Raw genomic sequence first — 57,671 nt, forward strand, 5'->3', positions numbered from 1 at the left:
GGCATGACTCCCATTTCGGATGAAGATATTAAAATCAGCCTTAAACGCAATCCTCCTATACTAAAATCACACTCCTTTTTAATCATATAAATCATATTTCGGGCGATCCCACCTTCCCTACTATCCAAGCTTAAATACATAAATAACATTTTAAACAGTAAAAGGACATTCCAGCTAAAGATCCTTATCTTAATTTTTGTATAAAAAAATGAACTTAGCTAAAGCTATAATTAAGATTAGCTAGTTAAGCTGACTCCAAGTCGTTAGTTTAGCTTTTCAAAAAACATGCTCTCCTTTAGAGTATGTTTTTTTGAATAAGTAAGATCCATATAGCTAAGATATAAATATGATATACACCAGTTAACATAATTCACATTTTACAAAGTTAAAAAGGATCTTTTTCTCAAAGATCCTTTTTACTTAACTAAAGTATAATAATCTGATAGCATTTCTAGTTTACTAATGATTTCTTCTTCAAAATTTCCTTTAATATCAATTGATTCTTTTGCAAAATGTGATAATTCCTCATGATGACCAATCATTACTGTATGTAAAGCATTTTGGAACATAGTTATATCATTTGAATCATTCCCAAATGCTATATAAGAACCTCTCTTAACTCCTAAAGCTTCAAGGGCACTCCATTTATGTATACCTTTTGGACTTATATCAAGAACATTTTCATTACTATGTCGATTAATAAATAGTTCCATATCAGACAATTTTTCAAATAATTGTTCAAAATTATTTGAAGTTAAGATTAAGATTTTTACTATCGAAGTTAACTCATTCAAATTAACTAATTGTGCTAATTTTCCAGCATCTACATTTCTTAATATAGGATGATCATCAGGCCCAGTATAAGCATAGTTCCATTCTCCATCTATCAGATAAGTACCATCAAACTCTTTTATTAGATCTACAATTTTGTTTAAATCCTGAGATATAAAAGATTTTGAATGTACAATTTTCCCCTCTTTATAGATAAGTGAACCATTACCTCCAATCATCTTATAATGATGAAAATCTTTATGAATTACAGGTAACATATCTCTAATAGGTCTAGCAGAAGCAAAAATCACTTCATGCCCTTGCTTCGTTAAATTGGCTAAAGCATTAAGAATCCTTTCAGATATAGGCTCTCCTTTAAAACAAATCGTCCCATCTAAATCAAATACAAACAACATCTATTTCCCCCCCTTTTATAATTGGATAATCATACCATAAAAATAAATAAAATAATTAAATTTCTATTAACTTAGATAACTTTCAAAACTCTAGTTAACATAATTGACATTTTACAAAGTAGAAAAGGATTCTATAAGAAAAACATAAATCCATACCAATTTAAAATTAATCATTTTCTTCAGATGCAATAAAATCAAAAATTGACTTAGCCAGCTTATTAGGGCATTCCTCCATTAAAACATGACCAAACCCCTCATACTTCTCTATCCTCGCATCTAGTAAGTTGTTCTCATAAGATTCGAAAACATGATGTGGAATAAGTTTATCATTTGTTCCATAAATCAATAATACTGACATTGTTAACTTATTAACTTGATTTGAGATAATTCCTGTATCATTATCTGCAAGGGTTTTAGTAATCACCAACGGTAAATTAGGGTCAGAATAAGGCTTTATCCAACCATTCAATAATTCAGGAGTAAGCTTCTCAGATGGGATCCCAAGCATACGTGACATCATCTTTGGGTTTGGTGGACGTTTTAACATTTGCCTAAATATCCAGTTTAACCATCCCTTTCTTGCCAAGCTTTGAACCAACGAATTAACTCCTTTTCTAAATCCGTCAGGGGCAATAAGCGTTAAACTTTTCACTAATTCAGGAGATTTTAAGGCTGCATGAACAGCTACCTCTCCACCCATAGAATGTCCAACTAAATGAACCGATGAAATCTTGAGTTTCTGTAATACTGCTATAAGCCTTTCTGCATGAGCTTTCTTACTATAGGAAGCATTTACGGGTTTATCACTTTCACCGGCACCAAGCAAATCGAGCACATAAACAGTGTGATTTTTAGATAGTATGGAATATATATTTCTCCAACAAAAGTGATAAGAAGCCGTTCCATGAATTAAAACAATTGGTGGGCCACTCCCATTACAAGTTACAAAAATATGGCCTTCATCTAGAGAAATGTATTGCTTCAATGAAATCGCTCCTTTGATAGAATCCTTTAGAAGTTTAGAAGTAAAGTAAGGTCTATTGACTCTCAATTTCTTCTCTTATTATGATAATATCAAATAAAGTTATTTTTTAGTTATAATGTAAATTTATAGAAAAATACTTGATTAAAAAGTGACTATAAATCAAAAATGAAATTTATGTTAGATAATGGTATTTAAAAGAATATTACAGCTGCTAAGTCCTTGAAAATTGATCATTAAATTTATTTAGTTAACATAATCCACATTTTACAAAGCAAAAAGGGTCTTCTATCAGAAACCCTTTTTATTCTTTATTGATTAAATTACCTGTTAATTGAATGAAACTCATTCACTTTTTCTCCTATAACTTGTTTTTAACTTTTTAGGATCTAAAATATAACCACGAGATAGTTTTCTTAAAAAAGCATCAAAATCATTTGCTATTTTTATTTGTTTCCATTTTTCATTATCTGATAAATAATCCTCGTAAAAGTAAACTACTGAGGGATTTTCAATATTTTCCTCATAATTTAAAGCAATCCAGCTATGATAATCGCCCCATAGAATGATTATAGACTCGGGTAAACCAACCTCATTAATCCAATACTTAGAAGCAAGGATATCTACACCATTTTGTTCTCCTTGAAAGTTAATTCCACCTATCTCTGGAATTGTAAATCGTTCCTTATCCTTTTCTTCAAGAAAAATTTTTGAATATTTTAAAGTACCACCATTATGTTCTTTTAATAATTCTATATATGATTGAGGAAGTTTAACACCTAGCTTTTCCTCAGCAACTCTAATATCTAAATCCGATATAGGTTTTTCACCTTTATCCCAAAATTCACCTTTACCTTTATAAAACTCCAAGTTATCACCTCATTCATATATCCTTAAGTATTGAATAATAGCATCTGGTTAACATAAAGCACATTTTACTTCTCCTTATTTCATAAGCTAATTAAAGAAATTAGTCTTCATCTGTCATACAAATAATCCATAACTTTTGTTCCTTTTCATCAAAAATAATCCAAGTAAAATCCCAAGCAATACCATGAAACCAATCAGTCCAAGCTTCTCCCGAATTAAATACTTTTACTTCAGAGAATCTATCCTGAAACATGTAATCACATATCATTTGCCCTAATTTTTTAGCTTCACTTGCATCCCTATCCGACTCACTATAAGCACCACCCCACATGAGTGTTATTGCAAAATCTCCATCAAGAATTAAAGAATTTATTTCATTTAACCCTGTTTCATTTTCAAGTGGATCACTGATATTTAATTCAGCAATATTATTTCTTATATCTGGAGAAGACAGAAGCTTTTTAAAATACTTTTCATATTTTTCTTCTTCCGAAGGAAGCTCTCTAAAAACTTGATGATTTGTTACTTGAAAACAACGTATGATTGTTCCACCATTGTCAAATTCATTATTAAAAGTATCAATAAATCTTTGTACAATTGGACTATTTAACTGAAGTTCTTTAAAAGTACCAGACTTCCACATAGTTATATTAACTCCTAAATTTAGATTCTTAAGAAATATAATATATTATAAGTTATATGTACGTCATATATAGCTCTAGTTAACATAATCGACATTTTACAAAGCAAAAAAGGATCTTTGATTGTGAAAGATCCTTTTAATTATTTATTGAATTAAAGCACCAAATAGTTAAATATTTACTATCAACCATTATCTAGTTTTTCCTCATATTTCACTATTGTCATACGATTTATTCCAAGAATTCTAATACGTCTTTACCTAACTCTTCATAATGAATGGCCTTAATATTCCCTGATTTGGCATTCATGTTGATAATAATCCGATCAGCACCATCTTTGTGAATGGCATGAAAAACAACCGTCCACATCCCCTCGCTTAAAATTGCGTCCTTCGATTCTATTGACATGTTTTCTTTCTCATGTTCGTCAAACCATTTCATCACTTCTTTATTCTCTTTTGCCATCTCTTTTGCTTGATCCACAGTCATTATTTCAGGTTCTTCATCATTCATTAGTTCTAAAGGTAATGACGAAAAGAATCTCTCATTATCATGAGTTTGGAAAGAAAAGGACATTTCATACATACCACTCAATGCGTTCACAGTACGTTCATTCGTTAAGCTAACCTTGCGTTTAAAAGTTATTTCTTTTTCAAATGTTTCATTTGGTTTCATTTCTCTTAAATCATTGGGATCAAATATGTCATCACAACTTTCTTCCTGTTCATTACCCGTAACGAGGTATGAATTAGCATCTTCCTTTTTCACTGATATTCCAAAAGGAATGCCACAACGACCATTATAAATAATAGTCTCCCTGCTGGTATTAGTAATAGATGCGTCTACTTTAATGTCTTTGCCTATCTTTATCGTAGCTTTTAATGCGAGCCCATTCTGTTCAAAGTCATGGGTGAACGTTTCTAGGTCGCCAGATGCTGATTGCTGATTCGTCCCGCAGGCACTAAGGATTAAAATTAGAATCAACACAAATTTTTTCAATCTATCATCCTCCTAAATTTTTAATTTCTATAAACTCATTCTTCTCCAACTCTTCTGTTCTTTAGTTCAATAAAAATGAGTGCTATTCCTTCTTAAAGGAAAGCACCCTAGGTTCGACTAGCGTTTTTTAACAATTTTATTGTTATCTAACAAAGTATATAGTTCTAGTTAACATAATTGACATTTTACAAAGTAAGAAGTATCTCTTGATAATAGATACTTCTTGTTTACTGAATGAATATATCGTTTAAATGAAAAAGTTCATTTCAATTTTCACTAAAATACATATCTACATAATATTCTATCTCATTGTCACTTTTGATAATGGAAACAATCTCCTTTATTCCTTTAGAAGAAAGTATACCCACTTCATTGAAATGATTAGTAAAATTAGCTGCTAACTGTTTAATTTCAAGGTCCGGGCTTTGAAGGAGAATAATCATACTTTGCTCGATAAAAATTTCATTTCCTTTCGAGTTTTCATAGAGATAGTTTAAAGCTGGAATAATCTCTTGCTCATTATTTGTTGATAAAACTGTTTTAAGATCATCAAGAGTCCAACTTATTTCCTCTTGTTCATAATATGTATCCTCATGTTCTGTTTCATCTACATATAATCCATTTAAAAATGAATCAAAATCTGGAGCTAATTCGATAATTTTTCCTAAATCCACATCTATATATATAATCGGAGGCTCTTCCCTTGTATTTCTGTAATCAAGTCCAATCCAACCATGACCATTTCCAGAGATTAAAACAACATTATTGGGTAAATCCCATTCTTTAATTAAATATTGACTTTTTAAGATACCATTTTGCTCACCTATGCCAAATATATGGTCTACATTAATATGATCATCAGCCCAAGAATTTGGAGTATCAGAAGGATGTGAATCAAACTTTATATATCCTCCGTTTTGTTCTCTAAGAACGTTTATGTATGACAATGGTAATTTTATTTTGAATGTTTCTTCTGCTTTTTTAAGCATTTCAGCTGTTAATGGCTCTAATTTATATTCATCAGCGTTGTCTCTCCATATATTACTCTTCACTAAATTCACCTCTAATGAAAATAATATTTCTTTTAAAATTTTTTGTACATTCATTATTCAACTATTATTCTTCCAGTTAAACAATGCTTTCTATTGAATTAGTTAACATAATACACATTTTACAAAGCTAAAAAGGATCTTCATCTCAACTGAACTGCACCCCAACTGTTAGATTTTTTGTCTAACAATTGGGGTGCAGTTCAAATCAAAGATCCTTTTAGCAAGCTCATAATAATCTCTAATAAATTGTATTTATCAATCTTAATATTTACCAGTTGCAAACTCTGCTATCAAATTCTTTTCCATTTGCTCTACATCTATTTTTCTCTTTTTACCACTTCCCAATAAAATGCATTTTGGTAATGGTAGTTCTAAAATATGATTCATCACGTCAAGTTCATCTGGGTAATGTACGATAAATTCTCCTTTTTCTGGATATTTATGTTCCCTCTGCCAAGATATCAGTCCCTTACAAAAATTATCATTAGCAGGCATTACAATTTGAAGGAAATCATCTTCCGGTAATATATACCTGGCTATCTGATATAACCCATGAGCTTCTGTACAGAAGCATTTATATACTTTAGGACGATCAATCCTTGTTGAATATTTACATACGTTACTCAATTCTTCAGTTGCTTTATCCATATCATTATTCGATAAAGCCATTAAATAGGCAACGATTGCTTTATCCCACAAACCTTTCTTTTGGCCCAGAAATTTTTCTCCTGCAGCATAAGCAATTTCCAGCCATTGCTGATTTTTATACCATAATGACATTAACAAATTACTTGCAACAATATAAAAGGGATGACCATTATTACATAACCCCAATTCTACCGGATAACAATTCTCAATAACCTCTTTATAATTGCAAGCCATACTATCCATAGTTCTCCAAAAATATTTACAATGATCATACCCACAAGCTGTGATATTTAATAATCTATGTTTGCTGTAATGATAGATTGTATTATTCAATAACTCATAATCATTATTCTGAAAAGCCATAGATAAACCTAATAAATATGGATTTTTTATTAAAGCAAGATATGTACCTATATCGGGATCTTTCCATCCTTCACAAATACTAATGTATATTTCAAATTGTTTGTTTATATAATCTTCCAAATCTACATAGGTATAAACATCTTTTGTCTGTACTGGATCACGATATATTTTTAAATATTTCTTTGCTATCTTCTCCATTTGAGTTCCTCTTTTCAAAATCTATTCACAATATTTCAAGTATTATTAGCCGACATTACAAAAATAATATTCTCTAACAAAATTAGATAATTACCATTCAGTATGAACCTTTATTTAACTGAAACTGATGATTTTTTTCAATATATACTCATATTCATCTTATCTGTATTTTCTTATACAAATTTACATATTATGAAATTAAAGTTAAATATATACGATTATTATATTATAAAAAATGACTAATTTCATCGAATCAAGTTTGAACATACCATATCTTGTGAGTCTAGTTAACATAAGTCACATTTTACAAAGTTAAAATCCGAGTCAACCGCCGTATTTGCTTAAATTCAGCCAAATTCGGCGGTTTTCCCTCTGGGAAATAACCTCAAAATCTCCTTCAGAAAACAAAAGCACGATCTCCCATTTCCTTTGTTTTTCTCCCGTTTTCGTATATTCCAAATTTAAACTATAAAACCATTATTTGTGTTAAAATATAATAGTTTGTCAAAAGGAGGTGTTTTTTTGAAGAGATTTCATATATTCAATGTACTATCAGGACTAATTATCCTTTTCATATCAGGTGTAGCTATTTCTCATGGGAACATTATAATTCCCCTATTTTCAATTATTCTATTTGTCATTTCTTAATATTTACAAGTTAAAACTAAACTAAAGACTCTTGGAGTTATAATCAACATTTGTATTCTCATTTCTTTATGGATTTTCTTACTACCCTCCTTCTTTGCTCCTTAAATCATAGACTAACTAATAAAAGCAGGCTTAAGCCTGCTCTGTTAGCCTTTAAGGCTATTAGTCTCTAAGAAAGATAGCTATTAATGATCCTGTGAATGGCATCTTCATTGTTGCCCTGCAGCAAGTCACTCATGAAATTGAGATATTGTAGCTACAAATCTCCCCTCTTTTCTCCCAGCCAATAAGAAATTCTCCGATTATCCCTAGGAGTCGTAGCATCGTAGAGTCGTGGAGTCGTCAAAAAGAAGCATTTGAGGGGAAACCTTCATAAGGAAGGCCTTTAACAAAAAAATGCTGCCATTAAGGCAATATCAGGCAGCTTCAAGCTGCAGTTTATAGACAAGTTCTTTTATTCATATCGCAACATCTTGGTAACCTACTGCAATTACTTTTTCGTTTATAAGACGAATCCCTAAACCATTTTCTTCATCCCATGTACAATCGAAAGATATCCCTATATCTCGGCAGCCTTCATAAATATTTTCATATGAAACCATAATTCCAACTAAAGTTATGTGTTCCAATAATTGATCTTTTGTTTCAATCAAAGGATAATTCTCATTAAATGCAACATCGTACCCTAGTTCATGTCGCTTTTGATTATAATAGTCTAAAATAGGTTGTAAGAAGCTTTGATGTAAGGCCTCCCAGTTTTGCATTAATGAACTATATGATTCATGTTGTCCTTCACTAAATTTCTCATCTATTTCACCAGCAATTATTAATACTATTTCAGTATCTTTTTCGAAAAATTTAACAGTGATGTCCTTACACCAACCATAAGTATATTCAATCTCTCCAAAGACTGTATCGTTTATAATCATTTTAAAATCTCCTTCCTCTTTAAAAGATAGTGACTTTATAAAACTATAAACATAGAATTACTATGTATATGAATGAATTTTACCAGTATTTCCCCCATGAGTAAATTATTTCTCTTTAACTTGTAAATAAGATTAATTAAAAATAACGCTAAACCTTCGATTTAACTTCATATAAAAAGCCATTGTTTTGAACAAAGAATGATCAAAACAATGGCTCTCTTCTACTTTTCAAAACTGTTTTTTTTAAGTTTAATTAAAATTAATTTTAGAACAGTGGCATTTGACCAGCTATAGCCCCTGCCTTTTTATCATCATTCTTTAATGGAACAAGTTTCTGAATTAGAGCTGCTATAGACACATCTTCACTAACATCAGTTTCAGGTTCTAGTAGACTATCTTCAATCTCATTACCTGATTCTTCAGTAATTTCAAGTAGTACTTCTTCCATTATTTCCTCTGCTTCTTCAACAGCGGTAATCTCAAGTGATACTTCTTCTATTATTTCTTCTGTTTCCTCAACAGTGGTAATCTCAAGCGGTACTTCCTCTATTATTTCTTCTGTTTCCTCAACAGTGGTAATCTCAAGCGGTACTTCCTCTGTTTCCTCAACAGCAGTGATTTCAAGCGGTACTTCCTTTGTTATTTCCTCTGTTTCCTCAACAGCAGTGATTTCAAGCGGTATTTCTTCTGTTATTTCTTCTGTTTCTCCAACAGCAGTGATTTCAAGCGGTACTTCTTCTGTTATTTCTTCTGTTTCTTCAAGAACAGGAACTTCAACCTTAATTTCTTCTAAATCTATGATAATTTCATCACTTTTATTAATAAGAACTTCTTCATCCTCTTCCTCATTAAGTTCTATGTCATTAACTAATTCTTCATCTGATACCTCTAATTCTTTTGATAAAGGATTAGTTATTTCCCACACCAAATCCGCTAATTTTCCATGAGCTTCTATTAAATTTCGATAATCTTCATCTTCATCTTCTTCTTGGTCCCGTTCAGGTATTACATCTTCTTCGAGTAGTAAACAACCACCTTCTTTATTGATTTCTTCAGGACGAAAATATAATCCAAAACCGTGAAAATGACTAGGATCAATCGATAAATTTTGTTCTATAATATCAAGATTATCTATAACTTTTTCTCTTAAATCTTCACATACAAAAGGGATCATTTTAGAAAATTGACGAACAGCTCCTTTAACAGTCGGTGAAGAAAAAGGATTTCCTTCAAATCCTGCCCATTTTGCTATCCACCAACCATCCTTTCCTTCATGTTTAACTTGTTTCACTTCAAAATTGTGCGTCTCCGCATAACGCTTAATCCAGCTTGGCATAGCCCCTTTAAAATAGGCTCTAATTAACTTATCTGCCAATTTGGGATGCATTTGAAGTTTAATAGGCTTCTTACTAAAGAATCGATGGGAAGGAGACTCATTTTTCTTTGACTCCATCCATTCAATCGTTAAATGTTTTTTTGTTTGATCATATATAGGTTCCATACTTATCTCTCCTTAAAAAGTTTTTAAGAGACTGCAAAAACTTCGTCTCGCTTTGTCCCTCTGTTTAACATATCTGCTGCGAAAGCAACATAATCCATTCCATCCATCTCTAATGAATCATCGCCTTCAAACTCTTTTGCGATCTCATTAAAATCTAATTCTTCTCGATCAATTGCTAAATCTACTCCGGATTGCTTAGAGAGGACTAGCCCATGCATGTTAACATCGATCGTGCCTTCTGCAATTAGCCATAGAATGTCTACTACTGATTTTTGTCCCATTCTAACTGCGCGTGAATAACATTGTTCGATTTTCTTAGCATTAAAATCTAAGTCATATAAGAAAACAGCTTTAGCTTCCGTTAATGTATAGGACTCAGCTCCTGTTCTCGTTGTCATCACAAGAATTGAAAGATTATCATTTGGATTTTGAAAACGGTCCATTAAATCAAAGCGATATTTCATGTCAACTGTTCCATGAATATAAGCAGCTTCTTTACCAGGTAAAATCCCATCTAAGATTAAACCTAACTGTTCTGCAGTAGCTTTATGTGAAGTGAATATAAGCATTTTCTTGCCCAATCTTAAATAAGATTTTGCCTTTTCTATTAAGTAACGAATTTTCGTTGGCTGTTCATTACGTGAAGCATCATATTCATCAAAAACCCATGGACAACTAGCTGCTTGACGTAACTTAGTAAGCCAAGAAAATACAGTTACTGAGGATATATTGTATTTTTCTCCTCTATCTAAAGCGGCTTCTTTTTTTAACAGTTCATCTTCATACCATTGTTGGAATTGTTGAAGGACTGTATCATATAATTCTCTGTCAGCTTCAGTTAAGTCTAAATGGCGTCGAATATGTTTCGGCCGTGGAACATTAATAACAGATTTCACATCAGAATCCTGCTTCATTTTCCGAATCATAAGAGAGTCTAATAATTCCCATAATGATTCATGATTGGAAATACGAGCCTTTATATTATCCACTTCTAAAAGTGTTCTTTTATGGCCTCCCCCGTAAAACATTCTGAAGTGTTCCTCTCCTTTTTTTCCATATCCTAAAAAAGGAGTACGATAATAAGGATCTTCAAAATGAGAACCACAACTTGTTAGCCAAGCTAACTGCCAGAATAAATCTTCTGATCCGTTTTCTGCAGGAGTACCTGTCAAAATACAACGCACCTTCGTTCTTACTTTTCGAACAACGGATTTACTTCGCTTAGAACTGCCATTCTTGAGATAATGTCCCTCATCTACAATACAAGCGTCATATCCTGTATGAAAATGAGAAGATAATGATTTCTTTCGCTGTTTAACAACAGAAAAGCCACATACACAATATAAACCTTTCTTTTTCCATTCTTCATTACAGCAAGGACATTTCTCTGGAAGGTCATCATATGAATATGCTTCCTCTAGTGGCTTAGCCTTTTCTTTGCAATTTTTACAGTATTGAAGATTTGAATGAAAGTTAAGCGTACTATTGCATCCCGGGCAATTTGCATGTGATTTCTTAGAAAAAACAATTGAATCACGAGCCCACTTTTCATAACTTACTAAGTGAATTCTTTTTGCAGATTTTAAATCTGTTGGATTGTTTAAAATAATGTAATCATCTTCCAGTCCTAAAACCTTTATCTCACGAACCCAATCGTTCATATTTCTACTCATGGTTATAATAAGAATTGATTTATTACTTGGATCGGCTGTTGTTCCTACAAGTGAGCATAGTGTCTTGCCTAAACCCATATCAAATGCAAGTAACAGTCTCTTTTTTGCGATTAAATAAGCTGCTCCTTCCTTTTGATAGGGATGCAATTCTTTACCATCTGATAATTTTCCACCATACTTCTTTTCTACCAGTTCATAGGCCCTTTTATATTGTGGAGTATGCCGTACCGCTTCAATACTTTTTTTATCCCACATATATTTTTTAAACTTGGCATTAAGAGCTTCTTGCACTTTAGGGACCGAGGTTAGTTCAACATCAATTCCCCAATCTTTTAATGCAAGTACCGCCTCATTTTCGAGCAAATTTCTTTTTTCATTTCGAATTAAATAATGCCAGGATAAAGGATTTGTAGTACGATGTACTGTCTTTTCCACACCTTTTCTATCTGCAATCTTAAAGCTAAAACGAAGTTCATGATTATTGGAACAAACCATACACTCATCCTTCATTAAAGCCTCTTTCATAGTATTTACTTTAAAATCAATACCCTTCGAATGGTAGATCATATGTGCCATAAGAAAAAGCACTACGTATTAGATACGCAGCGCCTTCACCTCCCTCAAGATAATTAAATTATTTCTTTATTTGACCAATTAATGCTTTAATATGGTCTGTCTCTTCACAAACAATTGTTAAAGGTGAGCTTTCATTTTTAAACAGGATTTGAACTTCTTCTGTTCTAAACAAACTAGCAGCAAGTTCTATATACTCTGCATCAACTTTAAAGTTAAATACCTCACCTTCAGCTACTGCCCCAATTTGCTGAGTCAAAACAGAATCTAGTTCAGCAGTAACTTTAGAGTTTTCAGAACGAATAGTAAGTGCTGGACGTGACTGAGATAATTGTCTTGCACGTTTACATAGATCTATTAGCTCCATTCTATCGAATATCCACTTTGTATTTGCTGAGTAATCAGCATATCCATTATCTATATCAGGAAAGACTCCCACTAATACCCGGGTAACGGCAGTTGTTAAACCGCTTTTAAACACTAACAATGTTTTTGCCTCATTCATCCCAATAGTAACTTCACCGTCGGCTGATAATATATCAGCTAATCCCTGTAAGCTTTCAGTTGGTATAGAAAATGAAACACCTTCAAACCACTCCGTCATTGGACTTTTAACTGTCACTGCACGGTATTGATTCGTAGCTCTTACATATGTTTCTCCAGTGTCCTTCTCTTTTGAAAAATGAACACCAGTAATTACAGGATTGTTATTTCCATTACTAGAACCTGTCTTTGCTGCAAAGGCTGGCAATGTCCGAGCATAAGCTTGTAACACTCCTGGTTTCCATACAATCGTCTCAACAGTTTTAGGTATTTCAATCAATGGTGCTGTTTCAGCTAATATTTCACATACAATTTTCGAATTGCGTCCCCAGCGGAGATAAAGTAAATTACCATTAAGTTGTACAGTAATATCTTCATCAGATGGTAATGCATTTACTTTAAGTTCTAACTCAGCCATTGATGTAGCAATATCTAAATTAGCAGAAATTTCTGCTTCCAAGCTCTTTTCTACTTGAAGATCGTCTCCATTAAAATACAATGATACGAGACTACCTTCTGTCTTAATAAAGCAAGTTTTTTCACCTAATCGAGCCTTCTTTGCCCCTTTTACTAATGATGCTACAGTATCTTTTAATAATTCTCCTTTGACCTTAAACATGGGTCATTCCTCCTTAAAAAAGTGTTTAGATTTGAAATAATCTTTTCATTCAACTTTTCAGTTTTAATGAAAATAAAAAACGCCTATGACAGGGAATTGTTAATCACAATCACCGTCATAGGCGTATTTAAACAAAGTTATATAAAAAAGATATCCTCCCGCTTGGGTGGAAATAAAAAGAAAATTTCTATATCTATATTTTATCTTTACCGTTTTATATATTCAAGCCATGAATGACAAATATGTTCTAAAACCATTAAATAATTTGAATTAGAACGCAGCATTCCGCTGGCTTCAATTAATAATTCCATCATATCTGCAGCTTCAAAAACTGTAAAATGATGTTGATACGCTTCTAATAAAGCCTTTTTATCATTTAATCCAATGTCTCGCTTAAGACTTATATTTACGATCTCATTGAACCATAAGCTTAATAATTTTAAACTTAATTGCTGTTTATCCTTATCCGTAAATAAATTAGGCCACTCTGTTTGAATCGTAATAATAGCTCCATAAGGATTTTCTAGAAACTGCTGTAATGTATGGAAAAACAGGTCTCTTACTTTAAAAAACCAATCTTCCTCTAACAGCTGTTTCCCATTTAAAATACTTTTAGTTGTTCTTGAAAGAAGAAACGAAACTTCCCTCTCTATCCCCTCATTTACAAAAGCGGATAAAACATTCTCTTCTTTTAAAGGATCAAACTGATACATTTGAGTTCGTGACAAAATAGTTTTAATAATACGATGCTTATTTTCTGTTATTAGAATTGCTAATGTTTGACCATTTGGCTCTTCTAAAAACTTCAACAAACTATTTGCTGCTTGTACAGTCATTTTATCAACATGCTTAATAATATAGCATTTTTTATTAGACTCCACTCCTTTGTAAAAAAACTCTTTTTGAAGTGAACGGATCTGATCAATTTTTATACTTTGGCCTTCTGGCTCAACTACATGAAGATCCGGATGGTTTAATGAATTAATTCGTTTACATTCATTACAATCATCGCATGGACCTGATTCATTTTGATGTTTACAAAAAAATTGTTTAGCCATCCAAAATGCAATTTCTTCTTTGCCTACACCTGGCTCTCCCGAAAATACATAAGCATGAGCCACTTTATCATTAGAGAAAACTTTCCGGATAAGAGAAGTCACCCTTGGTTGAAGTGCGAGTACGCTCATAAAGCATCCTCCCCTCTTCTTTCAATAAAACCTTCTAAGATTATATGAAACGGAAGTGCTTGTCCATATAAAGCTCTTTTAGCAAGAATACAAATGAAACTTTCTACTAATTCTCCATTTTCCTTCATCAAACTCACATTTTCCCATGCAATTTTTGCTTCTTCAGAAGAACAAATTTTCTCCCTTCTTGCTTGTAAAATATGTGTTTTTAAAAATTGAATACTTTCCCTTAACATGTTATTTCCTCCTTAAAAAAGTGTTTGAGCGCACAAAAAAACACTCCTAGAACAATCGAATGGATTCGTATCAATTTAGATACATTCGATCACTCTAGGAGTGTTTTTAAATAGTTGTTCTATCCCGCATGGGTTAGAATGAAAAGAGAGTTTTATAGACTTATATTATCACATCATAACAAAAAAATCCCTCTAATTTCTCTAATATTTCTCCTAATTCCCTAATAAATAATACTTTATAGTCAAATGTTTTAAATATTGACTAATACAATTCCTTTTTCATTCACTTTCCTACAGATTAATTTATGCTACTTTAATACTATTATTCTTGACATCATTTAAGAAATAATTAACAATAAATTTATAGTTTGGTAATAATTACCCCCAACTAAACTATTATTATTATTTAAAAAGGAGAATGTTAGTGAAAATTAATTCTAGCATTAAGCTTGGAACTGTAACGAACTTAATTTACGGCTATAACCCTGATTGGAGAATAGGTGATGTTCAAAATGATTGCTTATTTAGACCTTCAGAAATGTCATTGCAAGAATTCGATATTGAATTAAATTCAGAAGAAAGTAATTGGAGCTACCCAGACATATCGTTACATGATTCTTCTGAAAGCCTATTAAGTAAGCTTTATCCTTTTAGAATAGTAAATCCAACTGATGGAACGAAAGCCCCTGTTCTTCCAGCTGGACAACTCCTTATTAGTGATCACGATCGTAATTTATCATTAAAAAAATTGTCTGATTCCCTTGGAGTTGATTTAAGTAATCCTGATTATGGTTATGCCTTAGTCCAGATTAATCGCCAATCAGGATATGCTGAACATCCTAGTTCAGAACAAGGTATAAGAATCCATCCTAATCCTAGCAGAATCCCAGAAAATTTAGGAGTTAATAAAAATTTCAGAAAAGCTATGGTTGCTTTGCGACATTGTTCTGATAAAGCGGGACAGTTTAATCCTAATTTGATAAATCCTAAAATTGCACAATCTTATTTGAAATTTTTCAATAAATTTGGAACACATTTCATTTCCAAAGTTTCAGCTGGTGATATCATTTTTCAAGTATTCGCTATCCCTTTAAATCGATTTGAACGTATTAAAAAAGCATATGCAGATGGGAAAAACCCATTATCTGGCCCTGAAGCAATCTCTTTCAGATATTTTACTACAGATATAAACAAGGGTGCTTTTGGTTATGTGAAAGAATACGGGAAAATTTTATCAATGAGCGGTCATATAAAGCTAGAAGAAACTATGAAAACTGGAGATTGGAATGATGATAGATGGGCAAAAACAAACACAATATTTGCCCCGTTCAGTGAAGACAGTCTTATTCCGATCGATAGATTAAATGAAGAATTTAATGAAATTGTACCGATAAATTATGAACTTACATCCATGACTTTATTTGCCGAACATAATCGAAAACAAGCTTGGACAAGAATATTTAAAGCAGCTATCACTCAAAAATATAAAGGAGAAATCAAAACAGAGTTTATTTCTTATAATTGTTGCGATGTAAAATCGGAATTTTCAAAAAATCAAGTCGCTGGATTTTTATCAACTATTTCCACTCCTAAAATCAACGCATATAAGCCATATATAGATTTATCTCAAATGAAATTTATTGCGAAAGAAGAAGTCAAAGAATTTACTTTATTTTCGAATGTACTTCATCATTCTAGCGATCAATTTGTTCAGGTTCCTGGAACAGATGTTGTAATTGTTTCACAGTTAATAGATATGGAAAATAATGAATCACTTTTAAAACTTTCTTTTACTGATAGAGCCTATGATTCCTTTAAATTATATTGTCATACATTCAGAGGAGCATTGCTTATTACAAATGAAGCTAACACGAAGCATAGCACTATTGTAGATGGTCTAGTATATACTCTTTCAGTAGCAGCTAATGGAAGATATGATATTAACGTAGAAACAGATATTCGTATAACTCCAAGTACTGATTTATTATCTCGTTTAAAAGATAGTATGGTCTTTTCATTCGCATTTACAGAAGGCATTATTAGCAATATTAATACAAGTGAAAAAGTACGTAAGTTTGTACAAACAGCTCTTCTTTGGTTAGGAGATCTAGTTCCACAAAATTCAGAAAATGAAGAACTACTTACTTTACGTGTTCAAGCATTAGATCTTGCGAAATTAACTAGCAAGAACCCTTCTTATACATTTGTCCCTCTTCTCCCTTATTCGGATTATGAGAAGCAAGTGAATGCAATTTTAGATTATGTACAAGCAATTAATGATCAGATAGAAGCTAATCAAGAGAAAATTGATTTACGAAAACAAAATGAACTCATTATTGATGTTGCTAAAACTTTAAACAGTAATATTGTTCAATCTGGTGAGCTACTAATGAAAATTGTTGATGCAAATGCAGCTCAACAAAAAGATCTTGTTTCTTTCTATACATCTATTATTAACCAGAAAAAAGATGAATATAAATCACAGCAAAATAAAATTGATGCATTAGAAAAATCAGTGAATGATCAGCAAAGTAGCGTTCGTACAGCTATCGAAAATTATAAACAGAGTGTAAATGACTGGGAAACAAGAGAATGGATTAAATTTGGTCTTGATTTGGCAACAAATCTCTTTGACTTAGGTGTAACCATCTATACCCCTGCTAAAGCAATTTCTGCAGTTAAAGATTTAGCTAAATCAGTACAAATGATTAAGAAATTCCTTACAATTCTAAATGCTACTTCTAAAGCCTATACTTCGGGAAAAGGAAATATTGATGCGATTAGAAATGCTAATCTAACATTAGATGGTTTAGACGACTTTGATATTGAGTCTAATATTGCTTGGGATGAAATGAGTCAACATTTCACGATGATATTAGCAACAGGTCCTTCTGATCCGACTGTTAACCAATATAAAGCAGTTTTACAAGAAGCTTTTAACATCTTTGTTATTCGTGGAAAAGCTTGGGCAAGTGCAAAATCAAGTGCTCGTGATCTTGCAAGAGATATCTATATTCAGCAGAAGCAACAAACATTAAATGAAGCTCAAAATAAGCGATTGTCTAATCTAAAAGGATATCTAAAACCGAAGAATATTAGTAATCTTAATCGTTCTGAAATTGATTTAATTGGTTTAACCGGAAATCTTACATTTATTCAAAATCAGATGATGGGTATTTTAACAAAAGCCTTTAATTTAAAGGATCAAGCGTTACAATACCAATTTTTACAACCACCGACTTCAATTGAATCATATGATTTTCTTGGATTCAGAAGTGCTATAACTCGTCAAGAAACAAATAAAATACAAGCAAAAACTTCATTAAATCGTTATCAATCAATGACAACTACTCCAATTCCTTTTGAGATTCATGGGGTAGACATAAACAATTTAATAGATGGAAATGTACTTAGAGTTAATATACAGCCAGATCATTTAGAATTTTTAGAATATGTGAACACACGTGTTATTGCAGTAACAGCAGAAATAGATGGGATAAAATCAACGGAAAGCGGCAGTTATTTAATTAACTTAGCTTATAATGGTTCTCCATTCTATGACAGAGACATAGACAGAAATTTACGTACTTTTCATACAATAAAAAGAGAACGAACTTATGAATATGAAGTTGCAACTAATAAACCTAAATTTTCAGATAATGGGTTGTCTTGGTCATATGATGTTAATCCTATTACACCTTTTTCAACTTGGGAAATTAGCTTACCAAAAACAAAGATTAATAAGGGGATGCAAATTGAACAGCAAACGGTCAATATTAAACTTACTTTTATATTAAAGGCAAGAATTAAAGATATTCCGGCTGTTTATTCTGACCACTTAAATTCTAGAATGCTATTAACAACTAATTTAGGTGATACACCATCAGTTCAAGATCTTGTTTCAACAATGAATAAGCAAGGATCGGCTTTAAATGGTTGGGATGTCGTTTTTAATTTATCACTTGAGAAAATTAATGATGTTTTAGAGGATCAATATAATGAATTTAAATATAATGATAAAGAATTTGGTGGGAAAATTAGTGCTGTTACGAAAAGCGTCGTGATAAAAGGTCCACCAACGATTTATTCAATTAAGAAATTTGATATTCAATATGCATATCCTAGATTAACATTCTTACCAAATAATGATCAAACTGTCAATCTTGAAATGGAAATAACTTCCGGTACTTTGACACGTTGTATTCAGCAAGATGATCAATTACCAAATTGTGATGCACCAATTTCTATTGAAGGTGAAAAACTTAATGCTATTGTCCCTATTACAAAAATGAAAGGTATAGTGGAAAATGATGGTGACAATATATATAGTGTCATTTTAGACTTGGCGCAAGGTAGCTTTACAGCAGAAAATATTGAAATGAGTGATGAAGAACGTCTTGAATTTAATGAAGCAGTTAAAGCATACTTTACTTCACATTCAGTTCGTTACATTATAAATTCATTAGACTTAACAAAGTTTTCAACTTTAGAAGATCTTCGTCCTAACCAATTTCTATTTAAAACACTAGTCACACCAAGCGGTAATAAAATGTTGCAATTATTTATTCAAACAGCTAATCGAGCTGCTCTTGATTACAGTCAAACGTTCTTAAACAATGTTCCTGAACCTATTGCTCAAGGATATGAATGTAGTCTTATGACAAATAGTCAACTATTTTTTGATAAAATTATTCCACATAGCATGAACAAGGATGGTTGGCGAATACAAGGGAATGATCCAAAAGATCAATCAATGGCTTGGGATGCACATTTTAATGAGGGTTTCGTAAATGGAGATGTCGATTTAAGTCGATTAAATAGAAGCGAGTCTCATTCTCCTGGAAATAATGCGACAGTCATTTTTAAAGAAATTAGTTATGTCATTAAAGGAGGCAAAAATGTTCCTTGGCCAATAAGTGGCATGACAATCTCTCCTTCAAGTGAAGGGAAACTTAAACTATCCTTCTCTAAACAACAAAGTCAAACTTTTATAGAAAGAGTTCGTCGAAAAACGTGTACCTACTGGTGCACTGATTGGTCTTATAGTGAATCTGAGAGTAGTACCGATTTTAAAATGAATATTTCTGCAACACTTCCGCTTTCTGTTGAAGGAAATGGAATAGACCAACAAGTAAAAATCAACGTTTCTAATCAGTCAGTTACCGTCGATGGACGAACATCTGGTGGTGGTCCTTGTGGATCAGATGACTTACAAGCTCAAGTAAATAAAGTACTGCGGGAGCAAATACCAAATCAAATAGTGGAACAAATAAATGTTGATTTTGCGCCTGTCTCTGTCTTTGCATTACAAAATCTCCTTTTTCCTAATAACAATGTCATTAATTTGAGTGATGTTTATGCTCCTGGCGATCTTCTGATATTAGGTAATTTTGAGAAAGATAAGTAATCAGTTAACATTTCTTTGACTTTATCTCGTTGCTGCATTTGTAATAGAATGAATATTACTTAAAACAAAGATAGAAAAAATCCAGATATATCAGGGAAGAAGGTGATAACTAAAAGTTATCACCTTCTATATTCAAATCCTAATTTTTAACAAAATTATTTTTAATTTCAAGCCATTCTTTTTCATCGAGAACGACTAATTCAAGAGATCGTCCAAATACTTCTGCTAAAACACCTTGAACGATACTTCGATTAGACACTTTTTCTAACATTTTCACCTGCGGTTTAGCTTTCATTGCTACTACGATTTTCGAATTACTAACAGCTATGACTGCTGCTTCTCTAAATAAAGATAATACTGACATTCTCTCTTGTTTAAGAATACTGTGAACTTGTTCCTCTTTCTCTAGATATTCCATACGATATTCCTTTTTAGCCTCAGCAAGTATATCCATTACTTTCTGATTCTTCTCTGAAACTGGCTGTTTAGGAGATACTGATACTGGTTGCTCTTGGCTTACAAATGAAGAAGGATCTTCTTCTGTTAATGGCGGTGCTAAGTCATCGGAAGCTGGGAAACCATTATCGTCAACCACTTCAATATAAGCTGCCCCTTTTTTTATATCATCTTCTAATTGATCAAGAAATGTTAAAGCTTCATTTTCTAAAGGAGATTGAATTTCTTGATTTTCAAGGATAGATTCATTTTCATTCGCGGAATCAGATGGTCTGTCCTGAATTTCTTGTAATGTAGTAATCTCTTGTTTAGATTGTTGATTTTCCTCATTATCTACTTGATTTTTATTAAATGACATATCTATAAGCTCTTGCTTCATATCTTTTGGTTTTTCACGTGGGAACATATCAGCTGCCGCAATAACATTTTCTCCAGCCATTTGACGGATAAATGCTTCTTGAGGATCATCTATAATCTTTGGTTTATTTACATTTTCATTAGATTGATTAGAACTTTCAACTATTGAAGAAATTTCATCAAGTCCAATAGAAACCTCTGCTACCTTCTCTCCAATTTTAGAATCAATCAAATTAGTTTCTCGATGGCTTGGCTCTTCCTTAAGGATTTCTTCCTTACTAGAAGTTGCTGCCTGTTGATCTGAGACTACAAATTGGCCATTTGTAACGATTCTTTTTAGTTTTTCAACTTCTGCTTTAAGAATTAAAATTTCATCAACTGGATTATCAGCTGTAGTTTTAATTAAAGCAACTTCTAGAATAACTTTATCTTGGCCGCTATATTTAATTTGATTTTGACACTTAGAAAGAATATCAATAATAGAGTAAATTCTCTCTGTACTTATTTGACTTGCTATTGTTTTAAAAGAAGCATCAGTAATCACTTTTGTAAGATTTGCTCCCTCTCCAACTCGATTATATACAAGAAGATCACGATAATAGGAAAGCAAGTCATCCAAAAGAAATTTTGGTTCTTTACCGACTTCTATCATTTGATCTAACAAATCGAGCACAAGAGACGTATCTTTATTATCAATTGCTTGAACAACAGCTCCAATTTTAGCTAAATCAACAGTGCCGGTTAATTCAATCACGTCATTTAAGTTTATTTTCCCATTAGAATGAGCTAACACTTGATCTAACAGACTAAGTGCATCCCTCATTCCTCCGTCTGCAACCCGGGCAATAACATTGAGAGCAGCTGGTTCATACTCTACATTCTCTTGCTCAAGAATATATTTCATTCTTTCTACAAGAGTAGTATCTGTTATCCGTTTAAAATCAAAACGTTGTAACCGTGATAATATAGTAAGTGGAATCTTATGCGGTTCCGTTGTAGCTAGGATAAAAATAGCATGCTTTGGTGGCTCTTCAAGTGTTTTAAGAAGGGCATTAAATGCTCCAGTAGTTAACATATGCACTTCGTCTATAATATAAACTTTATAGTCACTAAATGCCGGCGTATATCCGATTTTATCTCTTAGTTCTCTTATTTCTTCCACACCATTATTTGATGCTGCGTCAATTTCAATAATATCCGGGTTACCATCTGAACAAATATCGCATGTACCACAAGGTTCTCCATTAACAATACTTTTGCAATTAATTGCTTTTGCAAAAATTTTAGCTGTACTTGTTTTTCCTGTACCCCGAGGACCAGAAAATAAATAAGCATGAGAAATAGAGTCCTGATTAATAGCATTTAATAATGTTTTCTTTATATGATCTTGTCCTAATAAATGATCAAATCCACTTGGTCTGTATTTTCGATAAAGGGCTAAATGTGCCATCTTTCATCTCTCCTTAAAAAGTTTTTCTATATGCGTTATATTCCTTTTGAATATTTTTAGGAACATATATTGGATTAGCTCCACATAACTGAGCATTAAAGGTAACGCTATGTGTCACTATTTCTTTAGTATGAAATAAACTATTCATCATGTTATTAGCGATCTGTGCAGCAAACTTATTGGTTGCACATCTCTGAGGATTATTGATGATTGCTTCACCACAAGATTGATTTGGAAAAGCAGTATGTTCATCAGTTAATATGTCATCATAGATCCTGCCAACTGGTTGTAGCCAGACTTGACCTTTCTTCTTAAAACCAATCACTACCTGTCCAGAGAAACCTGAGCGGGCCGCAATTGCCTTTTCTTCTTCTGAAAAGTCTTTTTCTTCTTTATCAGGAACCATATAGACACCTTCTACCGCTGCATCTATATAAATAAGATCCTCCAGGTAGTCACTATGAAAAAATTCATCCATTAATTGACGTGTTGCATTGTTATCTACCATAGAAATTAAAATAGGTACAACATTCTTCCCACTTTTAGCGGCAGCAAACAATGTTTGTAAGGTCTCAATATCAGTTACATACTTAGGTACTGACTGGACTTCAAGTTTGTAATGCTCTGCATATCGTTCTCTAAGAGCATCTACTTTAAATTCATCTAAATCATCTTCATCAAACAATTGATTATTAAAATTCTTCTCCTCCACTTTATCTTCATCAACTAAATAAAAGTCTAAATAAAATGGCGAAGAGTCACTAAAAGATAATCTCTTTTGTGAAAAATAAGTTGAAATATCTTGACACAGAGAACGAAAAAAATGACTTCCGTTTGCTCCAACTCCAATTTGAACAATATAATAGTATGGTTTCATAGTATCTTTATCCATTATTTTCAATCCCATAGTTTAACACTCCTTAAAAAAAGAAGAGGAGATATCCTCTTCTTCTCCTTCCTAATAATTCACATTGTTTTCCCACTCTGTAGGATAATGTGTTTCTTTAATTTTTATATTTTCAAAGATATCTTCAGCATTAATGATTAAAGAAGTATCATTAGCTTTTACTCGGAATACAAATTGAGGCTCATTAGTATGAAGCATTCCAAAAAATAGTGATAGGTAAGTCTTCGGATAAATACCCTCCGCTAACAATCATTAAGTGTCGCTAATAGCAATACACCTACTTAATTGACCTTTTCCCCCACTCAAAACCGTACGTGCGAGTTTCCCGGCATACGGCTTGCCATCAACCAATGTTTGACCACATAACGTTTAATTAGTGTAAATTCATCAAGACAAAAGTTAGAAGATTTTTAATTACGCTACAATAATAGATAGATTCTCAGCCTTTTCCCTCAAAACATTAACCTTTTTAAGTTGTTTATTATCCAAATTCAGCTTCTTCAAATAAGAAGAGATCGTTGCTTCTCTTGTTGAATGAATTAACTTATGGACATCCGACTTAATAAAGATTAAATTCCGATAGGAATCGTCTCCACCAATAGAAGAAGGGATAATATGGTGTACTTCCATATCTCCAATCTCAAGCGGTAAATTAGTCACTGCACACTTACCAAGTTGCCCAGCATATAAAGATATTCTATTATCGTTATATTCTAAGTTTTTATTAGGAAGTGGGTTTTTCATTAGGTAGCTCAATATGTATTTATTGATACCTAATCCTTTGTGAATAATTTCTCTACCACTTTGGGTGTATTTATTTATTCTAGCGTCTTTAGCTAATGGGTGTTTATGCTTACAGTAACCGATAGGTGCAATAATTCTTCCACCCACAGCGGTCCTCAACTGCTCACTGTCACCGTACTGCTTCATTAGAAAATTCTTCTTACTTAGATCAAGACATTTTTTAGGTTTCAACCTATTCGCTAGGGTTCGTTTGATGCTAAAAGCCACCTGTCCCATATCAATACTAATATGTGTTGCCTTATTGTAATAGTTATGAAAACCAATAACTTTTGCGTTGTAATTTCCAAAGTCTTTATTAGGCAAAGTACTTCTCTGCATGACTTTGATCTGCTCTTTGAGCATTCTAATTATATTTGCCTTTGCTTTTTTGGAAATATTACTTTTAATCACAAACTTACCTTTTTTAAGGTTGAGCTTTATTCTAAACCCTAAGAAATCAGTAGATTTCTTCCTCATGTTAGTAATCTTGGATTTGTGTGGGTTGACATCGAGTTTTAATCGTTCTTTTAGCCAATCTTTAACAGCTAGATCCATTTTGTAGGCAGTTTCGTAATCCTTACAGAGAATTTTAAAATCATCTGCATAACGGATTATATTGATCTCTTTAAGAGAGGTTGACTTCCGTAATTTACGAAATTCACTACTCCTAATTTTAGTGCCCTTCTTGTTATATTGGCATTTTACTTCTTTGAGATCAGGAAACTTTTGCCATTGGCTATCAATCCATTGGTCTAGCTCATTGAGAACGATGTTACTCAACAGTGGAGACAGGATTCCGCCTTGTGGTGTGCCTTTACTTGGATATTCTTTAGAGCCATTCTTATGAACAATCTTAGCTTTAAGCATCTTTGAAATAATACTAATAAGTTGTTTATCTCTAATGCCTATAGACCAAATTTGTTTCAATAGCTTAGCATGATTGACATTATCAAAGAAGCCCTTGATATCAATATCCACACAATAATGAAAACCATAGACTTGTGCTTTTCTATATAGGCTTGCTATAGCATGTTCTGTACTTCTATTTGGTCTAAATCCATAACTATTGTCACTAAATTTAGCTTCACAAATAGGTTCAAGAACTTGAAAGATGCATTGTTGTATAATTCTGTCTTTTATACACGGAATTCCTAATGGTCTGGTCTTATTGCTACCAGGATGTTTCGGAATATCAACCCTTTTAACTGCTTTGGGAGTGTAATTACTAAAAGATTTCTGAATCATACTTACGAATTCATCAATATTCATATTTTTAAATTCCGCTATAGTTTTGCCATCAACACCAGCCGTTGTGCTTCCTTTATTCTTCTTTATGTTTCTAAAAGCTAGAAGAATATTTTCCCGTGATGTAATAACTTCCATGAGGTTATTGAGTTTAGATCCATTTGCTGAGATCCTATAAAATTCATCAAAAATGCCTTGCATGTCGTAATATTCAGCATTTCTGAGTTTCTGAACCTTCTTGGTATGGTCTTGACTATAAATAGGTCATCTTCTCCTCAAATTGAGATTGTGGAGACAAATTCTCTTAGTCATACCCGAACCCTATTTAACTAATTAAGTTTATAGTCGAATTAAACATAAGGCTGACTAGTGGCTGTTGCTCCATCTCCATTACAGAAACTTCAACGCTCGTGCCACCTCTCTCACAGTAATAAATTCAAGTTATACATTTAATGTTTTCCTTGAAGCCTCCCTATCAGCTATAACCCGCTTTAACATTGGAGTTTACTGCTTTCCGCGTTCCTTCATTCTTATCCCATCTTTTACATCTTTTAGGTTTTCCCTTTGCGCCTGTAGTAACAAAGTTGCCTGTAACAACTTAGGGTCTTTCATAACGGAGAGTCTTACTAAACCCCTACCACCACACTTCATGTGTGAAATTGCATTTCTACAATTCGATCTTCTAGACACTTACATTCGGAAATTCGTCAGGCTAAACTGCCATTCTAACCATGAGATGTTTTTAAGGACTACCGGTCTATAGGGTGTATCATTCACCTCTGAACAACTTTCGTATGAGAATTAATAATTCTCATTTACGACACCTCTCAACCGACTTCACCGAGCTTTTAACCATTGGCATGATTATTGTCAATCGCTAATCGGAGTATCATAGAAAGCCCTTCGTGACGTTACTCACTCATTTGACTTTTCAGAATAAAAGTTACTACTTATTAACTAAGCAGCTAGACACTTTTAATGTCTAAACACGTCGCACCTCCATAGATCATATATGCTTTTTCGTCTGTATCATCTACCGATGAAAAGTAAGCACTCATTGAATTATGAGAATGAACTTGAGCAACTTGAATATACCGTAGACTGTTTCTTCCTAAGTATTTCGGATTAAGTTCTGCTTCTACCCGTACTTTACTTACTTTTTGAATAGGACATTCTAAAATATATTCCTTTTCCTTGGTATCGTAAAAGAGTTGAAGCATTACTTCTACATCTGATCGCTCACAAAAATATGTAAAGAAAGAATACATTTGTTGAAAGATCTGACCTGGTATTTTAGGTAAGTTAAATTGAAATTTTTCAGTAATGTCATCTAATTTAGGAATATGATTCGTTCGTGCAACCATTGATCCAATCTTAGATTCTCTTACCTCATAAATTCGTCCATCTGAGGATGCAATATAGGATATTCCCTTTGCTATCCCCGTTCTGTTCTTTTTTAGAAAATCAGCTATATTCCAAAAGTAAGAAATCATGGACATTAAAATGCCCCCTTACTTGCGCCAGATGCTTCTGGAAATAGACGTTTGTTATCTTCTTCTACATCCCAATATGTTCGTGAGGCTGTAAATTGGAAATAGACTTTTTCCATTTCAGCTCGTAAGGTCTCTAAAGATATACCTTCAGCTGGAATATCTTCCTCTTCTACAAAATCTCTAACCTCAAATGTTTCTGTAGCAAAATGGATAGTCCATTCTCCAGTAACTTTTGTTTCTTCTTGTGGTTTTGGCTGAGTTTTAGGTTTATTAGTAGATGAAGTAGAAGCTTTCTTAGTTACTTCCTTTTCTTCTTTTTTTAGATCATCTTCTACACCCATATCAAAAATAGATAATTCTTTTGTCATAATAAAACACTCCTTAAAAAGTTTGATTTTGAGAGACACAAAAAAAAATACACCTCTCTCAAAAAGATTGATAACTGTTAAGTACACAGATAGATAATCAATCACTTTGAGAAAAGTGCATTTAAAATAAAGTAATAAAAGCTCTCCCTGCATAGGGTGAGAAGAAATTAATCAAGTAAATATAATCTTATTATATAATATAATGATTTAAATTACATCGTATAAATGCAAAAATATTCTATTCTTTAAATAGATGCTCTGTTAAATGGTTTTAAAAATGGTGATAAATACCAATAAAGACACTATAATAAAGGAGAAAGAAGGTGCTGCCTTGAACAAGATAATAAAAATTTTACTTGCTGCTGTTGGAGTCATTATTTTAGGAATCACTATTTTTGTATTAATTTTTTGGTTAGAAATGAGACCAGATAAGTCTGAAATGGAAAAGGTAACTAAGCAGGCAGAAGAATATTTAGAAAAGAATTATAAAGATGGAAATTATGAAATATACGATGTTTTATATGATAATATGGGCAATTATAGTAAATTTGAATATGCAGCTAAGGTACGTAAAATAGATAGTAATGTGGAGTTTTTGATTTATTACAATGCAGAGACGGATACAATGGAAGATTCATTGACGTCAGAATTATATTAAATTACATAGTGAATAATTAAAGTTCTATAAAGTTATCTAACCAATAATGAAACTGTAAGAATATTATTCTACAGTTTCATTATATTGTTTGGAAATATATAATATTGTGAAGTCGATGGACCTATCTACAATGAACAAGCATTGTCATAGTCTACAAAGCAGCCGCAACCACCAATATCGAAGTCATCAATTTTCGGTTTACTCTCTAAAAATTGAAAGATAGTTAATTGCTGGGCCTCTCCTAATTTCACTCCATAAGAGTCAAATGGTTTACCGATAACATCAAACATTAATTCTCTTATTGGATATGGCTTTACAACTCCGCTTTTTGATTTTTTCATAAAGGAATATTGTGTTATTTCTGCATATTTTGGTGCTGCAGTAACAGCTGGATGAATAAATAACTTTGGTTTTTCTGCTTTTCCATAAAAATAATCTCTATATGCTTCATCAAGCTCTCTCAACATAACTTCTTGTACATCTTCAGGAATAATATCCTCTTCTGGAAGATCTGTATTTGTGATATATCTATAAGCTGAAACATACATTTTAATATGATGTTCTTGTCTCATAATTTCATAGAATACATCAGGCATTGTCTTTAAAAGATTTTTATAATGTCCATGACCGGCTTTAACACATCTCGCATTGCAATTATTGTGAGAAAAGCCATGGTCATATAGAATTGGTTGTCTTAAATTATATTTTTTTAGTATCTCATCATTATCAATTATGTGATCAATTAGGGGCATAGCAACGGTGAAAGGTTGCCAGTTTTTAATAATACTATCTGCCCGGTGAAATTCTTCAAAGCCGATCCCGAAGTATAAGGTTGCATTTTCAATAAAATTATCTTTTTTTAGAAACTGCTTATTCCTCCATTTCTCTATAGGAGGAACAATTCCCTTCTTCAAATAATTACTTGCAACTTCAATTTTCAATATTTTTGAACAATCCCCTATCATATTATTAAAAACTAATTTTCTTTCAAACATTAGTTCTAATGGATTTAACCCTTTACTGTGTGTTAATAAGGGCAATTCAAGTCTATCAGCAGCCTGATAAATAAAACGATATAAATCATCACTTTCCCACATAGTATCTGTAAAATATAAAACAATATTATCATTTGGGAAGTTTGTTTTTACATAATCTGCAACAGCAAAACTACTTTTTCCACCACTAAAAAAGATAATATGGTTTTTACAAGCATTATTTTCTTTATTAAGTTTAGTCATTGTATTTTCTCCTTAAAAAAGTTTAATTATTAAAAAATAAAAAAGGTAAAAGAAATGTCTCTAGATCAATGATCTTAAAGACTATTTCTTTTACACTTATTCAAACAACTATTAATCATTGGATTGTTAATCTGTATCGATTAAATCATAATTTTAGACTTTTCTTCTTTACTGAATTCATCTACATATTGATTTTCTAACTTTCTATTTGCTAACACATTTGAATTAAAGAGAACTTTTAAAATGAATGTCTCTTCCTCAATGGGATTCTTATTTAATAAGTCATTAAAGATGAAAGTTAGATACCGATCTTGTTCTACAATTCTTTTTGTCACTGTTGGATTAAATTCAATTTTATTCATGAAGATTTCTCCTTTTTAGAGAACAGCATTGAAATATTAATCTTACTCCCACATTTAGGACAAAATGGACCTTCATAGTTCTTTTTTGAGTGCCTTATGTTACCAAGTCCTAAAGTTGAATTAGTATCGCATTCTTTACATTCTAATTTTCTTAAAGGTAAAAGATTCAATAATGTATTAAACCAAGATTTTTTCTTTCCCACTTTTTTCTCTTGAACCAAGTTAATAGTATTCATAAATAATTCCTCCTTAAAAAAGTTAAATTGTTTTGAGAGCAACAAAAAAATGCACCTCTCTCAAAATGATTGATTACTGCATAAGTGCAGAATTAAAATCAATCACTTTGAAAAAAGTGCATTTCTAAAAATTAGTAAGCTCTTCCTGCGTAGGATGAGTTAAAAATAGAAAATTTATAAATTAACCTTATCATTCCTAAATTTAAAAGTAAAGATGTGAAACTCTTAATATATACCATTAAAAAATTAGTCTATGTTTAACATGTTTATATATTGTTTATTTGTTTTTATTTGTTTATACCTTTTCTAATCCCAGTGATATCAAGGAATTGAGAGAATTTATAGCTACTTAAAAGTGATAATAGGGCTACTTTTAAGTGGTCATATAGCTATGAGAAAGTGATGATATAGCTTGTGGATAGTGGTTATATAGCTATATGAACGTGGTCACTAATTATTTTAGAAAGAATACAGCTATAATATGGCTATATAAAAGTGGTTGATAGCTTAAAAATGGAGTTATATGTAAAAAAACTAATAAATTGTACCCTTTTCTAGCTTTTTATTTGCATAAAAAGAAAAAAAAAATTTAAACCACTTTTAAGTAGACATAATTACTTAATAGTTATTCATTCTGACCACTTTAAGATAGCTATATATAATATAAAATCCTGTAGTCCCCCACTTCCAAACCACTTTTACATAGACATATCATTCATAAAATATTTGAACTGTGTATTTAAAACCACTTTTCAGTAGCTATATTTAATATCAGGATGTTTCCTTCATTACTCAGAAAAAAAATCACTAGATTCTTGTAAAAACTTGTACTATAGTGAATAAAAATAGAGAGTGAAGGATGATTCTTATGCCAACAAGTATAGATTTTCCAAAACAATTAACTTTTGATGAAGAATTTGTTGAAGAAGCGGATCTCCGTCCTTATTACTGGGTGAATCAATCCAATATTTTGATAAACATGAAGCAAAATCTATCGATTACTGAGAGAAGAATTATTTTTGCTCTTGTTTCACTTGTACAACCAGATGATACAGACTTTAAAACATATACTATTCAAATTAAAGAGTTAGCTAACTTAATAGGAGTTGCAGAAGGCAGCTTTTATAAGCGAATTGAAGAAGCAGTTGATGGGCTTCAATCTAAACAATTAATTTTTGAGCATGGAGAAGGAAATAAGCGGATAGTGGATAAGATAACTTGGGTGCAAAGAGCCACTTATATGCACGGCCAAGGTATTATACGAATCAAACTGTCTGAAGATCTTGCACAATATTTATTGGATTTAAAAACATATACAAAATATCAACTTTTCAATGTATTGCAATTAAAATCTGAATATTCGTGGAGAATATATGAATTATTAAAGGAACGCGAGCCCTGGAGTAAGCGAATTATAAAAGTAAGTGAATTACGTGAAAAATTAAATATCCCTGATGATAAATTGACATTAATGAAAAATTTCAAAAAAGTAGTTTTAGATAAGGCCCAACAAGAGATTGAGGAGAAAACGGATATTCGTTTTGATTATGAAGTACATAAGAAAATTGGACGAAGAATCGATTCTTTCATCTTTTATATATATAAAAATACCAAAAATCAATTAAAACAAATAAGTCCGGAAGCTGCTGATTATGATATTCAACAACTACTAAATCTATTGATTACTAAAAAGGTTCGAAAAGATAAAGCGATTGAATTTGTTAAAAAGTATCATCCTCGATATATCGAAGATAACCTAAGATATGCTATGAAGATGGATGTAATGGAAAACTTAGCTGGCTATATCGTAAAAGCAATTGAAGGAAATTTCGCTGAATCGGAGTACAAAGCTGAAGAGGCAGAAGCTTCTTTATATCGTTTAGTTATTGGTAATTATGAGTCAAATATAAGTGAACTTACAAAAAGAAATTTAGATGGAATAACGGAAGTTTACGATTATTATGAAAAGTTGATGTTATATGAGAAACCATCAACTAAAGAAGAAATTAATGAACTAGTTCAGCAAAGAGAATTGAGTTTATTAAAAAGAATCGATCAATATCAGGAATATCGACGAGAGAAAAACCTTCCACCATTAACTTTAGATGACTTTGAGGGAACTAAATTTAAACATTTTTTCGAGAAATGGGAATTAAAAAACAGCTTACCATTTTAATAGTTTTATATTAATTAGAAAAAGATGTAGAAAAATTCTCTACATCTTTTCATTATTTATGCTTTTATTATAGACTGTTATCTATAACTAAAGTATTTATCATAAAAGTAAACTTCTTCAGCTTCTTTCAATTCATCGCCACTTTCCCAATCAATAAACTTTCCTGTTTTATATGGGTTGCAATATCCTTTTCTATGACTACTATTATCCATTTCAGCAGCAGCAACAAAAACTCCTTTAACTGTTGCATATACTGCTTTGCACTGTTTCTCTAAAATGCCTGCCAGCGTATTTAAGTTTAAATGAAATATAGCATCCTTTATAATAACGTTTGAAGCATATGCAACAACTTTCCCCTTATTAGGGTTATTCTTGTCTAAAGATACAATTGAAAAACCATTTTTTCGAATATTGAAATATACTTTCACCTTTTCCCCAGGTGTTAGACTCATACCATCACGAATAATAAATTCCATTGTCAGTACCTCTTATATATTAACCTTTTTATTATTTGCATGATAGTTCAAGTCACTATCATCTAACAATCCATAATTGAACCATCCGTCACACCCGCTATAATATTCCAACCAAACTCCTTCAGCAACAATTGACGCTCTAAACTTGTATTGTTCCGGACATTCACCGCCATCGCTACCGTCAAAATACCAGTAGCCAGCAGCGTAATTTACAAAATAAACTTTATCTAATTCCATGTTTAATAGGCCTCTTACAGTCTCTATAAATTGATTGATCATGCTAAACCATCCTTTTATTATAGTATTGTGAAAATCATTGCTTAGCGCGCTTAAAGCGAAGGAAAATAATCAAATATGGTAAATCGATCATCACTCTCATCTTCTAATCCAACCAAAAACTTTAGGTTTTGTTTCATAACGTCCTTCACCTGCATATTAGAGGGAGCAAGGACTCTTTCTCCGCTTGGTAAATATACTTTTCTTTGTAATGGACTCTTACGGCCGTTTAAAAAAGCTGTACTATCACTAGAAAACCAATTAAACTCTTTTAATAACTCATTGGCACCACCCAAAAAGTGAAAATTACATGTAGGAAATTTATTAAAAACTTCTTTTACCCTTTCCCTAATGGCTGCCAATCCTTTTTTCATTAAAGGAATTAATCCCCCAATAGCAATAAGCTCGTGTTCTTTAGACACTAACTGTTCTAATTGCTCCAATGTATCTGACACTTGCCATACAGGAATAATATTTGCATTTCCAGTTAGGGTTTTTAATTTATGATAATTTTCCCGGGTTCTTTCCGGATTTCCGATTACATCAAGCGGGAAGAAACCAAGTATACGTTCATTATCTTTATGTTTATTAATAAAGTCCGCATATCCTTGAAGAATCAATTCTTCCTCTCCTTCATCTGAAAATAAATTTACCTGGCGGTTGCCTTTTTTATGTTTCTGATTAAATAAGGTATGGGCTCCACTATCAATATAGGCATATAAGTTATAGAGTGATAACTTACTAATACAACATGAAGAAGACTCCAGGATCTGAATGAAATTAAATAATACAAAATGCCCTTTTACTTCTTTCAATAGCTTTAATACTTGCGGATCACGTTCGGCACCCGAAGCAAAATATCTAACTCCTAATAGAGATAATCGAAATGAGCCATTTCTTAATACTAATAACTTTGAATTCTTCTCAAAAATTCGAATTAATATTCCAAAAAGAGCGGAACTATAATTCGTGAAAAGTTCCATATCTTTTCTTATTACAGTTCTTTTGAATATAAAAAAAGAAAGACTCCTTCTTAACTGGCCCCTGCTTATGGAGAATTGTCCTCCCTTTTCGGTACCAATAGTAAGACTATTCTTGTTGTACTTAATAACATGATTAACATGTCCTTTAGCGGTTAAATAATAGCCTTTTTTATTCATCTCACGTTGGAATTTCCGCTCAATCTGACGCGCTTTTATATTGTATTTAACAATCATTATGATCGACTCCTTAATAAACTATAAAAAGAAAGAACAACAGCAATGCTATTGTTCTAACGCTACAAAATCTTTAAATGTATAGTCTGAAGGCTTAAGCTCTTCATCATTGAATTCTTTCTCGCTATTGTCTTCAAATAATTGTCTAGTATAAGAATTAATATGACTATTATTTGGAGTACTTAAGAAAATATATGGAATATGCTGCAGCTTCTCTAAACTATCTATCTCATAGTGTCCATAGCTCCAACAAATTGTATGATTAGAGTAAACATTCGAATAAGGATATAGATACAATTGCGTTTCCTCATTGATAATTTTATCCCTAACACATGCAATTTTAATACTGGCAATCCGTTGGTTTATTACTCTAAAATAAAATAACATTCGAGGATGCCCAACATTTGAATAATTGACATCATGAAATTTCACATTAAATTGATTTTTTGGTACATCAATTACCACTACTTCAGAGTTCAACGTTTTATGATAATAAAGAACATTCTTTGGCATAAATCCATTGAATAAAACTCGATTAGGTGCAACGGTTGATAATACCTTATCAATCCAATCACCTTTTGCTTTCTCTGCAATGGAGAGAAATAACTGCTTCAATTCTTCTTGGTTTTCAGTAATCGACACTTTATTAGATGCTACGTCTAAAATCTTGGAAAGAGTGGACGACGACATCTCTGCATTTACCTCTGCTTTATTTAGAAGCAGTAATAATAACTGTTGATATTCAGTTACATCAACTGAAATATCATCAATATTCTTAAATACAGCATGCAATACATCTTTCAACCAATTCGGATCAATGACATGTAAATTAATCCTCTCTAATAATTGATATAAGAGTGAGACAAATAATTCATTTGTTTCAAGTGAATCTGATTGCCTTTCTACTTTATCTAAGACTAACTTCATTATTTTTGAAAATACTTCTTTATCCTCAACGTTTTCTATATATTCTGTAATAGTTTCAATATATTCTTTAGAGAATAGAAATGATAAAAGCTCCTGCTCATTCATAGATCCTAAAACTGATGCAAGATAATCATCCAAGTACATTTTTCGTGTTCCAACTTGTAAATCACCTTCAAATTTTGTTACTTCTACATGTTTTGTATCATCAATTTTCACAACTATAGCCATTACGCTACACCATCCTCAGCCTTCATATTTCTTATTTCTTCAACGAATAATTGAAGCTCATCTTGTAAATCTAACATTTGCTCTAAAAAGCCATATAAACCTTCATAGAGATACTCACTTTGAATCCTTACAGTCCCATTTGTACAAGCCATTAGGTGAATTTCAGACATATCATAATCACTAAAGAAAGTGCCTAAATTCTTTTCTAAAAGATTATCAAAATAAGCTTCTTGCTTTGGTGTAAACCTAGAGCAGAGCTCAAAAATTTCTTTTAATTCAGGAATTGTAATAATTGCCTTTATGATATCGCTTGAATTCTCTTCTTCCACAATCTCAGTCTTCCAACCTGTTCCTAAGTTAATCATTGATAGAATAGAATAAAATAACCCATTACTATATGGTTCAAATGTATAGTAATATTCATTTGCTACTGGGTATACCCCTCTTCGAGTTAATAAAATTTTAGCCATTAATACTCGTTCCAGAGCTTCTATAATATTTCCTTTTTCTTCTTGACCTAGATCCATTTCATTTACACTCCTTAAAAAAATCGTTTCTTTTTAGGTTTTGCATCATGCCAAAGTTTCGATTGGAAAAATCTCAATTGATACACCTCTCGAAACTCATTAGCATGTAAATGATACCTTTCATGAGGCTCTTGTTCTTCATCACCAGCCTCCATTGTTGGAATGTACTGTATTTCATCGATTGCAAGTTCGATAGTCTTTCTATCTACTTTCTCGACAAACTCTCGAATATCTCCAAATTTCTCAGCTGATGAGTAAATCAGTACTTTCATAAGTTCAAAGACATCTTCACCAACAATACTTACTTCTCCATACTGATCCATTTCTGTCCAAAATTTATCTAAATCCATGTTTTCCTCCATAAAAAAACTCGCCATTAAGGACCATGTTTTAAATTAAACATCGATCACTCAATGACGAGTGTATTATTTTATCTGATTTACTTATAAGTAATTTTCAATTAGTGGTAAATCTCTTATAATTTCTGGCCGATTTTCTAATCCTTCTCCGCCCTCAACTACTACATATCTAGGGAATTTTCGCTCAAATCTGGCAAGAACCTCATTAATCGGTCGTTTAGATTTATCTAATATTTGAGCATTATGAAAAACACCCGTTTCCTTATCAATAACAATTAACCAATAAAAATTCAGTTCTTGTGCCATAGCAATCCCTCATACTTTCTTCTCATAAAAACGCTTCATTTTGACTCATTCATTCTAACACGATGTCATAAACGTTACAATATTCTCATGAAATAAAAAAGTATAAATATTACCATATTAATTTTTAAAATAGCATACTTTTCTGCTCGTATTTCTTTAATTAATGTTGTAAGCCCAAGTTCTTGGCAACACCTTATAATTTCTTCTACATCCCATTTAGCTAAAAGATCATCAGAATGATTTATAACAGGAAGATCAGTAACTAAGGTTGCAAGCTTTTTAGAAAGGATTCCTAACTCCTGTCCTTCTTCGATCTTCTTCTTATAACGGTTAAATTCTTTATAGGCAGAAAAATTCTCTATAATAGATTCTAAATTCCTAAGCTCGTGAAGCATTTTTAAAGCTCCAGTGTCTCCTACGCCAGGAATTCCCGGTATGTTATCTGATTTATCACCACTTAGAGCTTTTAAATCAATTATTTGAATAGGATCTAGTCCATTATATTTCTCTTTAAATTTCTCTGCATCAAAGAGTATATCTACTTTCTTGTCTCGGCAAATTTGAATAATTTGGTCGGAGACAATTTGCAAAAGATCTTTATCATTTGATAATACATACACTTTCATATTCGATTGCAGCTGATAGGCAACTGAGGCAATAAGATCATCCGCTTCATAAACTTCATCAGAATAGACTGGAATTCCTGCACGATGCAGCATCGTTTCTATAATTGGAAATTGCCCTTTTAATTCTTCCGGCTGTTTATCTCTCGTTCCCTTATAATTAGGAAATAGATTCTGTCTAAATCCTCTACCCTTATCAAACATTACAGCTAAATGTGTAATATTAAATTCTGTCTTGTATCTAAACAGCATTTTAAGGAAAAGCTCCACTCCATTGACATAACGACCATCTGGAGATGTCTTTAAACGGCTTGTATTTAATGCTGTGGCATAATAAGCACGATTTAATAAATTATTCCCATCGACTATTAAAGCATTACATGGACCTATTGTTTTCTCTTTCTTTTCAAATATAAAATCGTTAATTGTCATTTGCATGACTATTCCTCCTTAAAAAAGTGTAAGCTGTTTTGGCTCATCATTTTCTTCTTCTATCTCTATAACCACTTCATTTGTATCAGTTAGAGGAGAAAGAACTTCCGGCTCAATAAATTCACTCAATTCTTGTGTTTGAGTAATAGATTGGCCGCCTTTTCTGTTTCTTTGATAAACTTGGCTTCAGGGTCCTTTTCATTGTAAAAACATTCCCCTTTGCCTAAATCACAGAATATCCAATTGGAACAGTAACCAAAGAAAGATTTACTGAAACCAGTAATGGTATAGCCAGAGTTAGAGTTTTGTTTCATAAATGAATTCCTCCTTAAAAAAGTTAAATTGAGACAAAAAAAAGCCCAATTTCAATCACCAATTAAAGATGCATTCTTTTTAATCGGTAACTCAAATTGAGCTTTATAATTAAGTTTCCCATCCTGCGTAGGTTGAGATTAATAAAAAAGTTTATAAAAGAATTATAACATTAAAAGTTAATTTTGGTGCAACTTATTTTAAAATCGTGCTATGATAGACAGTATATCGACTTAATTTCTCTATTTTCACCCAAGCGGGAGAAAAATTCTTGAAACAACTAATAATGCATTCTTTTGAATGGTCTTTTTGTTCTCAAAACAAAATTCCATTTAAAGGGATGCTTTTTTTATATCTATAAGGAGAGTGAGAATAATGATAAAGTGGAAAAGACTACTAGTAGGAGCGAGTATTTTCTATCCTATTTCATGGGTTATTCAAAGCTTAGCGGGAATTCCTATTTTTGATTTATATAATGAGGTTTTGTATGTTGCTTATGAAGTTATTTATGAATGGTGGGATTGGATACTAATTAGTATCGCGACTTTTATGAGTAGTAAAAATATTATTGAAGTGAAGTATGAGACAATGGAATTAATTCGAAGAAATCGCTTTTTCTCCGAGATTGAACGATGGGCTAATACACCTTATGTGCCTCCTATCTTATTCTTTTATCTCATCAATCCACCTCAGAGTGTTTCTTCAAAAATAGAGAAAACAATTGATAATCGTTTTTATCAAATGATTATTAATTTCTTTAGGGACAGAATTTATATCAATGCAGAATATCAATCTGATACTCCTTATGAAAGACTACCGTTATGGAGAGTTATTGGGATAAAAGAACTTGTAAAGACCATATTGATCTATACAATCGTATTTTTCTGGTTTTCATCTGTTTGCTTTACAGACCTATCAAACTGGATTAATGGATGGGAAAGGTTCACATTACCAGCTGTTATCTATTTTTCATTATACATTGCCATGAAGATGCAGGCATACTTTGATATGACATACGCAAAAATGGATAGGGTTTTAACACAAACATTTTCACAACCCGAACCACTTGTTCGCTGGAGAGAGCTTTTTATTGATCATCATAGAGGACAAACTGTTTTAGCCGCTTGGGAAGCAGAAAGAGAGAAAAGACAACGGTATACGGATCTATACAGAAATGGGTTTGTTCCAGATACAATCACTCATTTTACTAATCCTGCTCTTGCTCCATATCCTTATCCATATAGAGAATTACCAACATGGATTGATGACATGGATGCCCATTATCAACAAAAATCACTAGAATGGGAAAAGCAAAAAGTAGTAAAGAATCAAATGAGAAAAAAGAAGAAAAACAATGGAAATATTATTGATTTTCAGTCAAAAAGAAAACCTTCTTAGGTTTAAAATAGGACAATTAAAATTGACAGCAACTATTAATCATGTTAAGTTGTAGTCACTCCTTAAAAAAGTTTTTGGCTTTGAGACGCAAAAATTTTTTTAACAAGAACCCCATGTAGCGGAAACTACATGGGGTTTTTTGATGTTATATCTTTTTATCAATTATCTTGTTTACTAATTATTTATTCAAAAAAGACTTTATTGATAAAAGCTTCTTCAAGATCATAGGTAGTCGGTCTATCTTTAATCTTTTTAACAATTTTCTCTTTCTCCAGCTCTAGTAGAATTTTATCTACCTTATGTCGAGAAAGTCCTACATTTTTTTGTATTTCTGCATTTGTAAAGACACGATCAGCACCGACAAATACATGAATCATAAGTAATGATCCTAATATACTCATTCCATCTCTACTTAAACTTTCAAGATTTCCTACATACTTACGAACTCGTTCAACTTTTGCTAAGCCTAAGCTTAAGTCTTCAATTAATGATTCTTGCCCATCCTTTAATATTTCAAGCATAGACTGGCAATAGAAGGTTGCTTCCCCTTTATTCATAGGGTGAGAAAGTTCTTCTAAGGCTTTATAGTATTTCTGTTTATCTTGATTTATTGTATAGGACAGGGAAACTGCGGTAAATTCATCTAATTTCTTTGCAACATAGCTGCACACAAGTAAACGTCCAGTCCGTCCATTACCATCATAAAAAGGATGTATATATTCATAGTAATAATGTGCAAGCATGTATTTATATAAATCTGGAGTATCTGATGTATTTAAAAAGATGAGAAGTCTATTTAAATAATCTTTAATATTCGATTCAGGATATACACCAACATGCGTAATTTTACTACCATCTGTAATACTTACTACATCTTTACGGAATAGTTCACCATCTGGTTGTGATTTACTGTCTACTTCATCAGAAACGATATCATCATATAGCTTTCTAAAATCCTCAATTTTTTCAAAATCGTTGATCTGACCAATATATTTATAAGTCTTCATTAACCCAGTAAATCGTTTATTCTTGCTTTCTCTATTTTCATTAATAAGTGATAGAATTTCAGAAAGTTCCTGTTTTGTGCTACGAACACCTTCAATTTCATTCGTACTTTGGAGTTCATTGATTAATAGCTTTTCAAAATAAAATCTTACTGCAAATTTAGGCATTGATTTTATCATTTCCCGAATTTGAAAACTATTTAGTAAGATCTCTTCCTGTAATTTCATTAATCCATCTGTATTTACGATAAATAGTTCTACTGAATCCCCTGCGTATTTACCTTTAATAACCGGTTTTATAAACAAATTAGTTCGATAAGTTCCATACCCATTAAACCGTTTTGCATATTCCTCTTTATAATTTAATTCATCTTTATAAAAAATTTTACTCAGTTTTTCATATTTCATGATTTCCCCTCCTTCTACTTTTAATACTCTAAAAGAAATCCATTAATATTAAGATAAGGAGTAATAATTATTCTTATTAATCATAAAATATCCTCTTTTTTATGATTAGTACATTAATTTTATCATTTTTATTTGCAATACTGCTAATTTATCCAAAATAAAATTCATCTATACAATAGGTTAATTTAAAACAGTAAGGATATTTCTAAAATTAATCTCCTCCGAAATGAAATAACTGTTTCGTATTTTAACTACTTATAACATTTCAAATAGCTCACTCACCTTTTGATATACAACCAGCCGGCATATTCAAAAATAAAAAGGTATGATGCTTTAACATCATACCTTTTAACTAATTAACGTATTTAAATGATTTACGTCCTTTAGTAGAAGTGATAATTTGTTTCAATTCTCCTGTGTCATCTTCATCTAGCCATTTAGATAATATTGCAGTATTAGCTTTTACTGCTTCTTTGACATCTAACTTTTGTCTTTTTGCATAATCAATTAATGTCTCGACATCTTCACATTTAAAATTCTGATTACCTTGTTGGACTGTCCATTTTCCTGAGCCAACTGGTACCTCACCATGATTTTCCACCCATTTTTTGATCCCGCTCTTCATTTTCTTTAAAGCAGCCTCCTGTGCAAGAATATAAGAACCAATTAACTCTGCCTCTTCTTGAGACTTCGGTTCACCGGTACTTGGTAAGCCATCTAATAATCCCCCAGCACATCTTGCAGCAAATGGACAATAATCACACTTAGTTCGGTCTTTACACATCTCCCAGTCTTCGATATTAGAAGGGTCTTTTGATTGGACCTTGGTGATTTGTGTTACTAACCAGGTTTTAGCTTCATTCAACTTTTCTTCGGTAAATTCAACCTCACTGTCTTCTTCTATTCCCAATCTAGGAAAAATAAGACGACCTTTAAAAGTAGATCCGACATACCCTCTAGTTTGCTTTAAAAGCCAAGCATACAGAGCTAATTGTATATGAGTATCCGCAGCAAAAGAATGCCAACTTGTTTTCCAATCCCAAATTTCTAATACGTCATTTGAAGGATCATCAATAAGCAAGTCTATATAGCATTGGACAATGCCTAAAGTCGTCTTCACTTCAAGATGTAGTTCAGATGTAATTTCAGCATATTCAAGCTGCGGTATTCGATCGTATGCTTTATTTAACATACTGATAAAATGATAAGGCTTCTCTCCTACTGGAAGTCCACCGTTAACTCCCATTCCATAATACAATGACTCTGAGGGAGAATAACCTTCTCTTATCATCAAATCAATTCCAGTATGAAAAATCTTTCCATTCTGCATTGGAGGATTTGATGGATATGGTAATTCTAAAATGTACTTATAAAAATATTGTCGTTCACACCCTTCAAACATGGAAAGACGCGAATAACTCCACTTTTGCTTTTGCACATTAACCTTCGTTGCCTCTTGTTCTATAGGCAGTAGAGCGGGTGTCATGTATGAATCACCACCGGCACTTCAGGAATCTCATTATTGGAATCATTCAATCGATGAAAATTCCAAATCAAGCCACTCTTAAAATGCTTAAATCCATACTCCAATAACAAAGGATATTTAATGGTTGCTCCAAGCGGTGACTTAATATTAACTGTCATCCAGTTTAGTAAAAAGATTAATCCATCGTTCTCCCCATTTAGATCGACAATAACAGGAATAAAGGTATACCCCGGATATCGACCATCCTCAATACTAATACTTGCTAATTCCTTATTATCTTCTGTCTTTACAGCATATCTTGCTAGGCCATTACTATGAGTTCTATGTATAAACATGTGAACCCCTCCTTAAAAAGTTTTTGGATTGAAAAGCAAAAAAAAACGCTCTTCTGAAAACCAACAACAGACTGTAAATACAGCATTGATTGTTGTTCACTTTCAGAAAAGCGCATTGAGTGTAATTGAAGTTTCTCCTGCGTAGGTGAAACAGAAAATCTTAAAAAGTTATATATCTATTTTATCATAAGAAACTCGCAAAATATATATTTTAGTGTAAGTTGTTGAGATCTTCCAATTAATTCTATATAATAGTTTTAGAGCTTTGTATACTCATCCCAACATTTTATGTCATGTAATGGAAGCATCGTTGATCTCGAGATAGAGTTAGATTAACGGTGTTTTTATTTTTCAATTTTCTTAATAAAATATTACTTATGGAGATGCAAACCTTATGAATAAAGAGGAACATGAAATACTATCTTATTCACAAATACAAAAAATCATCATGCAAAAGATAGATATTGATTATAGAGAAAATCAGCTTCTTGATAGTAAAGAATTTATTATTTTTAAAAATGCAATACAAACTCCCTTTCACCATATAGCTGCAAACTCAAGTATAACTAATATGCAACAAAAGGAAAACCAAGTCTCAATAAAGGGAGTAGAAGACTTTAATTATGAGGAATTACATGATATTCTCAACAAAAAGTTAATGCTTGACCATATAGAACATAGAATCAGCCATAAGGAATTTATTGAGTATTCCAAGCCTTTGTCTCTAATTCTTATGGAATTATATTTAAAACTATCTAACAATCAATCTAGGACTGACAGTAAGAAAAAAAGCAGAAGACCTACACTTTATCGAATTAAATAATGATACTTCCTATAAAAGAGTCCTTAGTAAAGAAAATGGATTCTTTTTTATATGAAATACTGTTTAGTGTTATTACTAGTATTCAACTTGATATGGGAATAAAATTAAAACATATTTCTCAGTTGCCTTTAAAGATGAAAGGAAGTAGATTTTTTATGAAAAAAGATAGAAAGCAAATGCCAATGTTGATTACATTAAACATAGAGGCCGTTCCAAATAGCTTTTCTTTAAAAATGCTCCCTAAAGAGGATCGCAAGAAATTTTTAAAACAGCTCTATGGGAAAGATTTAATAGGAGATATATTTGAATCAGGTGCATGTCAATTGGTTAATGGAGAGTTTAAAATTAACTTATCGCGTTCTATGTCTTCAATTGCCGGTTTATTATTTGAAGCATTCATCGTACGAAAAACAACTGAAAATAAAGAATTTAGAAAAGAACTTTATATGTGGATAAAAGAAGGTAAAAGGAAACTTTCAGATAAAGAGATAGATAAAATAAAAATTTTAGGCTTGGGATTTCCCAAAACAGCAAAGCTTATGCCACCATTATATGCTCCTCAGCACACTAATCACGATATCGGAGTAGTAAAGTTACTTGAACCTATTGAAAAATATATCATTTCCAGTGTGATTTTTCATGATGACTCTCTAAGTAGTAAAAATAACCAAATTAGAGTTGTCAATAAACCAAATGGTCTCCCAATTGGAGCACAGATTAAAGCAATTACTACAAATGAAAAGTCTGAAATAATTACTCCGATAATGAAAGGTCAATATAGCCATGTTTTAACTTTATTAAGAAACAGTAAAACTAAAAAGCATACAGTTGAACAATGTCGATCTATTCTTGACAAAATGGTTGAGAATAAAGAAATTGATTTGGAAACAAGATTTCGTATTGAAAAATCTATTCGATCACCGGAAAGTTTAGGTTTACGCCAGGAGGAAATCGATGAGTATTATGAAACGGTTCAATATTGGTATGAAGATGGTATGAAAAATGATGGTATTATACCAGATCCTCTTGGTCAACAAGTAGCCAAGAATTTAGTGTAGCTTTAAAATAAAGTTTGATCAAAAACACCTCACAAACCCACATCTTTCATAACTAAAAAGAACCCGTTTTGAAAAAAAGATTGATCAAAACGGGTTCTTTTTTGTGAAGTATTTCACAACTTTTGTAAAAAAGTTTGATCATTTTCTGCGATTAGCTCTTCCACAAACGCGCCCTTTAATGGAATAACTTTGATTTATCTTCGTTCTTAAAAACCACCTAACTCTAGTTAAACTAATGCTCCCTATAGTTAAAGTACATTTCTTCAAACACTTTCTGTTCCTAGCTATTACCTTTGCTTTTCTGCCACTGAAATCAATCTTCACTTCGTTACGTATATCGGTTCTGTTACTCCCTTTGATTCAAACTCTTCGAAATCCTATTTCTATAAAGTCGTCAGAGTTGAAACCCTGGTGCCTAATTTTTTATTTCACCTTATTTGCTTCTGAGTACTGTTCATCATTTACAGGCTCAAACCATTCAGTCTCTGGTTTGCTTGGGTCACCTACAGCAGCTAAATGAACAAACCATGAGTCATCTGTGGCACCATGCCAATGTTTTACACCAGCTGGAATGTTTATCACGTCCCCTGCTTTTAAGCGTTGTGCTGGTTGCCCTTCAACTTGATAGTAACCTTCACCAGCTGTAACAAGCAATAATTGTCCACCAACATGAGAATGCCAGTTATTACGGCAACCTGGTTCAAAAGTTACGTTCCCGATGGCATTTGGTTCAGGTGTGAGCATTTTCAAATAACTTTTCCCAATGAAAAATTGAGAATACGGGTTTGGTTCTCCTGCATCAAATAAAATGGTGCCTTTCATGTCTTTGATAATCATAAGTTTTGCCCTCTCTTATTGAACTAAAGTCATTTTGTAATTTTCTAAAGGAGTCATAATAGCTTTATTAATTCTCCTGACTAATTTCGATACTTTTTATAATTTTTGCAGGTACACCTCCTACAATTACATTAGCAGGTACGTCCTTAGTAACAACCGCCCCGGCTGCAACAACAGCACCATCACCAATAGTTACACCAGGTACTACCGTAGCATTTGCACCAATCCAGACATTTTTACCAATCACAATGTGGGCAGGATACATGGTGCTGCGTTTTCTCGGATTAATATCGTGATTAAGGGTAGCTAATACGACATTATGCCCAATCAGAACACCATCACCAATTGTTATTCCGCCTTGATCCTGAAAACGACAGCCTGAATTAATAAAGACATTCTTGCCCACAGAGATGTTTTTCCCGCAGTCCGAATAAAAAGGGGGAAACAGCGAGAATGTATTATCTACTGGCTTTCCAATTAACTTGGAAAACAACTCCCTAATTTTTTCTGGAGAATGGTAATGTCCGTTCAGTTCAGCAGTAAGCTTTAATGCTTCTTGTGAGATAGTGTGCATCAATTTGTGTAATTCTGAGCCGCCTTCAACGGCTTCACCTCGGTTCAAATGCGCTAAAAAATCATGTATGTCCATCGGTATGATCCTTTCTATATGGCTTTATAACCCCTTCAACAACAACTCCATCAATAATTTATACTTTTCAAGGGAAAGTGCTTATATTAGGTAAGCGAATCAGCCAGGTTAATCTTCGCCCTCAATTATTTCTATCCTTACTTTTTCCCCTGCAAAACAATGTTAATCCCTATAGTTAACTCTAGGTCAAGAAACAAACCTATATTTATATTTTTCATTTATAGCCTTAAGCTAACTTCATTTTTTTAGAGTAAGTATTTCCTAATCCGAATTTTCACTTTCCTTAAGAAGTTTTGACATACAACATGTACTGTGATAGAATCCTTCAGAAAAATAGAGTTAACTCGAGGTCTATATTAAAGAGAGGAAGATAAAGTTGAAGACATATTCTATTAGCGAAGTTGCAAAAGAATTAAATCTTACAGTGTATACCTTGCGTTACTACGACAAAGAGGGACTTATGCCTTTTGTGGAACGGACAGCCAGTGGAACTCGATTGTTTAAAGAAACTGATATCGACGCTTTAAAAGTAATTGAATGTCTAAAATCCACGGGTATGCAAATTAAGGAAATAAAGGCCTTCATTGATTGGTGTATTGATGGAGATTCCACGTTGCAACAAAGATTCAACATGTTTATGGAACGAAAAGCTATAGTGAATAAACAGTTTGAAGAACTAAAAAAAACAATGGAACTTATCGAGCATAAATGCTTTTATTACAAAACGGCATTAGAAGCAGGAACCGAAGAAATTCATAAAAACAACAAAATAGAAATCCCTATTACTAACTAATAGAAAGAGCCACCCGTATTTTAGATGAAAAAATACAGGTGGCTCTTTCTCTATTATTTCCTTATAGCTTACGCTTTCCCGTATGCAACAAATAGATAAACTAGAACTTTGAGAGTTTGTTTTAAGATGATAATTGTGCTTGTAAAAGAAAAATGAGCTAGTTAGCTGATCTCTAAAATTATTAAAATTCTCTCTTGCATTAGAGTTAACTCTATAGTTTAGACTAAACATAGTCACGAAGGAGGAATGAAGATGACAATTGAAAACAAAGTAGTAATAATTACTGGAGCTTCATCTGGAATTGGTGAAGCAACTGCAAAATTATTGGCCAGTAAAGGTGCTAAAATTGTTTTGGGCGCCCGTCGCGAGGACAAATTAAAAGCATTGACTGAGGAAATCCAAAAAGCTGGCGGACAAGCTACTTATCGCGTCACAAATGTTGTTATTCCAGATGATAATCAGCAGCTTGTTCAACTTGCTAAAGACACTTTTGGTAGTGTCGATGTAATCTTCTTGAATGCTGGACTAATGCCTAATTCACCACTTTCTGAATTAAAAACTGACGAGTGGAACAGTATGATTGACGTTAATATTAAAGGTGTATTGAATGGTATCGCCGCGGTATTGCCAACATTTACATCGCAAAAGTCTGGACATATCATCACTACTTCATCAGTAGCGGGGCTTAAAGCTTACCCGGGTGGTGCAGTTTATGGCGCAACAAAGTGGGCTGTTCGTGATTTAATGGAAGTTTTGCGTATGGAATCTGCACAAGAAGGTACTAACATCCGCACAGCCACTATTTATCCAGCAGCGATCAACACGGAATTGTTGGATACGATTACTGATAAGAATGTTTCAGCAGGTATGACTGCGTTGTACGAACAATATGGTATTACACCTGATCGAGTGGCAAATGTTGTGGCATTCGCGATTGATCAGCCAGAAGATACGAACGTTAATGAGTTTACAATTGGACCGACAAGACAACCTTGGTAATAATTACAAGATAGGATAAAATTAAGTCATTCATTTTTCTAAAGCTTAGGCTGTCGATAAGTCCTCGACAGCCTTTTAATTTCTTCTCATTCTTTAATATAGGTTTTCTTAAGTTTCTTCCTCCATTAAATGGTTCATTTAAAGTAAACTAGCCATTCGAATAAATATCGGACCATATTTAGTAACATTCATAACTGTATTTTTCAGAAATATAAAAAAACAACCTCTTACGGCTATCATACCGAAAAGGTTGTTTTTATCAAACTTTAATACAAATTATCAATCTTTTTTTAAAATTATCGATCTTTAATTCAAATTATCATTTAGAACTAACATAAAAAGTTAATATGTATACATAATAAAAACAAGTTTGTAACAAAAAATTGTTACAAACTTGTTTTTAATGTGCTGCTAAAGCAGCTGATTGTTCATCCATACTTTCAAATGGCATGGAATTTTCTTTTCGTTTTACTGCGTTAGCATAAATTTCATATGCTTCTATTTTTAAAGTTAATCGCTCTTTATCTGTTTGAGAATATAAGATTGCTTGTTCAATTTCTTCCACTCGGCTTTTCTCATGGGGGGTTAATAAGTCAAATAACCTCGTCATAATAAACCCATCCTTTTCACCTTTTTTTAAAATTATACCACAAAATGGATTTGATATTACTTCATTTTTTCAAGTTCTTCTTTCATTCTTTCTAATTCTTGAATTAATTCTCGATTCTTCCTCACATCATTAATATCTCGTGAACGTAATTCTTTTAAACTCGTAAAATCGGATTTATTTTTATTCAATAATTCTTTTTCTCTTTCGGAAGAAATATCGCTCTTCGCAAGTACCCAAGCAATGCCTGATATACCAGTCGTTGCAGAGATTGCGAATATTTCAAATGGATTTCCATCTGAATTAAATATACTTACAGCTAACACTCCAGCAAATCCACCACTAGCAGATGCTCTAACGGCTTCAGTTATTTTAACTTGCTGACATTGGTGCGTATACCGTAAAAAATGTGCAGAACCCCCTACAAAAAAGGCCCAACATAGTCTCCATAAAATGTCCTGAATACTCATGCTTCCAAAATTCATGGCTTGATTCACCTCCTATTCTAAAAGAAATTTTTTCTTATGAATGCTTCAGTTTTTGAGTACAAAAAAATGCACTCTATTAAAGGACCAATAATGGAATTTCACCTAAAAAGGTAGATTGGTCACTCAATAGAGTGCATTTTATTAAGTTTATTTTTTTGTATTAAACAATAAGATTTTTAAAAATAAGAAGCGTAACACTTGGTTACGCTTCTTATTCAATAAGTTGCTAATGTAGCAGCTTCTTCTCTATTTTCATCAGATAAAGTCTCTCTTTTTGCACGTTTCACCGCTTCAAGATAGATTTCATAAGCTTCCAGCTTTAAATCTTTTCTTTCCTGGTCAGTTTTAGCATTTCTGATAGCTTTAATAATTTGATCGATTCTTTTATTTTCGTTGCGGTTTAATAAGTCTATAATTTTAGCCATAATCAAACCATCCTTTTCATCTTTTTTTTATCATACCACAAAATGGCACCTATTTTTAATGTTTATTCAAGTTTAGAGAGGTCCTCATCAGACTTGTTCCTTACCTCTTTGACTTCTTCAGCATCTAACTCATTTAGTAAATTCTTTTCTTGTTGAGGTGAAATTTCACTTCTTGACATCACCCAAGCAATACCTGTAAATGCAGAAATCACAAGTATTTGAAATGGAGTACCTGTGGGATTAAAAACACTAACTCCCACAATAGCTGTGATTCCTCCACTAACAACTGCTTTTAAAGCATCCATTATGCTAAATTCTTTCTTTTTCACTTGTTCCCAGTACCGAACAAATCGAACAATACCACCCATAAGAAACGGAACTAATAATTGCCATATTAAATCAAATTCAGTGCCTGTTGCCGGTGGTACTGTTGGTAAAGTAGAAACAGGGTTTACAGTGTATAAATACATTAAACATTCTCCTTTCTAAAATGGATTTTTATTCTTTTTACTGATTGAGTTTTTAGGCACAAAAAAAATGCACACTATCTAATGACCAAAAAAGGAATTTCTACCTAAAAAGTAGATTGGTCACTCGATAGAGTGCATTTAATTAAGCTTAAATCAGTAACTTTCCTCGCGCTTGCGTGGAAACAAAAAAATAAAATATGCCTATTATTCTATCATAAGTAGAATATTGTGACAATTAATGTAACAGAAATTAAAAAAGAAGGAGAAGGGATCTCTCCCCTACCTTCTTTAAAAGACTAACATTAGTTGCCCATCATCAATATTTTTACTTTTAGAAGTACTTTTGGCAATTTCAATCTCTTTTTCCACTTCTTTCTCAATAGTATGAAACATGCTTAATCGCTGTTTATTCTCTCTTAAAGCAAGAAACTCTTTATTTCTTCTTTCAATTTCATTTATCTTTTCCCGCTCATGCTGCGATATTTTCATATTAAACGGAGGATTTGTTAAAACATTATCTGGTCGTATTTCTCGGGCCATTGCCTTAACAATCTCAAATCTTTTTTCTTTTGATAAAGACTCCCATGGATGCTCTAAATCCTCTTCGTATTGATAAATTTCATGTTTCTCTAAATCAAGTGCATGGAAATAAACATCTACAAACTCACTATCCTCTAAAAAGATAGATTTTGGTGCTGTATACTCGCCTAATAAGGAATCACCCTGATAAATACGAGTATCTGTCTCAAACTCAAAATATTTATTAATTCTGAGTTCCTTTCGATCAAAGTGTACTCCAATTACTGGTTTTGGAACATATAACATACTAGGTTTATAGAAAAACGCCTGAATAGCCGCAGCACGTACCATTAAATGATTAAGATCCGCTCCCACTACATTCAGACTTTTAGATGGTAACGTCATAGCCCCTGTACCCAAACAAGGCTCAAATACTGTTCTTGTAAGCATTTCAGCATCACTGTCAATTTCAAGCATTTTATTCATCATAATGGTTACATGAAGCGGAGTGGGATAATAATCCAGGTGCCCAGATGAACCATTCTCTGCTAAAAAATAACTCAGATAATCTGAAGGATACTTATAGAACAGCTCAAAATTAACAGTTTTATAGAGATGTTCCCACTGCTTTTCATCAATATTTGGCTTTTTAAACCAAGAAAGACCAAGAGCAAAACCAATCCATTCAATAAACTCATATGCTCGAACACCATGGTATTGAAGCGGTTCAAATGATTTTTTAAGCATTTTCCTTACTTCTTCATTTCCTGTCGTATTTATTTCCGTATAAGGAAAAGGTTCACCTTCTTGCCATTCACCTTTTCCTAAGATGGAAAGCCATTTATACCAGTTTCCAAAATAAACGGAGTCAGCAAGTAAAGCAATGCCGCGTGCCCAACCAAAATGGTAAGAATCTTCTATCGATGTTGGAAATGGTGTAAATAAAGGATGTGCCATCATTTCGAATAGTTCTTTGCTCTTTTCATTATCTATTTGATCAAAAATGTTAGTCATTGTATGTCCTCTTTTCTAAAAATTAAAAGGCGTACTTAATCAAGTACGCCTTACACTCTTGGAACAATTTGTTCGCAATAATTTAATATTAAATTTTCACACATAAAAGCCAGCAGCAGTTATGTAGATGAAACATTATGGATTTTGTCTATCAAGGATTTTTATTATAGCTTCAGAATCTAATAGGGAAAATTCAATATCCTCCATTCCCGAATTATCTTCAAATGCTTTAGCTTCTACATAATCAATTAATTCATTTAGAGTACGTCTATTTAGTTTAAATATATTTTCCCCTAATAAATTTACAATAGAGATTAAAATATCTTTTACATTTAAAGAGTAAACAATTCTGTCCAAACTTTCTTCTTGAACCAAAAGACTTGCTAAGAAATCTATGGCATACTGAGACTGAGCAGCATTTGGAGTTCTATTATATCCTTTTAGAGAAAATACTCTTTTCTCCCTTTTCGCAAGTGGCCGTTCCATTCGAGTAAGTTTCACGTCACTAACTGTGTAAGGCATAGCTCCTGCATTCTTACCTCTTCTAATGAATCTTTCCAGAACAATCTCTTGAAGATCTTGCTCACTAATTTTTGCATTTTTAAAATTAAGCACCATTTCTAATTTTACTTCTGTCATTATAGACCACTACTTAAAAATGTTTTAGGTTTGAGAAAACAAAAAAACGCCTCTCTTTAAACCAACAACAAACTGCAAAAAAACGCAGAATTAAATAGTTGTTCGCTTAAAGAAAAGCGTTTAATAAATAAATAGATTCTTCCTGCATAGGAAAAATAATCAAAAAATAAATATATACATATTATATCATTTCTCCATAAAACTTCAATAAAATTACTGCTTTTAATGTTAATTAAGATGAATATTTTAATAATTTGATATGTAAATGTATCAATTTTCTTGATCCGCAATTATATTGATTAAGTTGTCCAAGTCATTTTGCCAGCACTGAATATAATACCTGTAAAGAAAGGAAAGAAGGTGATAATATGAGCCGTTCATGGTTTCCAGAATTCGATAACAATGAGAATCACAATAAAGCTAAGGCAAAAAGTCATTCCAAAGCAAAGTCAAATGTAGATTTTGATTTTGACAATGATATCGATAATGACAATGACAATAGATTAAAAAATACAGATAAAAATATCAACGTAGCAAAAGTTAATAACAGTGGAAATTCTAATGTTCATATCGATGTAGACGTGGAGTCTGATTCAAAGGCGAAAGTACGTGCACGCACAGAAGCAGAAGCTGACCAGGATCAAGATCAAGATCAAAATCAAAAACAGAGACAAAAAAAGAGATAAAAATATGACTTTTTCTAAGATTTAAATAGGTTGGATTCATGTAAGAGAGTATTCGGGTTCCTACCGATACTCTCTTATACAAACTAATTTTTTTAGAAAAGAGCCAATTAATAGTGGAGTATTTTTATAGTTTAATGGAGACACCGGAAATTTTCTCTTATGATGTGGGTTCCAATTCTGCTTATATTAACCGTAGTGGAAATTCAGATGTAGATGTTGTTGAAATAGATACAATACCAATTGCCCCAGGTGATTTTTATCAATTCAAAGGCTAGCGGAAGGTACATAAATTCACAAATAAAGAGACAAGCATATTATATACTTGTCTCTTTATTTTATTACTTATTATCACTCACTAACACTAATTCTATGGCTGTTGAAGTCCCACTTGTAACCACATAACCATCTTTAATTGTTACTTTTAAATCTTTCTTCTTATTAGTAATAAACTGTTTATTTACTAAAGAATATGTCATTCTAGACTCTAATTGCTGTTGAATTTTATAAATCATTCGTGAGTTATTGAAAGAAATAGATTTTAATTTCTCTTCTTCACCGATATATTTACTGTTGATTCCAACTTTAAATAAAGCTGAATCTACAGTATACTGGCTTTTTGTTTTTCCATTCAAAGTTTCTATAGAAACTCTCACAGAAGGAGATTCGATCTTTCTTTTATTATAATTCACTAAATCATGGTCTTTTACATCCATCACAATGTCTAGTCAATCTACTGTTTTATTTGGATTTATTGTTTGAAATGATGCAACAACTATTCCCTCTAAAGTTTTAGTTAGTCTAAGTTAAATTATGTTCTTACCGGTAGTACCAGCTGTGTAAGAGTGTTATCCTCATCACAACGAAATAAAAATGGCCGAACTGCCCCTGTAAATTCTAATTTAACTTTTTCCTTATCAAATGTACTTAAAGCATCTTTTGCAAACTTCTCACTAAATGATATTTTGATATCTTCTCCATCAATTTCAATGTCATCTAAAATTTCTGTTACATTTCCAACTTCTTTAGAAGTCACCGATAATATTAGCTGACCTTTAGTAGCTTCTAACGTAATTATTTTTGTCTTTTCATTAGCTAATAGAGAGCATCGATCAAGCGCTGCTATTAACTCTTTTTTATTACCTTTAACAGTGGTAGTTGTATTGTCTGGAATTAGTTTTGCTGTGTCTGGATACTTTCCTTCTAATAGCCTTGTACAAAGTAACAAATTATTAGACTGAAAGATAATTTGACTTTCCGACATTTTAATACCAACCTGTTCTTTCGGATCATCTAAAATCTTAGCTAACTCTTGTAATGATTTAGCAGGAATCGTAATATTTTTTTCTTCTTCACCAGCTGGAATGCTAAGCGTCTTTAATACAAGTCGATGACTGTCTGTTGCTACCGCTTTTATTTCAGAAGATGATAATGTTAAATTAACTCCTGTTAAAATTGGCCTCATTTCAGATGTGGCAGCAACCAAGATCGTTTGAGAAATTAATTGCTTTAAATCCTTTACTGAAATACTAAAATCAATTTCACCCTCGATTTCAGGAATTTTAGGAAACATTTCCGGTTCTAAACCATTTAAGTTAAATGAGGATTTACCTGATTGAATTTCGGTTACAAAATTTTTACCAACTGTAATTAAAATATCAGTTTTGGGAGCCTTTTTAACAATATCAAGTAAAAACTTTGCATTTAAAACAATACTTCCTTCTTTTTTTAAAGAGACAATTTCTGTCCCTTTATGCTCTAAAGGTATTGTTTTTGTAATGGACAGGTCATTATTAGTTCCAACGATTGTAACCCCTTCTTTATCTGCAGAAATTTTAACTCCAGTTAGAATAGGCATACTGGGTTTTGAACTAATAGCATGCTGCACGTCTGATAAAGCTTTTAATAGATCCTCTTTTTGAATATTAATGTTTAACATAAAAAACACTCTTTAAAAAAGTTTTAGTTTTATTTAATTCCATTTAAATCTTGGTAATTCAGAATGCCGATTGGCAGCTTGATCCATCATTATCCATGTACATCCATTTGACTGAGCGAACCTTAAGACATAGAACAAATCTTGTGGAATCTTCTCTAATTCACTATTATCTAAGTCATCTAGTGTAATAGGCATAAACCAACCATATTCTTGCTTATCATAAATAATAATAGGGCTACATTTATGTAAGTGCTCTTTTAGCCATTCATTCGTTTCCCTACTTATATGGTCAATTGAAACATCAAACATATTTACAATGTATTTGTCCATCTTTCTATTCCTTCTCCACTCCCAATACAAACAGGGAGCGGATATAAATTGCTCCCGTTGATTAGGATATGAGAAAAAGCTTAATTTAGCCTTTTATAGGTATTCTATGAATCAGATCATCTCATGCTTCAAAATGGTAAATCATCATCAGAAATATCGATCGGGTTACCGTCTATTGCAAAAGGATCATCTTCATAATTTGTACGCTCTTGATCACGCTTATTATCATCTGAACCAAAAGAATTTTGATTACTATTATTTTGGTCAAAGTTATTACTATTGTTGCTGTAATTATCGTCACTACTACCTTTTGGCTCTAAAAATTGTACACTTTCAGCAACTAGTTCAGTAATGTAAACCTTTTTACCAGTTTGGTCTTCATAACTACGTGATTTTAAACGGCCATCTACTCTAGCTAAGTTTCCTTTTTTAAAGAAATTAGCTGCCTTTTTAGCTTGACGACACCAAACAACACAATTAATAAAATCTGCTCCTTGTTGATGCGTCAAAGTACGATTGACCGCTAATGTAAAGGTAGTGACAGCCGCTCCACTTGGTGTGTAATGATGTTCTGGATCTCTTGTTAATCTTCCGACTAAAAAAAGACGAATTAAAATGAAAAACACTCTCCTAAAATTTGATTTTATTTAACTTAATTTCTCTTTGGAGCTTGCCCAAAGTCTACTTCATACGCTTCGACTTCATACCGGGTGAGATTCATACCACCACGTTGATAATTATGAGATCGTAGCTTTCCAGTTACTCCAATTTTTTGGCCTTTGACTAAATAATTAGCACAATATTCAGCTAAGTCACGCCAAATAACAATTGGGATAAAATCTGTTCGTCTTGCGATGCGATCTTCTACCGCAATAACCATTTCACATTTTGCTAGCCCATCTGTATATGTAAGATGCGGGGCCTTTGTTAATCTTCCTATAGCTGAGTAAACATTCATAAACAATCTCTCCTATTAAGCAACAAGATGCAGTTTATTCAAGTCTACCAACTTTTGTTCCTTAGTACGAAGGTTAATTTCAACCGGTAATTTCCCATAAGTTAAAAGATCGTCAAGACCTTTTCCATCTTTAATATCCCAAGTCCATAAATAAACTTCGATTCCAAGATTAATAACTTCTGTGGCAAATTCGGTTAATTTTTCGAATAGTTTTTTCTGTTTATCTTTTGATTTATCACTATCATCTTCCCGCTTAAATAGCGATAGGTAAGGTTTTGAGACTATCTCCGCCTTTTCCCCCGCTCCACACCGTACATGAAGCTTTCACATCATACGGCGTTCCATCTAGTTAGTTACTAGTTACAAGTTCCAATCCACATATCTCACGAAGTTGGTTCAACTTCTTCAATTGTTTAGAATTCAAGTTTAAGAGATTCATGTATTTATCAATCGTTTCTAGGCTGGTTGCATGAATTAGCTTGTGAACAAGGTTGTGCACAATAACCAAATTATTAAAACTATCATCTTTACTCACGGAATAAGGAATTTTGTGGTGACAATGCACCATATCATGAGTCAAGAAAATCCCTGTGACTTCACATTTGCCCTCTATCATGCTGTATCTACTAATACGGTTGTCAGCATATTCGACTGATCTTTGATTAGCGATACCGTGTGTAAGCATATGCTGTATCTGGAACTTAATATTTGCTTTAAGCTCCTTGGAGAGTTTCTTTCTTCCTTCCTCAGTAAAAATGGTGATATTTTGGTTAAAATTCAAGTTATCCCTTTTCTTTACATCAGCAAGTGGGTATAGGTGTAATCTACCAATCTTATATGTTTTATAGTTTTTACTATAAAACTTAAGATAAGTTGGTAAGGGATTAACCGGTTTACCATATACACTGACTCGCCTTAAACGATTGTATAGTCTTTTGCTAAGGTCGTAAGCTATTTTTGAGAACTCACTATTAACTTGAGTGGCGACTTTAAAGTAACTATGAACACCTAGTACTACCGAATTGTACTTTACAGCGTTATGTTCCTCAGGGGCTCTTTGTAAATCAAGAATCAGCTGCCTAATACGGTTATTGATTTGCTTAACCTTTTTAGGCTTTATACCAGTTTGAGCAACAGCTTTCTTCCCCTTTTGAACAGCCCTTATAGTAAAACCGAGAAATTCAGTTTTATTCTTCCTAAGGTTAACGATTTTAGATTTATCAGGATTTATATCTAATTTCAGTCTATCCTTTAGATATAGCCTGACAGCATGGAACCATTTTTGAGCTGATTTCCAGTCTCTGCACATAATTTTGAAATCATCAGCATATCTGACTATGAATCCTTCTTTTAGGTTGGATTTTCTAAGTGCACGATATTTATCTGTGATCCCATAATATCTGTGTTTAGATTCGAAACCTTCCCATTGGCTATAAACCCATTGGTCTAAGTCATTGAGTACAATATTAAATAATAGAGGTGAAATAATTCCACCTTGCGGCGTTCCTTTACTTGGGTAACCCTCGCCATGGATCTCGGCTTTCAGCATCTTCATTATTATCGCCAATACCCTGCGGTCCCTAATGCCAATGTTCCACATCTGTTTCATGAGCAAGCTGTGGTTAACATTATCGAAGAATCCTTTTATATCAATATCAACTGCATAATGTAATTTATTGATATTTACAAGAGATTGCATTCTTGCTAGGGCATGATGTGTGCTTCTGTTAGGTCTGAATCCATAATTGTGATTATAAAATTTAGCGTCACAAATGGGTTCGAGAACTTGTCGAAAGCACTGCTGTATAAGCCGGTCAACTATACAAGGGATACCTAATGGTCTTTTACCACCATCAGGTTTATCGATTATGACCCTTCTGACTTTCTTAGGTCGATATCGCTCTAGCACCTTTTGTACAAGGGTTACTATTTCATCGTCACTAAGCCGTTTCAAGTAATCAATCGTTCTTCCATCTGTACCAGGTGTTTTTGAACCTTTATTACTTTTAATTGTTCGGTATGCAAGTAAGATATTATTACGAGATATGATAATCTCATAAAGTCTGTCAAAGCTTTTGCCATCCTTAGATTCCTCGAACAATTTAGTGAAAGTATCAGTCATGTCGTAGTATTCCCAGTAT

Annotated in this window: 56 protein-coding genes and 1 pseudogene (1 of these 57 running past the window's edge); 10 read left to right on the forward strand and 47 right to left on the reverse strand. The window is 32.4% G+C overall.

Going from position 1 to position 57,671, the window contains the following annotated elements; translation table 11 throughout:
- Positions 1-416: 416 nt before the first annotated feature.
- From BFA01S_RS00005 to BFA01S_RS00065, 13 genes and pseudogenes are all read right to left on the reverse strand, one after another.
- A complete protein-coding gene (locus BFA01S_RS00005) occupies positions 417-1,187 on the reverse strand; it encodes an HAD-IIB family hydrolase (protein WP_066224192.1) in 771 nt (256 codons plus the stop codon).
- 166 nt (positions 1,188-1,353) lie between these two features.
- Complete coding sequence (locus BFA01S_RS00010; RefSeq protein ID WP_066224195.1) at positions 1,354-2,172, reverse strand: alpha/beta fold hydrolase; 819 nt, start codon at positions 2,170-2,172, stop codon at positions 1,354-1,356.
- Between the two features lie 342 nt (positions 2,173-2,514).
- On the reverse strand, positions 2,515-3,039 hold the full coding sequence (locus tag BFA01S_RS00015; RefSeq protein ID WP_066224199.1) for an SMI1/KNR4 family protein: 525 nt from the start codon (positions 3,037-3,039) through the stop codon (positions 2,515-2,517).
- 100 nt (positions 3,040-3,139) lie between these two features.
- The gene (locus BFA01S_RS00020) at positions 3,140-3,682 is read right to left on the reverse strand and encodes a hypothetical protein (RefSeq protein ID WP_066224203.1); all 543 of its coding nucleotides are present in this window, start codon (positions 3,680-3,682) and stop codon (positions 3,140-3,142) included.
- 229 nt (positions 3,683-3,911) lie between these two features.
- Positions 3,912-4,679, reverse strand: coding sequence for a hypothetical protein (locus tag BFA01S_RS00025; RefSeq protein ID WP_066224206.1), 768 nt, complete (start codon positions 4,677-4,679; stop codon positions 3,912-3,914).
- Between the two features lie 590 nt (positions 4,680-5,269).
- Positions 5,270-5,731: pseudogene (locus BFA01S_RS23115) on the reverse strand (SMI1/KNR4 family protein); the annotation flags it as partial.
- A gap of 261 nt (positions 5,732-5,992) precedes the next feature.
- Positions 5,993-6,940 carry a hypothetical protein gene (locus BFA01S_RS00035; RefSeq protein WP_066224207.1) on the reverse strand — a complete coding sequence of 316 codons (948 nt, stop codon included), beginning with the start codon at positions 6,938-6,940 and terminating at the stop codon, positions 5,993-5,995.
- Positions 6,941-8,046: 1,106 nt separating this feature from the next.
- Complete coding sequence (locus BFA01S_RS00040) at positions 8,047-8,517, reverse strand: DUF6985 domain-containing protein (RefSeq protein WP_066224210.1); 471 nt, start codon at positions 8,515-8,517, stop codon at positions 8,047-8,049.
- Between the two features lie 265 nt (positions 8,518-8,782).
- Complete coding sequence (locus BFA01S_RS00045) at positions 8,783-10,018, reverse strand: hypothetical protein (protein ID WP_066224213.1); 1,236 nt, start codon at positions 10,016-10,018, stop codon at positions 8,783-8,785.
- A gap of 23 nt (positions 10,019-10,041) precedes the next feature.
- Positions 10,042-12,267: a DEAD/DEAH box helicase gene (locus tag BFA01S_RS00050; protein ID WP_169800407.1), complete on the reverse strand. Its 2,226-nt coding sequence runs from the start codon at positions 12,265-12,267 to the stop codon at positions 10,042-10,044.
- Positions 12,268-12,325: 58 nt separating this feature from the next.
- Complete coding sequence (locus BFA01S_RS00055) at positions 12,326-13,426, reverse strand: DNA polymerase III subunit beta family protein (protein WP_066224218.1); 1,101 nt, start codon at positions 13,424-13,426, stop codon at positions 12,326-12,328.
- Between the two features lie 206 nt (positions 13,427-13,632).
- Positions 13,633-14,613: a DNA polymerase III subunit delta' gene (gene holB, locus BFA01S_RS00060; RefSeq protein ID WP_066224221.1), complete on the reverse strand. Its 981-nt coding sequence runs from the start codon at positions 14,611-14,613 to the stop codon at positions 13,633-13,635.
- Positions 14,610-14,849, reverse strand: a complete 240-nt coding sequence (locus BFA01S_RS00065; protein WP_066224225.1) for a hypothetical protein — start codon at positions 14,847-14,849, stop codon at positions 14,610-14,612. The genes holB and BFA01S_RS00065 overlap by 4 nt, the downstream gene beginning before the upstream one ends.
- A gap of 424 nt (positions 14,850-15,273) precedes the next feature.
- Here BFA01S_RS00065 and BFA01S_RS00070 point away from each other — a divergent pair, with 424 nt between their 5' ends.
- Positions 15,274-20,256: an MAC/perforin domain-containing protein gene (locus tag BFA01S_RS00070; protein ID WP_066224228.1), complete on the forward strand. Its 4,983-nt coding sequence runs from the start codon at positions 15,274-15,276 to the stop codon at positions 20,254-20,256.
- Positions 20,257-20,395: 139 nt separating this feature from the next.
- Here BFA01S_RS00070 and dnaX read toward each other — a convergent pair whose 3' ends face one another.
- The 5 genes from dnaX to BFA01S_RS00100 all read right to left on the reverse strand — a co-directional run bounded on the left by dnaX (position 20,396) and on the right by BFA01S_RS00100 (position 27,315).
- Positions 20,396-22,519, reverse strand: a complete 2,124-nt coding sequence (dnaX, locus tag BFA01S_RS00075) for a DNA polymerase III subunit gamma/tau (RefSeq protein ID WP_066224230.1) — start codon at positions 22,517-22,519, stop codon at positions 20,396-20,398.
- Positions 22,520-22,532: 13 nt separating this feature from the next.
- On the reverse strand, positions 22,533-23,426 hold the full coding sequence (locus tag BFA01S_RS00080) for a ThiF family adenylyltransferase (protein WP_066224233.1): 894 nt from the start codon (positions 23,424-23,426) through the stop codon (positions 22,533-22,535).
- 414 nt (positions 23,427-23,840) lie between these two features.
- Entirely contained in the window at positions 23,841-25,655 is a 1,815-nt protein-coding gene (gene ltrA / locus BFA01S_RS00090) for a group II intron reverse transcriptase/maturase (RefSeq protein ID WP_066224240.1), read from the reverse strand.
- A 764-nt stretch (positions 25,656-26,419) separates the two neighbouring features.
- A complete protein-coding gene (locus BFA01S_RS00095; protein WP_066224243.1) occupies positions 26,420-26,953 on the reverse strand; it encodes a hypothetical protein in 534 nt (177 codons plus the stop codon).
- Positions 26,953-27,315: a hypothetical protein gene (locus BFA01S_RS00100; protein ID WP_066224246.1), complete on the reverse strand. Its 363-nt coding sequence runs from the start codon at positions 27,313-27,315 to the stop codon at positions 26,953-26,955. Before BFA01S_RS00100 ends, BFA01S_RS00095 begins: the two co-directional genes overlap by 1 nt.
- Before the next feature lie 265 nt (positions 27,316-27,580).
- Between BFA01S_RS00100 and BFA01S_RS00105 the strand changes: the two genes are divergently transcribed.
- On the forward strand, positions 27,581-27,973 hold the full coding sequence (locus BFA01S_RS00105; RefSeq protein WP_066224251.1) for a hypothetical protein: 393 nt from the start codon (positions 27,581-27,583) through the stop codon (positions 27,971-27,973).
- A gap of 125 nt (positions 27,974-28,098) precedes the next feature.
- Here BFA01S_RS00105 and BFA01S_RS00110 read toward each other — a convergent pair whose 3' ends face one another.
- The 3 genes from BFA01S_RS00110 to BFA01S_RS00120 all read right to left on the reverse strand — a co-directional run bounded on the left by BFA01S_RS00110 (position 28,099) and on the right by BFA01S_RS00120 (position 29,809).
- Entirely contained in the window at positions 28,099-29,211 is a 1,113-nt protein-coding gene (locus BFA01S_RS00110) for a phosphoadenosine phosphosulfate reductase domain-containing protein (RefSeq protein WP_066224253.1), read from the reverse strand.
- Between the two features lie 140 nt (positions 29,212-29,351).
- Positions 29,352-29,573, reverse strand: a complete 222-nt coding sequence (locus tag BFA01S_RS00115; protein WP_066224256.1) for a hypothetical protein — start codon at positions 29,571-29,573, stop codon at positions 29,352-29,354.
- Positions 29,570-29,809, reverse strand: coding sequence for a hypothetical protein (locus BFA01S_RS00120; RefSeq protein ID WP_066224259.1), 240 nt, complete (start codon positions 29,807-29,809; stop codon positions 29,570-29,572). The genes BFA01S_RS00115 and BFA01S_RS00120 overlap by 4 nt, the downstream gene beginning before the upstream one ends.
- A gap of 868 nt (positions 29,810-30,677) precedes the next feature.
- Between BFA01S_RS00120 and BFA01S_RS00125 the strand changes: the two genes are divergently transcribed.
- Positions 30,678-31,985: a replication initiation protein gene (locus BFA01S_RS00125; protein WP_066224262.1), complete on the forward strand. Its 1,308-nt coding sequence runs from the start codon at positions 30,678-30,680 to the stop codon at positions 31,983-31,985.
- 77 nt (positions 31,986-32,062) lie between these two features.
- Here the strand turns inward: BFA01S_RS00125 and BFA01S_RS00130 are convergent, their stop codons facing one another.
- From BFA01S_RS00130 to BFA01S_RS00170, 9 genes are all read right to left on the reverse strand, one after another.
- Complete coding sequence (locus BFA01S_RS00130; protein ID WP_066224265.1) at positions 32,063-32,461, reverse strand: hypothetical protein; 399 nt, start codon at positions 32,459-32,461, stop codon at positions 32,063-32,065.
- Positions 32,462-32,473: 12 nt separating this feature from the next.
- Positions 32,474-32,740, reverse strand: a complete 267-nt coding sequence (locus tag BFA01S_RS00135; protein ID WP_066224269.1) for a hypothetical protein — start codon at positions 32,738-32,740, stop codon at positions 32,474-32,476.
- 50 nt (positions 32,741-32,790) lie between these two features.
- Positions 32,791-33,954, reverse strand: coding sequence for a metallophosphoesterase family protein (locus BFA01S_RS00140; RefSeq protein WP_066224273.1), 1,164 nt, complete (start codon positions 33,952-33,954; stop codon positions 32,791-32,793).
- A 48-nt stretch (positions 33,955-34,002) separates the two neighbouring features.
- Complete coding sequence (locus BFA01S_RS00145; protein WP_066224276.1) at positions 34,003-35,109, reverse strand: hypothetical protein; 1,107 nt, start codon at positions 35,107-35,109, stop codon at positions 34,003-34,005.
- On the reverse strand, positions 35,109-35,636 hold the full coding sequence (locus BFA01S_RS00150) for a hypothetical protein (protein WP_066224279.1): 528 nt from the start codon (positions 35,634-35,636) through the stop codon (positions 35,109-35,111). The genes BFA01S_RS00145 and BFA01S_RS00150 overlap by 1 nt, the downstream gene beginning before the upstream one ends.
- A 14-nt stretch (positions 35,637-35,650) precedes the next feature.
- Positions 35,651-35,986, reverse strand: a complete 336-nt coding sequence (locus BFA01S_RS00155; protein WP_066224282.1) for a hypothetical protein — start codon at positions 35,984-35,986, stop codon at positions 35,651-35,653.
- Positions 35,987-36,079: 93 nt separating this feature from the next.
- Positions 36,080-36,301 (reverse strand): hypothetical protein, encoded by a 222-nt coding sequence (locus BFA01S_RS00160; protein WP_066224284.1) that lies wholly within the window; start codon positions 36,299-36,301, stop codon positions 36,080-36,082.
- A 74-nt stretch (positions 36,302-36,375) separates the two neighbouring features.
- Positions 36,376-37,362, reverse strand: a complete 987-nt coding sequence (locus BFA01S_RS00165; protein ID WP_066224287.1) for a 5'-3' exonuclease — start codon at positions 37,360-37,362, stop codon at positions 36,376-36,378.
- A 119-nt stretch (positions 37,363-37,481) separates the two neighbouring features.
- Complete coding sequence (locus BFA01S_RS00170) at positions 37,482-37,670, reverse strand: hypothetical protein (protein WP_066224290.1); 189 nt, start codon at positions 37,668-37,670, stop codon at positions 37,482-37,484.
- A gap of 373 nt (positions 37,671-38,043) precedes the next feature.
- Between BFA01S_RS00170 and BFA01S_RS00175 the strand changes: the two genes are divergently transcribed.
- Positions 38,044-39,066, forward strand: coding sequence for a hypothetical protein (locus BFA01S_RS00175; RefSeq protein ID WP_066224293.1), 1,023 nt, complete (start codon positions 38,044-38,046; stop codon positions 39,064-39,066).
- Positions 39,067-39,248: 182 nt separating this feature from the next.
- On the opposite strand, the gene BFA01S_RS00180 is transcribed toward BFA01S_RS00175, so the two are convergent.
- The 3 genes from BFA01S_RS00180 to BFA01S_RS00190 all read right to left on the reverse strand — a co-directional run bounded on the left by BFA01S_RS00180 (position 39,249) and on the right by BFA01S_RS00190 (position 42,299).
- Positions 39,249-40,478: a Fic family protein gene (locus BFA01S_RS00180; protein WP_066224296.1), complete on the reverse strand. Its 1,230-nt coding sequence runs from the start codon at positions 40,476-40,478 to the stop codon at positions 39,249-39,251.
- Positions 40,479-40,830: 352 nt separating this feature from the next.
- On the reverse strand, positions 40,831-41,964 hold the full coding sequence (locus tag BFA01S_RS00185) for a PD-(D/E)XK nuclease family protein (RefSeq protein WP_066224299.1): 1,134 nt from the start codon (positions 41,962-41,964) through the stop codon (positions 40,831-40,833).
- The gene (locus BFA01S_RS00190; RefSeq protein WP_066224302.1) at positions 41,961-42,299 is read right to left on the reverse strand and encodes a hypothetical protein; all 339 of its coding nucleotides are present in this window, start codon (positions 42,297-42,299) and stop codon (positions 41,961-41,963) included. The genes BFA01S_RS00185 and BFA01S_RS00190 overlap by 4 nt, the downstream gene beginning before the upstream one ends.
- Positions 42,300-42,693: 394 nt before the next feature.
- Here BFA01S_RS00190 and BFA01S_RS00195 point away from each other — a divergent pair, with 394 nt between their 5' ends.
- Together BFA01S_RS00195 and BFA01S_RS00200 are read left to right on the forward strand one after the other, a co-directional pair.
- Positions 42,694-43,122 carry a hypothetical protein gene (locus tag BFA01S_RS00195; protein WP_066224305.1) on the forward strand — a complete coding sequence of 143 codons (429 nt, stop codon included), beginning with the start codon at positions 42,694-42,696 and terminating at the stop codon, positions 43,120-43,122.
- Complete coding sequence (locus BFA01S_RS00200) at positions 43,122-44,180, forward strand: hypothetical protein (RefSeq protein WP_066224308.1); 1,059 nt, start codon at positions 43,122-43,124, stop codon at positions 44,178-44,180. The genes BFA01S_RS00195 and BFA01S_RS00200 overlap by 1 nt, the downstream gene beginning before the upstream one ends.
- Positions 44,181-44,603: 423 nt before the next feature.
- Here the strand turns inward: BFA01S_RS00200 and BFA01S_RS00205 are convergent, their stop codons facing one another.
- A complete protein-coding gene (locus BFA01S_RS00205; protein ID WP_174521569.1) occupies positions 44,604-45,011 on the reverse strand; it encodes a cupin domain-containing protein in 408 nt (135 codons plus the stop codon).
- A gap of 73 nt (positions 45,012-45,084) precedes the next feature.
- A complete protein-coding gene (locus tag BFA01S_RS00210) occupies positions 45,085-45,666 on the reverse strand; it encodes a DapH/DapD/GlmU-related protein (RefSeq protein ID WP_066224310.1) in 582 nt (193 codons plus the stop codon).
- A gap of 376 nt (positions 45,667-46,042) precedes the next feature.
- Here BFA01S_RS00210 and BFA01S_RS00215 point away from each other — a divergent pair, with 376 nt between their 5' ends.
- Both BFA01S_RS00215 and BFA01S_RS00220 read left to right on the forward strand, forming a co-directional pair.
- Entirely contained in the window at positions 46,043-46,459 is a 417-nt protein-coding gene (locus tag BFA01S_RS00215) for a MerR family transcriptional regulator (protein WP_066224313.1), read from the forward strand.
- 252 nt (positions 46,460-46,711) lie between these two features.
- The gene (locus tag BFA01S_RS00220; RefSeq protein WP_066224315.1) at positions 46,712-47,458 is read left to right on the forward strand and encodes an SDR family oxidoreductase; all 747 of its coding nucleotides are present in this window, start codon (positions 46,712-46,714) and stop codon (positions 47,456-47,458) included.
- Positions 47,459-47,858: 400 nt separating this feature from the next.
- On the opposite strand, the gene BFA01S_RS00225 is transcribed toward BFA01S_RS00220, so the two are convergent.
- The 6 genes from BFA01S_RS00225 to BFA01S_RS00250 form a co-directional block, all read right to left on the reverse strand.
- Complete coding sequence (locus BFA01S_RS00225; RefSeq protein WP_066224318.1) at positions 47,859-48,068, reverse strand: hypothetical protein; 210 nt, start codon at positions 48,066-48,068, stop codon at positions 47,859-47,861.
- Positions 48,069-48,124: 56 nt separating this feature from the next.
- Positions 48,125-48,550 carry a hypothetical protein gene (locus BFA01S_RS00230; RefSeq protein ID WP_066224321.1) on the reverse strand — a complete coding sequence of 142 codons (426 nt, stop codon included), beginning with the start codon at positions 48,548-48,550 and terminating at the stop codon, positions 48,125-48,127.
- A gap of 218 nt (positions 48,551-48,768) precedes the next feature.
- A complete protein-coding gene (locus BFA01S_RS00235) occupies positions 48,769-48,978 on the reverse strand; it encodes a hypothetical protein (RefSeq protein WP_066224324.1) in 210 nt (69 codons plus the stop codon).
- Between the two features lie 62 nt (positions 48,979-49,040).
- Complete coding sequence (locus tag BFA01S_RS00240) at positions 49,041-49,448, reverse strand: hypothetical protein (protein ID WP_066224326.1); 408 nt, start codon at positions 49,446-49,448, stop codon at positions 49,041-49,043.
- A gap of 288 nt (positions 49,449-49,736) precedes the next feature.
- Positions 49,737-50,981: a hypothetical protein gene (locus BFA01S_RS00245; protein ID WP_066224329.1), complete on the reverse strand. Its 1,245-nt coding sequence runs from the start codon at positions 50,979-50,981 to the stop codon at positions 49,737-49,739.
- A 135-nt stretch (positions 50,982-51,116) separates the two neighbouring features.
- A complete protein-coding gene (locus tag BFA01S_RS00250; RefSeq protein WP_066224332.1) occupies positions 51,117-51,620 on the reverse strand; it encodes a hypothetical protein in 504 nt (167 codons plus the stop codon).
- A 368-nt stretch (positions 51,621-51,988) separates the two neighbouring features.
- Here BFA01S_RS00250 and BFA01S_RS00255 point away from each other — a divergent pair, with 368 nt between their 5' ends.
- Both BFA01S_RS00255 and BFA01S_RS22180 read left to right on the forward strand, forming a co-directional pair.
- The gene (locus BFA01S_RS00255; RefSeq protein ID WP_066224336.1) at positions 51,989-52,306 is read left to right on the forward strand and encodes a hypothetical protein; all 318 of its coding nucleotides are present in this window, start codon (positions 51,989-51,991) and stop codon (positions 52,304-52,306) included.
- A 134-nt stretch (positions 52,307-52,440) separates the two neighbouring features.
- Positions 52,441-52,581, forward strand: a complete 141-nt coding sequence (locus BFA01S_RS22180; protein ID WP_156483484.1) for a hypothetical protein — start codon at positions 52,441-52,443, stop codon at positions 52,579-52,581.
- A gap of 63 nt (positions 52,582-52,644) precedes the next feature.
- On the opposite strand, the gene BFA01S_RS00260 is transcribed toward BFA01S_RS22180, so the two are convergent.
- The 6 genes from BFA01S_RS00260 to ltrA (BFA01S_RS00285) form a co-directional block, all read right to left on the reverse strand.
- On the reverse strand, positions 52,645-53,022 hold the full coding sequence (locus tag BFA01S_RS00260) for a hypothetical protein (protein ID WP_066224338.1): 378 nt from the start codon (positions 53,020-53,022) through the stop codon (positions 52,645-52,647).
- Positions 53,023-53,114: 92 nt separating this feature from the next.
- Positions 53,115-54,242, reverse strand: coding sequence for a DNA polymerase III subunit beta (gene dnaN, locus BFA01S_RS00265; RefSeq protein WP_066224341.1), 1,128 nt, complete (start codon positions 54,240-54,242; stop codon positions 53,115-53,117).
- A 33-nt stretch (positions 54,243-54,275) separates the two neighbouring features.
- Positions 54,276-54,572 (reverse strand): DUF5983 family protein, encoded by a 297-nt coding sequence (locus BFA01S_RS00270; RefSeq protein WP_066224344.1) that lies wholly within the window; start codon positions 54,570-54,572, stop codon positions 54,276-54,278.
- Positions 54,573-54,700: 128 nt separating this feature from the next.
- Positions 54,701-55,189 carry a single-stranded DNA-binding protein gene (gene ssb, locus BFA01S_RS00275; protein WP_066224508.1) on the reverse strand — a complete coding sequence of 163 codons (489 nt, stop codon included), beginning with the start codon at positions 55,187-55,189 and terminating at the stop codon, positions 54,701-54,703.
- 35 nt (positions 55,190-55,224) lie between these two features.
- Positions 55,225-55,530: a single-stranded DNA-binding protein gene (locus tag BFA01S_RS00280; RefSeq protein ID WP_066224348.1), complete on the reverse strand. Its 306-nt coding sequence runs from the start codon at positions 55,528-55,530 to the stop codon at positions 55,225-55,227.
- Between the two features lie 349 nt (positions 55,531-55,879).
- Positions 55,880-57,671 carry the 3' portion of a group II intron reverse transcriptase/maturase gene (ltrA, locus tag BFA01S_RS00285; protein WP_066224350.1) on the reverse strand. It continues 17 nt past the right edge of the window, so only the last 1,792 of its 1,809 coding nucleotides appear in the window; its start codon lies off the right edge, out of view; its stop codon occupies positions 55,880-55,882.

It is taken from the genome of Metabacillus fastidiosus NBRC 101226 (assembly GCF_001591625.1).
Classification (GTDB): domain Bacteria; phylum Bacillota; class Bacilli; order Bacillales; family Bacillaceae; genus Metabacillus; species Metabacillus fastidiosus.

Bases quoted from the DNA above. Each gene is read 5' to 3' on its own strand.
- BFA01S_RS00105 (WP_066224251.1), top strand. From the start codon at position 27,581: ATGGTTTTAAAAATGGTGATAAATACCAATAAAGACACTATAATAAAG.
- holB (WP_066224221.1), bottom strand. From the start codon at position 14,613: ATGAGCGTACTCGCACTTCAACCAAGGGTGACTTCTCTTATCCGGAAA.
- BFA01S_RS00140 (WP_066224273.1), bottom strand. From the start codon at position 33,954: ATGATTGTTAAATACAATATAAAAGCGCGTCAGATTGAGCGGAAATTC.
- BFA01S_RS00020 (WP_066224203.1), bottom strand. From the start codon at position 3,682: ATGTGGAAGTCTGGTACTTTTAAAGAACTTCAGTTAAATAGTCCAATT.
- BFA01S_RS00040 (WP_066224210.1), bottom strand. From the start codon at position 8,517: ATGATTATAAACGATACAGTCTTTGGAGAGATTGAATATACTTATGGT.
- BFA01S_RS00190 (WP_066224302.1), bottom strand. From the start codon at position 42,299: ATGTTTATACATAGAACTCATAGTAATGGCCTAGCAAGATATGCTGTA.
- BFA01S_RS00185 (WP_066224299.1), bottom strand. From the start codon at position 41,964: ATGACACCCGCTCTACTGCCTATAGAACAAGAGGCAACGAAGGTTAAT.
- BFA01S_RS00240 (WP_066224326.1), bottom strand. From the start codon at position 49,448: ATGTATTTATACACTGTAAACCCTGTTTCTACTTTACCAACAGTACCA.
- BFA01S_RS00200 (WP_066224308.1), top strand. From the start codon at position 43,122: ATGATACTTCCTATAAAAGAGTCCTTAGTAAAGAAAATGGATTCTTTT.
- BFA01S_RS00225 (WP_066224318.1), bottom strand. From the start codon at position 48,068: ATGACGAGGTTATTTGACTTATTAACCCCCCATGAGAAAAGCCGAGTG.
- BFA01S_RS00195 (WP_066224305.1), top strand. From the start codon at position 42,694: ATGAATAAAGAGGAACATGAAATACTATCTTATTCACAAATACAAAAA.
- BFA01S_RS00050 (WP_169800407.1), bottom strand. From the start codon at position 12,267: ATGGCACATATGATCTACCATTCGAAGGGTATTGATTTTAAAGTAAAT.
- BFA01S_RS00180 (WP_066224296.1), bottom strand. From the start codon at position 40,478: ATGAAATATGAAAAACTGAGTAAAATTTTTTATAAAGATGAATTAAAT.
- BFA01S_RS00095 (WP_066224243.1), bottom strand. From the start codon at position 26,953: ATGTCCATGATTTCTTACTTTTGGAATATAGCTGATTTTCTAAAAAAG.
- BFA01S_RS00100 (WP_066224246.1), bottom strand. From the start codon at position 27,315: ATGACAAAAGAATTATCTATTTTTGATATGGGTGTAGAAGATGATCTA.
- BFA01S_RS00135 (WP_066224269.1), bottom strand. From the start codon at position 32,740: ATGATCAATCAATTTATAGAGACTGTAAGAGGCCTATTAAACATGGAA.
- ltrA (WP_066224240.1), bottom strand. From the start codon at position 25,655: ATGCAAGGCATTTTTGATGAATTTTATAGGATCTCAGCAAATGGATCT.
- BFA01S_RS00250 (WP_066224332.1), bottom strand. From the start codon at position 51,620: ATGACAGAAGTAAAATTAGAAATGGTGCTTAATTTTAAAAATGCAAAA.
- BFA01S_RS00110 (WP_066224253.1), bottom strand. From the start codon at position 29,211: ATGACTAAACTTAATAAAGAAAATAATGCTTGTAAAAACCATATTATC.
- BFA01S_RS00165 (WP_066224287.1), bottom strand. From the start codon at position 37,362: ATGCAAATGACAATTAACGATTTTATATTTGAAAAGAAAGAGAAAACA.
- BFA01S_RS00220 (WP_066224315.1), top strand. From the start codon at position 46,712: ATGACAATTGAAAACAAAGTAGTAATAATTACTGGAGCTTCATCTGGA.
- BFA01S_RS00045 (WP_066224213.1), bottom strand. From the start codon at position 10,018: ATGGAACCTATATATGATCAAACAAAAAAACATTTAACGATTGAATGG.
- BFA01S_RS00115 (WP_066224256.1), bottom strand. From the start codon at position 29,573: ATGAATAAAATTGAATTTAATCCAACAGTGACAAAAAGAATTGTAGAA.
- dnaN (WP_066224341.1), bottom strand. From the start codon at position 54,242: ATGTTAAACATTAATATTCAAAAAGAGGATCTATTAAAAGCTTTATCA.
- BFA01S_RS00080 (WP_066224233.1), bottom strand. From the start codon at position 23,426: ATGGGATTGAAAATAATGGATAAAGATACTATGAAACCATACTATTAT.
- BFA01S_RS00065 (WP_066224225.1), bottom strand. From the start codon at position 14,849: ATGTTAAGGGAAAGTATTCAATTTTTAAAAACACATATTTTACAAGCA.
- BFA01S_RS00235 (WP_066224324.1), bottom strand. From the start codon at position 48,978: ATGGCTAAAATTATAGACTTATTAAACCGCAACGAAAATAAAAGAATC.
- BFA01S_RS00035 (WP_066224207.1), bottom strand. From the start codon at position 6,940: ATGGAGAAGATAGCAAAGAAATATTTAAAAATATATCGTGATCCAGTA.
- BFA01S_RS00130 (WP_066224265.1), bottom strand. From the start codon at position 32,461: ATGGAATTTATTATTCGTGATGGTATGAGTCTAACACCTGGGGAAAAG.
- BFA01S_RS00270 (WP_066224344.1), bottom strand. From the start codon at position 54,572: ATGGACAAATACATTGTAAATATGTTTGATGTTTCAATTGACCATATA.
- BFA01S_RS00230 (WP_066224321.1), bottom strand. From the start codon at position 48,550: ATGAATTTTGGAAGCATGAGTATTCAGGACATTTTATGGAGACTATGT.
- BFA01S_RS00120 (WP_066224259.1), bottom strand. From the start codon at position 29,809: ATGAATACTATTAACTTGGTTCAAGAGAAAAAAGTGGGAAAGAAAAAA.
- BFA01S_RS00255 (WP_066224336.1), top strand. From the start codon at position 51,989: ATGAGCCGTTCATGGTTTCCAGAATTCGATAACAATGAGAATCACAAT.
- BFA01S_RS00145 (WP_066224276.1), bottom strand. From the start codon at position 35,109: ATGGCTATAGTTGTGAAAATTGATGATACAAAACATGTAGAAGTAACA.
- BFA01S_RS00245 (WP_066224329.1), bottom strand. From the start codon at position 50,981: ATGACTAACATTTTTGATCAAATAGATAATGAAAAGAGCAAAGAACTA.
- BFA01S_RS00280 (WP_066224348.1), bottom strand. From the start codon at position 55,530: ATGAATGTTTACTCAGCTATAGGAAGATTAACAAAGGCCCCGCATCTT.
- BFA01S_RS00155 (WP_066224282.1), bottom strand. From the start codon at position 35,986: ATGGATTTAGATAAATTTTGGACAGAAATGGATCAGTATGGAGAAGTA.
- BFA01S_RS00160 (WP_066224284.1), bottom strand. From the start codon at position 36,301: ATGGCACAAGAACTGAATTTTTATTGGTTAATTGTTATTGATAAGGAA.
- BFA01S_RS00170 (WP_066224290.1), bottom strand. From the start codon at position 37,670: ATGAAACAAAACTCTAACTCTGGCTATACCATTACTGGTTTCAGTAAA.
- BFA01S_RS00005 (WP_066224192.1), bottom strand. From the start codon at position 1,187: ATGTTGTTTGTATTTGATTTAGATGGGACGATTTGTTTTAAAGGAGAG.
- BFA01S_RS22180 (WP_156483484.1), top strand. From the start codon at position 52,441: ATGGAGACACCGGAAATTTTCTCTTATGATGTGGGTTCCAATTCTGCT.
- BFA01S_RS00150 (WP_066224279.1), bottom strand. From the start codon at position 35,636: ATGGATCTAGGTCAAGAAGAAAAAGGAAATATTATAGAAGCTCTGGAA.
- BFA01S_RS00055 (WP_066224218.1), bottom strand. From the start codon at position 13,426: ATGTTTAAGGTCAAAGGAGAATTATTAAAAGATACTGTAGCATCATTA.
- BFA01S_RS00210 (WP_066224310.1), bottom strand. From the start codon at position 45,666: ATGGACATACATGATTTTTTAGCGCATTTGAACCGAGGTGAAGCCGTT.
- BFA01S_RS00175 (WP_066224293.1), top strand. From the start codon at position 38,044: ATGATAAAGTGGAAAAGACTACTAGTAGGAGCGAGTATTTTCTATCCT.
- BFA01S_RS00125 (WP_066224262.1), top strand. From the start codon at position 30,678: ATGCCAACAAGTATAGATTTTCCAAAACAATTAACTTTTGATGAAGAA.
- dnaX (WP_066224230.1), bottom strand. From the start codon at position 22,519: ATGGCACATTTAGCCCTTTATCGAAAATACAGACCAAGTGGATTTGAT.